Annotated in this window: 60 protein-coding genes (2 of these 60 only partly in view); 31 read left to right on the top strand and 29 right to left on the bottom strand. The window is 41.7% G+C overall.

The window, feature by feature from the left end:
• On the top strand, positions 1-230 hold the end of the coding sequence (locus AC13CS_RS11050; protein ID WP_293167543.1) for a helicase HerA-like domain-containing protein. It extends 1,273 nt beyond the left edge of the window; the window shows 230 of its 1,503 coding nt (coding positions 1,274-1,503); its start codon lies off the left edge, out of view; its stop codon occupies positions 228-230.
• A 5-nt stretch (positions 231-235) separates the two neighbouring features.
• The gene (locus AC13CS_RS11045) at positions 236-784 is read left to right on the top strand and encodes a hypothetical protein (protein WP_293167545.1); all 549 of its coding nucleotides are present in this window, start codon (positions 236-238) and stop codon (positions 782-784) included.
• A 10-nt stretch (positions 785-794) separates the two neighbouring features.
• On the opposite strand, the gene AC13CS_RS11040 is transcribed toward AC13CS_RS11045, so the two are convergent.
• Positions 795-1,217: a winged helix-turn-helix transcriptional regulator gene (locus AC13CS_RS11040; protein ID WP_293167547.1), complete on the bottom strand. Its 423-nt coding sequence runs from the start codon at positions 1,215-1,217 to the stop codon at positions 795-797.
• A gap of 97 nt (positions 1,218-1,314) precedes the next feature.
• Here AC13CS_RS11040 and AC13CS_RS11035 point away from each other — a divergent pair, with 97 nt between their 5' ends.
• Positions 1,315-2,154 carry an alpha/beta fold hydrolase gene (locus tag AC13CS_RS11035; protein WP_293167549.1) on the top strand — a complete coding sequence of 280 codons (840 nt, stop codon included), beginning with the start codon at positions 1,315-1,317 and terminating at the stop codon, positions 2,152-2,154.
• Between the two features lie 33 nt (positions 2,155-2,187).
• Positions 2,188-2,610: a VOC family protein gene (locus tag AC13CS_RS11030; protein ID WP_293167550.1), complete on the top strand. Its 423-nt coding sequence runs from the start codon at positions 2,188-2,190 to the stop codon at positions 2,608-2,610.
• Position 2,611: 1 nt separating this feature from the next.
• On the opposite strand, the gene AC13CS_RS11025 is transcribed toward AC13CS_RS11030, so the two are convergent.
• A complete protein-coding gene (locus AC13CS_RS11025) occupies positions 2,612-3,238 on the bottom strand; it encodes a DUF2306 domain-containing protein (RefSeq protein ID WP_293167551.1) in 627 nt (208 codons plus the stop codon).
• Between the two features lie 320 nt (positions 3,239-3,558).
• On the opposite strand from AC13CS_RS11025, the gene AC13CS_RS11020 reads away from it, so the two are divergent.
• Positions 3,559-3,699, top strand: coding sequence for a hypothetical protein (locus AC13CS_RS11020; protein WP_293167553.1), 141 nt, complete (start codon positions 3,559-3,561; stop codon positions 3,697-3,699).
• A gap of 5 nt (positions 3,700-3,704) precedes the next feature.
• Here AC13CS_RS11020 and folD read toward each other — a convergent pair whose 3' ends face one another.
• The 3 genes from folD to AC13CS_RS11005 form a co-directional block, all read right to left on the bottom strand.
• Positions 3,705-4,583, bottom strand: a complete 879-nt coding sequence (folD, locus tag AC13CS_RS11015; protein WP_293167555.1) for a bifunctional methylenetetrahydrofolate dehydrogenase/methenyltetrahydrofolate cyclohydrolase FolD — start codon at positions 4,581-4,583, stop codon at positions 3,705-3,707.
• Positions 4,584-4,694: 111 nt separating this feature from the next.
• Positions 4,695-6,023, bottom strand: a complete 1,329-nt coding sequence (gene ffh / locus AC13CS_RS11010) for a signal recognition particle protein (protein WP_293167557.1) — start codon at positions 6,021-6,023, stop codon at positions 4,695-4,697.
• Positions 6,024-6,130: 107 nt separating this feature from the next.
• Positions 6,131-7,891 carry a hypothetical protein gene (locus AC13CS_RS11005; RefSeq protein ID WP_293167559.1) on the bottom strand — a complete coding sequence of 587 codons (1,761 nt, stop codon included), beginning with the start codon at positions 7,889-7,891 and terminating at the stop codon, positions 6,131-6,133.
• 113 nt (positions 7,892-8,004) lie between these two features.
• On the opposite strand from AC13CS_RS11005, the gene AC13CS_RS11000 reads away from it, so the two are divergent.
• From AC13CS_RS11000 to AC13CS_RS10985, 4 genes are all read left to right on the top strand, one after another.
• Positions 8,005-8,505 carry a sigma-70 family RNA polymerase sigma factor gene (locus tag AC13CS_RS11000; protein WP_293167561.1) on the top strand — a complete coding sequence of 167 codons (501 nt, stop codon included), beginning with the start codon at positions 8,005-8,007 and terminating at the stop codon, positions 8,503-8,505.
• A 223-nt stretch (positions 8,506-8,728) separates the two neighbouring features.
• Positions 8,729-9,643: a FecR family protein gene (locus tag AC13CS_RS10995; protein WP_293167563.1), complete on the top strand. Its 915-nt coding sequence runs from the start codon at positions 8,729-8,731 to the stop codon at positions 9,641-9,643.
• On the top strand, positions 9,621-12,188 hold the full coding sequence (locus AC13CS_RS10990) for a carboxypeptidase-like regulatory domain-containing protein (protein ID WP_293167565.1): 2,568 nt from the start codon (positions 9,621-9,623) through the stop codon (positions 12,186-12,188). Before AC13CS_RS10995 ends, AC13CS_RS10990 begins: the two co-directional genes overlap by 23 nt.
• Before the next feature lie 89 nt (positions 12,189-12,277).
• Positions 12,278-12,637, top strand: a complete 360-nt coding sequence (locus AC13CS_RS10985) for a DUF559 domain-containing protein (protein ID WP_293167567.1) — start codon at positions 12,278-12,280, stop codon at positions 12,635-12,637.
• 67 nt (positions 12,638-12,704) lie between these two features.
• On the opposite strand, the gene argS is transcribed toward AC13CS_RS10985, so the two are convergent.
• The gene (gene argS, locus AC13CS_RS10980) at positions 12,705-14,483 is read right to left on the bottom strand and encodes an arginine--tRNA ligase (protein ID WP_293167569.1); all 1,779 of its coding nucleotides are present in this window, start codon (positions 14,481-14,483) and stop codon (positions 12,705-12,707) included.
• 94 nt (positions 14,484-14,577) lie between these two features.
• On the opposite strand from argS, the gene AC13CS_RS10975 reads away from it, so the two are divergent.
• The 4 genes from AC13CS_RS10975 to AC13CS_RS10960 all read left to right on the top strand — a co-directional run bounded on the left by AC13CS_RS10975 (position 14,578) and on the right by AC13CS_RS10960 (position 18,750).
• Positions 14,578-15,003 (top strand): hypothetical protein, encoded by a 426-nt coding sequence (locus AC13CS_RS10975; protein ID WP_293167571.1) that lies wholly within the window; start codon positions 14,578-14,580, stop codon positions 15,001-15,003.
• Positions 15,000-16,424 carry an SDR family oxidoreductase gene (locus AC13CS_RS10970; RefSeq protein WP_293167573.1) on the top strand — a complete coding sequence of 475 codons (1,425 nt, stop codon included), beginning with the start codon at positions 15,000-15,002 and terminating at the stop codon, positions 16,422-16,424. The genes AC13CS_RS10975 and AC13CS_RS10970 overlap by 4 nt, the downstream gene beginning before the upstream one ends.
• Positions 16,425-16,918: 494 nt before the next feature.
• A complete protein-coding gene (locus AC13CS_RS10965; protein WP_293167575.1) occupies positions 16,919-18,433 on the top strand; it encodes a peptidase associated/transthyretin-like domain-containing protein in 1,515 nt (504 codons plus the stop codon).
• A 131-nt stretch (positions 18,434-18,564) separates the two neighbouring features.
• Positions 18,565-18,750, top strand: a complete 186-nt coding sequence (locus AC13CS_RS10960) for a hypothetical protein (RefSeq protein ID WP_293167577.1) — start codon at positions 18,565-18,567, stop codon at positions 18,748-18,750.
• Between the two features lie 217 nt (positions 18,751-18,967).
• On the opposite strand, the gene AC13CS_RS10955 is transcribed toward AC13CS_RS10960, so the two are convergent.
• From AC13CS_RS10955 to AC13CS_RS10935, 5 genes are all read right to left on the bottom strand, one after another.
• On the bottom strand, positions 18,968-20,326 hold the full coding sequence (locus AC13CS_RS10955) for an FAD-dependent oxidoreductase (protein ID WP_293167579.1): 1,359 nt from the start codon (positions 20,324-20,326) through the stop codon (positions 18,968-18,970).
• A 277-nt stretch (positions 20,327-20,603) separates the two neighbouring features.
• A complete protein-coding gene (locus tag AC13CS_RS10950) occupies positions 20,604-21,152 on the bottom strand; it encodes a ClpP family protease (RefSeq protein WP_163625126.1) in 549 nt (182 codons plus the stop codon).
• Positions 21,153-21,228: 76 nt separating this feature from the next.
• Positions 21,229-22,056, bottom strand: coding sequence for a mechanosensitive ion channel family protein (locus tag AC13CS_RS10945; RefSeq protein WP_293167582.1), 828 nt, complete (start codon positions 22,054-22,056; stop codon positions 21,229-21,231).
• 26 nt (positions 22,057-22,082) lie between these two features.
• On the bottom strand, positions 22,083-22,274 hold the full coding sequence (locus tag AC13CS_RS10940; protein WP_293167584.1) for a hypothetical protein: 192 nt from the start codon (positions 22,272-22,274) through the stop codon (positions 22,083-22,085).
• Entirely contained in the window at positions 22,275-22,904 is a 630-nt protein-coding gene (locus AC13CS_RS10935) for an RNA polymerase sigma factor (RefSeq protein ID WP_293167586.1), read from the bottom strand.
• An 86-nt stretch (positions 22,905-22,990) separates the two neighbouring features.
• Here AC13CS_RS10935 and AC13CS_RS10930 point away from each other — a divergent pair, with 86 nt between their 5' ends.
• Together AC13CS_RS10930 and AC13CS_RS10925 are read left to right on the top strand one after the other, a co-directional pair.
• Positions 22,991-23,680, top strand: a complete 690-nt coding sequence (locus AC13CS_RS10930; protein WP_293167588.1) for a hypothetical protein — start codon at positions 22,991-22,993, stop codon at positions 23,678-23,680.
• Positions 23,681-23,949: 269 nt separating this feature from the next.
• Complete coding sequence (locus AC13CS_RS10925; RefSeq protein ID WP_293167590.1) at positions 23,950-25,392, top strand: ATP-binding protein; 1,443 nt, start codon at positions 23,950-23,952, stop codon at positions 25,390-25,392.
• A gap of 87 nt (positions 25,393-25,479) precedes the next feature.
• Here AC13CS_RS10925 and AC13CS_RS10920 read toward each other — a convergent pair whose 3' ends face one another.
• From AC13CS_RS10920 to AC13CS_RS10910, 3 genes are read right to left on the bottom strand one after another with little or no spacing between them, the layout of a single operon-like run.
• A complete protein-coding gene (locus AC13CS_RS10920) occupies positions 25,480-26,628 on the bottom strand; it encodes an MFS transporter (RefSeq protein WP_293167592.1) in 1,149 nt (382 codons plus the stop codon).
• 34 nt (positions 26,629-26,662) lie between these two features.
• The gene (kynU, locus tag AC13CS_RS10915; RefSeq protein WP_293167594.1) at positions 26,663-27,931 is read right to left on the bottom strand and encodes a kynureninase; all 1,269 of its coding nucleotides are present in this window, start codon (positions 27,929-27,931) and stop codon (positions 26,663-26,665) included.
• A gap of 57 nt (positions 27,932-27,988) precedes the next feature.
• Entirely contained in the window at positions 27,989-28,453 is a 465-nt protein-coding gene (locus AC13CS_RS10910) for a GNAT family N-acetyltransferase (protein ID WP_293167596.1), read from the bottom strand.
• Positions 28,454-28,519: 66 nt separating this feature from the next.
• Between AC13CS_RS10910 and AC13CS_RS10905 the strand changes: the two genes are divergently transcribed.
• Positions 28,520-29,161, top strand: a complete 642-nt coding sequence (locus tag AC13CS_RS10905; protein ID WP_293167598.1) for an O-methyltransferase — start codon at positions 28,520-28,522, stop codon at positions 29,159-29,161.
• Here AC13CS_RS10905 and AC13CS_RS10900 read toward each other — a convergent pair.
• The 4 genes from AC13CS_RS10900 to AC13CS_RS10885 all read right to left on the bottom strand — a co-directional run bounded on the left by AC13CS_RS10900 (position 29,127) and on the right by AC13CS_RS10885 (position 32,959).
• Positions 29,127-29,699 (bottom strand): phosphatase PAP2 family protein, encoded by a 573-nt coding sequence (locus AC13CS_RS10900; RefSeq protein ID WP_293167600.1) that lies wholly within the window; start codon positions 29,697-29,699, stop codon positions 29,127-29,129. The two genes, AC13CS_RS10905 and AC13CS_RS10900, sit on opposite strands and share 35 nt — an antisense overlap.
• A 6-nt stretch (positions 29,700-29,705) precedes the next feature.
• The gene (locus AC13CS_RS10895) at positions 29,706-29,981 is read right to left on the bottom strand and encodes a Sec-independent protein translocase subunit TatA/TatB (RefSeq protein ID WP_041801460.1); all 276 of its coding nucleotides are present in this window, start codon (positions 29,979-29,981) and stop codon (positions 29,706-29,708) included.
• A gap of 80 nt (positions 29,982-30,061) precedes the next feature.
• Entirely contained in the window at positions 30,062-32,380 is a 2,319-nt protein-coding gene (locus tag AC13CS_RS10890; RefSeq protein ID WP_293167604.1) for a M1 family metallopeptidase, read from the bottom strand.
• A 60-nt stretch (positions 32,381-32,440) separates the two neighbouring features.
• A complete protein-coding gene (locus AC13CS_RS10885; protein WP_293167606.1) occupies positions 32,441-32,959 on the bottom strand; it encodes a DUF6702 family protein in 519 nt (172 codons plus the stop codon).
• Positions 32,960-32,999: 40 nt separating this feature from the next.
• On the opposite strand from AC13CS_RS10885, the gene AC13CS_RS10880 reads away from it, so the two are divergent.
• Positions 33,000-33,473 carry a hypothetical protein gene (locus AC13CS_RS10880; RefSeq protein ID WP_293167608.1) on the top strand — a complete coding sequence of 158 codons (474 nt, stop codon included), beginning with the start codon at positions 33,000-33,002 and terminating at the stop codon, positions 33,471-33,473.
• 88 nt (positions 33,474-33,561) lie between these two features.
• Here the strand turns inward: AC13CS_RS10880 and AC13CS_RS10875 are convergent, their stop codons facing one another.
• Entirely contained in the window at positions 33,562-34,356 is a 795-nt protein-coding gene (locus AC13CS_RS10875) for a carboxypeptidase-like regulatory domain-containing protein (protein ID WP_293167609.1), read from the bottom strand.
• Complete coding sequence (locus AC13CS_RS10870) at positions 34,353-35,093, bottom strand: carboxypeptidase-like regulatory domain-containing protein (protein ID WP_293167611.1); 741 nt, start codon at positions 35,091-35,093, stop codon at positions 34,353-34,355. The genes AC13CS_RS10875 and AC13CS_RS10870 overlap by 4 nt, the downstream gene beginning before the upstream one ends.
• A 224-nt stretch (positions 35,094-35,317) precedes the next feature.
• On the opposite strand from AC13CS_RS10870, the gene AC13CS_RS10865 reads away from it, so the two are divergent.
• The 5 genes from AC13CS_RS10865 (at position 35,318) to AC13CS_RS10845 (ending at position 40,117) form a co-directional block, all read left to right on the top strand.
• Positions 35,318-36,964 carry a hypothetical protein gene (locus AC13CS_RS10865; protein ID WP_482888750.1) on the top strand — a complete coding sequence of 549 codons (1,647 nt, stop codon included), beginning with the start codon at positions 35,318-35,320 and terminating at the stop codon, positions 36,962-36,964.
• A complete protein-coding gene (locus AC13CS_RS10860; RefSeq protein ID WP_293167615.1) occupies positions 36,964-38,130 on the top strand; it encodes a T9SS type B sorting domain-containing protein in 1,167 nt (388 codons plus the stop codon). The genes AC13CS_RS10865 and AC13CS_RS10860 overlap by 1 nt, the downstream gene beginning before the upstream one ends.
• Positions 38,131-38,287: 157 nt before the next feature.
• Entirely contained in the window at positions 38,288-39,019 is a 732-nt protein-coding gene (locus AC13CS_RS10855; RefSeq protein ID WP_293167617.1) for a M15 family metallopeptidase, read from the top strand.
• A 39-nt stretch (positions 39,020-39,058) separates the two neighbouring features.
• Entirely contained in the window at positions 39,059-39,829 is a 771-nt protein-coding gene (locus AC13CS_RS10850) for a M48 family metalloprotease (RefSeq protein ID WP_482888749.1), read from the top strand.
• Positions 39,830-39,949: 120 nt separating this feature from the next.
• The gene (locus tag AC13CS_RS10845; RefSeq protein ID WP_293167619.1) at positions 39,950-40,117 is read left to right on the top strand and encodes a DUF6747 family protein; all 168 of its coding nucleotides are present in this window, start codon (positions 39,950-39,952) and stop codon (positions 40,115-40,117) included.
• Between the two features lie 100 nt (positions 40,118-40,217).
• On the opposite strand, the gene AC13CS_RS10840 is transcribed toward AC13CS_RS10845, so the two are convergent.
• Positions 40,218-40,610 carry an ankyrin repeat domain-containing protein gene (locus tag AC13CS_RS10840; RefSeq protein ID WP_293167621.1) on the bottom strand — a complete coding sequence of 131 codons (393 nt, stop codon included), beginning with the start codon at positions 40,608-40,610 and terminating at the stop codon, positions 40,218-40,220.
• Between the two features lie 208 nt (positions 40,611-40,818).
• Between AC13CS_RS10840 and gpmI the strand changes: the two genes are divergently transcribed.
• The 4 genes from gpmI to AC13CS_RS10820 all read left to right on the top strand — a co-directional run bounded on the left by gpmI (position 40,819) and on the right by AC13CS_RS10820 (position 44,915).
• A complete protein-coding gene (gene gpmI / locus AC13CS_RS10835; protein WP_293167623.1) occupies positions 40,819-42,336 on the top strand; it encodes a 2,3-bisphosphoglycerate-independent phosphoglycerate mutase in 1,518 nt (505 codons plus the stop codon).
• 208 nt (positions 42,337-42,544) lie between these two features.
• Positions 42,545-43,363 (top strand): type I methionyl aminopeptidase, encoded by an 819-nt coding sequence (gene map, locus AC13CS_RS10830; protein ID WP_293167625.1) that lies wholly within the window; start codon positions 42,545-42,547, stop codon positions 43,361-43,363.
• Positions 43,364-43,412: 49 nt separating this feature from the next.
• Positions 43,413-43,787, top strand: coding sequence for a GxxExxY protein (locus tag AC13CS_RS10825; protein ID WP_163625148.1), 375 nt, complete (start codon positions 43,413-43,415; stop codon positions 43,785-43,787).
• A gap of 363 nt (positions 43,788-44,150) precedes the next feature.
• The gene (locus AC13CS_RS10820) at positions 44,151-44,915 is read left to right on the top strand and encodes a class I SAM-dependent methyltransferase (protein ID WP_293167628.1); all 765 of its coding nucleotides are present in this window, start codon (positions 44,151-44,153) and stop codon (positions 44,913-44,915) included.
• On the opposite strand, the gene AC13CS_RS10815 is transcribed toward AC13CS_RS10820, so the two are convergent.
• The 8 genes from AC13CS_RS10815 to AC13CS_RS10780 form a co-directional block, all read right to left on the bottom strand.
• Complete coding sequence (locus tag AC13CS_RS10815; protein ID WP_293167630.1) at positions 44,916-45,920, bottom strand: FAD:protein FMN transferase; 1,005 nt, start codon at positions 45,918-45,920, stop codon at positions 44,916-44,918.
• Entirely contained in the window at positions 45,921-46,280 is a 360-nt protein-coding gene (locus AC13CS_RS10810) for a Na(+)-translocating NADH-quinone reductase subunit F (RefSeq protein WP_163625151.1), read from the bottom strand.
• A gap of 87 nt (positions 46,281-46,367) precedes the next feature.
• Positions 46,368-47,678, bottom strand: a complete 1,311-nt coding sequence (nqrF, locus tag AC13CS_RS10805; protein ID WP_293167633.1) for an NADH:ubiquinone reductase (Na(+)-transporting) subunit F — start codon at positions 47,676-47,678, stop codon at positions 46,368-46,370.
• Between the two features lie 3 nt (positions 47,679-47,681).
• Positions 47,682-48,431: an NADH:ubiquinone reductase (Na(+)-transporting) subunit E gene (gene nqrE / locus AC13CS_RS10800; protein WP_293167635.1), complete on the bottom strand. Its 750-nt coding sequence runs from the start codon at positions 48,429-48,431 to the stop codon at positions 47,682-47,684.
• 11 nt (positions 48,432-48,442) lie between these two features.
• Positions 48,443-49,090, bottom strand: coding sequence for an NADH:ubiquinone reductase (Na(+)-transporting) subunit D (locus tag AC13CS_RS10795; RefSeq protein WP_179385168.1), 648 nt, complete (start codon positions 49,088-49,090; stop codon positions 48,443-48,445).
• Position 49,091: 1 nt separating this feature from the next.
• On the bottom strand, positions 49,092-49,841 hold the full coding sequence (locus tag AC13CS_RS10790; protein WP_163625155.1) for a Na(+)-translocating NADH-quinone reductase subunit C: 750 nt from the start codon (positions 49,839-49,841) through the stop codon (positions 49,092-49,094).
• Between the two features lie 2 nt (positions 49,842-49,843).
• On the bottom strand, positions 49,844-51,094 hold the full coding sequence (locus tag AC13CS_RS10785) for an NADH:ubiquinone reductase (Na(+)-transporting) subunit B (RefSeq protein ID WP_293167640.1): 1,251 nt from the start codon (positions 51,092-51,094) through the stop codon (positions 49,844-49,846).
• Position 51,095: 1 nt separating this feature from the next.
• Entirely contained in the window at positions 51,096-52,448 is a 1,353-nt protein-coding gene (locus tag AC13CS_RS10780; RefSeq protein ID WP_293167642.1) for a Na(+)-translocating NADH-quinone reductase subunit A, read from the bottom strand.
• A 151-nt stretch (positions 52,449-52,599) separates the two neighbouring features.
• On the opposite strand from AC13CS_RS10780, the gene AC13CS_RS10775 reads away from it, so the two are divergent.
• The 5 genes from AC13CS_RS10775 to AC13CS_RS10755 all read left to right on the top strand — a co-directional run.
• Positions 52,600-53,844, top strand: a complete 1,245-nt coding sequence (locus tag AC13CS_RS10775; protein WP_163625158.1) for a type IX secretion system plug protein — start codon at positions 52,600-52,602, stop codon at positions 53,842-53,844.
• A gap of 31 nt (positions 53,845-53,875) precedes the next feature.
• Entirely contained in the window at positions 53,876-55,129 is a 1,254-nt protein-coding gene (locus AC13CS_RS10770) for a DUF3667 domain-containing protein (protein ID WP_293167644.1), read from the top strand.
• A gap of 5 nt (positions 55,130-55,134) precedes the next feature.
• Positions 55,135-55,521: a Co2+/Mg2+ efflux protein ApaG gene (gene apaG, locus AC13CS_RS10765; protein WP_014033374.1), complete on the top strand. Its 387-nt coding sequence runs from the start codon at positions 55,135-55,137 to the stop codon at positions 55,519-55,521.
• Positions 55,522-55,593: 72 nt separating this feature from the next.
• Complete coding sequence (gene pruA / locus AC13CS_RS10760; RefSeq protein WP_293167646.1) at positions 55,594-57,222, top strand: L-glutamate gamma-semialdehyde dehydrogenase; 1,629 nt, start codon at positions 55,594-55,596, stop codon at positions 57,220-57,222.
• A gap of 74 nt (positions 57,223-57,296) precedes the next feature.
• Positions 57,297-57,461 carry the start of a creatininase family protein gene (locus AC13CS_RS10755; RefSeq protein WP_293167648.1) on the top strand. It continues 600 nt past the right edge of the window, so 165 of the gene's 765 nt are visible here — the first part of the coding sequence; it begins with the start codon at positions 57,297-57,299; its stop codon lies beyond the right edge, outside the window.

Genomic DNA, 57,461 nt, shown 5'->3' with positions numbered 1-57,461 from the left:
AGTCCAAATTAATTAAAAAATACAATGAGGAGATAGACCGTGAAAGTGCCTACGAAATCCTCTCCGAAAAGATTGAAAGAGCCGAAATAGAAGCCGAAAAAGAGGAAAAATCAACATCCCGAAGGTCTTCCAGCAGAAGAAGCACCCGAATGAATCCTGTGGTTAAAGTTTTGACCAGTGCTACATTCATCAGGGGTGTTTTAGGAGTATTAAAAAAAGTGATTCGATAATATATATGAAAAAGACAAGCCGAGCAATTGCCCTGTTTTTCGGGGTTGCATTAATTCATTCTTGCCAAAAAGATACCACATTCTTGATTACGGAAACCAGTGTTGGCCCTTTGACCCAGACCACCAAGGTCGGTGAATTGGAAAGCACCTTTGTAAAAGATTCCGTTGTTGGAGACACAGCCCGAATCAACTTGGGTACATCCGCCAAAAAAATCGAAGTGTTTGAAAAAGGGGGCAAACATCTTCTGACCCTGACCCCAAATGCTGATAGCATTCCTACTGTTCAGAATGTTAGAATATTGGATTCCAGATATGTATCAGAAAAAGGAATTGGGCTTCAAAGCACTTTTAAGGATATCCAGAACAAATACGATATCAAAAAAATTGTGACGACCTTAAACAGTATTGTGGTTTTTCCAAAAGGTAGCAATCTTTATTTTACCATTGACAAGGAAGAGTTGCCTGAGAGTTTACGCTACTCAACTTCGGATATTGAAGCGGTACAAATACCGGACAATGCCAAAATTAAATATTTGATGTTGGGATGGGAATAGTTCAACCGGGTTAAAGCAAGCCGAATTTTTCGCGATTGGCCAAAACCTTTGGGCTGTTATCGTGCATCCATTCGGCCAACTCCAGAAGTTTTTCCACATAAGACTGTCCAAAATCCGTAAGACTGTACTCTACACGGATAGGCACTTCCGCATACGCCTTACGAGCAATGTAACCGTCCGCCTCAAGAACTTTTAAGCGCTGGCTCAATACCTTATTGGATATTCCGTAGACGTATTTCTTGAGTTTGTTGAACCGGAGTAAAGGAAAATATCCAAGCCAAAGAAGAATCAATATACTCCATTGGTCAGAAGCTACGGACATTACATCGCGAACCGGGCATAATTCGGGCGGGTTCTTGTAATCTATATGTCCAAACATTTTTTCTAATTTTTTTACCGTCCTAATTTTCTGATTATCAGCAATAGTTTCCATTTACACACTTAGTTTTCAATCCGTCACTTCTTTTGTTTTCTAAAATGAATATGTACTTTTAGTATCAAATTAAGAGTAAGTTACAAAAAGTAACCTTATGAAAAAACTGCTCAATAAAATACTTCCATTGGCCTACGGGCAATACTATAATGCGTATACGCTAGTTGCACCCCAAAAAGCAGCCGATAGTGCTTTTCATTTGTTTTGCACAGTCAGAAAAGGGAGGGTTAGACCGGAACAAGCAGCCTATTTGGACGGAGCCAAACTGGCCATTGAAGAGGTTGCCGAGCATAAAATACAATCGTATCATTGGCCTGGGAACAAAGAAACCGTTTTGTTGGTCCATGGTTGGGAGAGCAACACCTTTAGATGGCGCAACCTTATCAAAAAACTTAGGGAGGCCGATTTTAACATTATTGCTTTTGATGCTCCTTCGCATGGCTATTCTTCCGGAAAGCACTTGTATGTGCCTTTGTATGAGGAAGCTGTAAACTATATGGTGACAAAGTACAATCCAAAACACCTGATTGGACATTCGGTGGGAGGTATGACCATTATTTACAACCAATATAAAAATCCAAGTACCCATGTTGAAAAAATGGTCACCATTGGTTCTCCATCGGAATTCTACGAGATTATGGAGCACTTTCAAGATTTATTAAAGTTCAATAATAGGGTGATGAAACATTTGGATAAGTACATATACAACCGCTTCGGATTCCGGATTGATGAGTTTTCCACTTCCAAATTTGCACAATCCATCAGCAAAAAAGGGTTGTTGTTTCATGATAGGCATGACAACATTACACCTTACCATGCATCGGTTGCAGTAAATAAAAATTGGAAAGACAGTACGTTGGTAAGTACCGAGGGCTTGGGACATTCCATGCACCAAGACGATGTGAACGACCAAATCATATCTTTTTTGGAAGCTTGATAAAGTTGTCCTAATTTTCAGAAAAAATAAACCATGCAAAAAATACCCCCTTTTCATGTTGCCGTTCCGGTACACAATTTGGATGAATGTAGAATTTTTTACCGCGATGTGCTCGGGTGTGAAGAAGGTAGAAGTGCCGAACAATGGGTAGACTTTAACTTTTTTGGGCATCAATTCGTGATTCATTATAAGCCAAAGTCCGAAGAAGACACGCACACCAACCCCGTTGATGGCAAAAATGTACCCGTGCCCCATTATGGTGTGGTTTTGCCATGGGATACCTTTCAAACATTTTCCAAAACGTTAATAGAAAAGGGTATCGATTTTGTAATTGAACCTTACATTCGGTTTAAAGGGGAGCCCGGGGAACAGGCGACCATGTTCTTTTTAGACCCTGCCGGAAATGCTTTGGAATTCAAGGCTTTTAAGGATATGGGGCAATTGTTTGCCAAGTAGATCAAACAAGGGTCAGGCCTTTTTTCTTTACCCAAAGTTGGGCAAAAACCATATTGGGCACCCAACAAAGCCAGGCAACTATTTTGTAGGCCAGCAAAAACTCTCCAAAAATAATAGTTAGTAAGGGCAACCAAATACGTAAGGTAACTGCAGCAAAACAAGCCGCGTAGCTGTAGATCATTAAACCTTGATGCAGGGAAAGGTCTTTGTTTTTTACTGCAATATAGGCCCGTAGGGTAGTAAAGAGCCAAATCAACCCAAGACTTATAAACCCCAAGGATGAAACAATGCCGCCCGTGGCGAAAAAACCAAGGTATACACCGCACAATCCACTTATCAAAGCGGATAACACATATACTTTCCCAATATTTCTATGCCATTTTAGGTGTTTGGACCTCCACTTTTTGACAAACTGAGACCAACCCACCAACAGAGCCAAGCTTCCAAAACTGATATGGCCGTAAAAGGCTGTTTTCCAAAGTGTACTTGCCAATAGTTCATTGGATTTGTTCATTAAAAGTCCAAAATCCTCGGTCGCGAATATATAAATCAGTGGGTAGAGACCTATTCCAATGGCCAAAAACACAAAAACCACCCAAGCTACTTTGTTTCTAACTGTTTGAGCCATAAAACCTTGTTTAGCTGAGTTCGATTGTTAATGAAAAGAAATCAGAGTTTTAACTCCAAAGTGTCAGGTCGAGCGTAGTCGAGACCTATTTAACAGCTCGAAAATTTAAAAGACTTCTCGACTGCACTCGAAGTAACATAGTATTCACCTGTATAAAGCACTGATTTTCAATATGCTTAATTTCATAACAATAATCGAACTCAGGTTTATTCACCAAGAAGTAAGTTATCGATATTTTGGATATAAAAACAAGAATATTGATGGCAATTCGTTATAAGTGTACTGATTAGGGTCTTAAGCCAAACCCAAATCGTACTATTATGAAGACAATTTTACTCCTGATTACCCTTATTTTTTCTGCCATGGCGGTATCCAGTTGCACCAATGACGAAGGTGAGACCGAATTTGAATTTTTGACCCCCGAAGAAGAGCAAAAGGCTGAGCAAGAAAACGCAGACTAAGGTTTTTACACGTTGTGACGCTCACGGGCCAACAAGGTGTTCTTGAGCAACATGGCAATGGTCATAGGTCCTACCCCTCCAGGAACAGGTGTAATGTACGATGCTTTCTTACTTACATTTTCAAAATCCACATCGCCAGTGATGTAATATCCTTTTTCCTTGGTTTCATCAGGTACGCGGGTAATCCCCACATCAATGATGGTGACTCCATCCTTGACCATATCCGCCTTTAAAAACTTTGGAACTCCCAATGCAGAAATCACAATATCCGCCTGAAGCGTTAATTCCTTTAAGTTTTTGGTTCTACTGTGCGCCAAGGTCACGGTAGAGTTTCCCGGATTCCCCTTTTGGCTCATTAAAATACTGATAGGCCTGCCCACAATATGGCTCCTACCGATAACCACCGTGTGTTTTCCTTCGGTTTCTACTTTATAGCGCTTTAACAATTCCATAATACCAAACGGCGTGGCTGAAATAAAGGTTTCCATATCCAAGGCCATTTTCCCAAAATTGGTGGGGTGAAATCCATCCACATCCTTATCGGGGTCAACGGCCATCAATACTTTTTCCTCATCAATATGTTTGGGCAAGGGCAATTGAACAATGTAACCATCAATGGCGGGGTCGTTGTTCAATTGGTGTACTTGCTTTAGCAAATCTTCTTCTGTGGTCTCCTCGGGAAGATGGATCAATGTGGATTCGAACCCTATTTTTTTACAGGAACGCACCTTGCTGCCCACATAGGTTAGACTGGCTCCATCGTTACCAACCAAAACGGCTGCCAAGTGGGGAACTTTTTCGCCCCGTTCTTTCATTTGAGCCACCTCAACGGTGATTTCTTCTTTAATCTGGTTCGATACTTTTTTTCCGTCAAGGATTTCCATAGTGATTCTTAAGGTTTTGGCAATTATTCAACGGGCTTCCGACTTCCGACTTCCGACTTCCGACTTCTGACTTCTGACTTCTGACTTCCGACTTCCGACTTCCTAATAAAATTATTTCATATTCTGCATCATCTGCATCATCTTTTTGCCTCCGCCGCCTTGCATCATCTTCATCATCTTGCTCATTTGATTGAACTGTTTTAGCAATTGGTTTACTTCTTGAATGGATGTTCCACTACCGGCAGCTATGCGCTTTTTACGGCTTGCATTCAATTTGGCAGGTGTAGATCTTTCCTCGGGGGTCATGGAGTGGATAATGGCCTCAATGTGTTTAAAGGCATCATCATCAATATCCAATCCTTTCAAGGCTTTTCCTGCACCAGGAATCATTCCCATGAGGTCCTTCATGTTCCCCATTTTCTTGATTTGCTGAATTTGGCTCAAGAAATCATCAAACCCGAATTTATTTTTGGCAATTTTCTTTTGAATCTTACGTGCTTGCTCTTCATCAAACTGCTCTTGGGCACGCTCCACCAAGGATACCACGTCTCCCATACCAAGGATACGGTCGGCCATTCGGGATGGGTGGAACACATCAATGGCCTCCATTTTCTCGCCCGTACCAATAAATTTGATAGGCTTATCGACCACGGATTTAATGGAAATGGCGGCACCACCTCGGGTATCACCATCGAGTTTGGTTAGGATTACCCCGTCAAAATTCAGTACATCGTTAAATGCCTTTGCAGTGTTTACCGCATCTTGCCCCGTCATGGAGTCTACCACAAACAAGGTTTCCTGCGGCTTTACGGCTTTGTGGATGTTGGAGATTTCATTCATCATCTGCTCATCCACAGCCAAACGACCCGCGGTATCAATAATCACTACATTGCACCCTGTACTTTTTGCATGGGCAATACCTGCCTTGGCAATGGCAACAGGATCGTTGTTGCCCCGATCGGAATATACCTCTACCCCTATTTGGTCACCTACTACATGTAACTGGTCTATCGCTGCTGGACGGTAGACATCGCAGGCTACCAAAAGTGGCTTTTTGGTTCTTTTGTTTTTGAGGAAATTGGCAAGTTTACCGGAAAAGGTGGTTTTACCAGAACCTTGCAGACCGGACATCAAGATTACAGAAGGGTTACCTGAGAGGTCTATACCTTCTGCTTCGCCCCCCATAAGCTCGGTAAGCTCATCTTTAACCAATTTTACCATGAGCTGGCCAGGTTGAAGGGAGGACAATACATTTTGGCCTAGCGCCTTCTCTTTGACCGTATTGGTAAATTCCTTGGCAATCTTAAAGTTAACGTCGGCATCCAACAAGGCCCTTCGCACTTCCTTAAGGGTCTCTGCAACATTGATTTCAGTAATCTGACCATGCCCTTTAAGGACGTGGAGTGCCTTGTCTAATTTTTCGCTTAAATTATCGAACATGTGTTCTTTGTTTTAAAGGAGGGACAAATTTAAGAATAATATAAAGAAAAAGGACGGCTTTGGGGCTAGCCGTCCTTCTTTTGGAAAAAAAAGATTGGGGAAAAATTCTATGGTTTCTCGAACACCAAGGTATCCAAAGAATCATCATCGCTTTCATCAGTAAGTTCAATTCGTGTGGAAGTGATAGAGACCACCTTCCAATCATTGGTCAACCCTACAAGATCATCTCCTGTATCAAAATTAATATAGAGCTTCAAACCTTCTTCCGAATCTCTCAGCACCCTCCAAAGACCATTGGCCACAGGGTCTGCATTGATCAATACTTCCATCTGGTGCATCGTCGAGAAGTTAAACTCCATTCCTGTGTAAGAAGTTGTCAGTTGTATTTCTCCTTCTTGGTACAGGGCGATATTCCAAGGTCCGTCCATGATCATACTTCTAATTTCGGCAACATCGCCATCATCCTCACTATCATCACATACTTGCAGAAGTACCATTTCATTGTCTGAGTCATCAATATTAAATTTAAATCGGCTATCCGTAAGCTCACTGATGGGCCACTCATAACTCACCTCTGGTTCATCTTCCAAAGTAATCATAAGGGATAATTCCAATTGACTATTGAGTCCGATGTCCCAACTACCTTGTGAGACATTTACACCATTGCCAAGGGTAACTGTTCCTCCTGCCTTAAACTGGAATTCATATCCAAGAAGCCTTTTGACCTCATTCCCTTGGTTTATTATCTTTTTTACGATCCATTCACATTCTTGCAACATTGAAATCAAGGTTTCCCTATCTACTTCGGACGGCTCCGCATCACAACGTTCTTTGAGTATTATTTTGTTACCATTGTCCTTATAAAGTTTTATAAGATCATCGTCCAATTCATACACATACCAATCCAAAGTAAAGTCGGCAACAGCTTCAAAATCAATACTCAAGAGTACACCGTTTTCCGCCATGGCAGTAGTCCATGTTCCAGTTATGCTGGTAGTTGCACTGGCAAGTACCACTGTCCCATCTTGGGAAAAGGTCATCAATTGTTCAAAATATTGTTCTGTGTTATCGACTTCATCGCGGATTACTTGTCTAACTTCCAGAGGACAGGCCAACAAAAGATCATTAAGTTCCTCTAAAGTGAAATCATCATCGTTATAATCATTATCATCGTCCTCATCACATTCATTTTTGGATGTTTCCAGTGCTGCGGCAAGTTCCGCATTGCTCCCGACCGTAATTTGGGTGCCATCATGTTTTTTTAGAGTAACGGGGAACTGTATGCTAATCAATTCATTGTCGCCAAGTTCATCAAAAAACCTCCTCATACCTAGGTCGTTCTTTATCTCTACCTGATCGGATTGTTGGTTATCCACACCAAAAGTGAACAAGGTAATTGGGTAAACAAAGTCGATACACTCTATATCGTCATCGTCGCCCCCTTCAATACACTCACGGGCCATTTTTTCAAGCTCACCATAGTTTTTAATGCTTATCTCTGTAAAATCGGAAAGGGTAACTGTAATGGGAAAAGCAATGTCCAAAACGTCGTTGTCGTCGTCCAATCCATCAAAAATTTCTTCAACAATTTCAAGGTCACTTTTAGAATCGATTGTCACATCAACCCCATTTACATTCACTGTATAAGGAAATTGTATGGCAAAACAACTGGCTCCATCGACAATGTTGTCGAAAGAACCATCATAAGAAGATGTTTTTTTAATTAATATGGCCGTTGTAGAATTGGCCGCAATGGCTTGTCCCTCTCCACCTGGGTCAATCTCTTCGTATTCTTCCTGACAAGAGGACAAACTTAAAACAAGTACAACCAGTACTGTGCGCAACAAGTTGTCAATCAACTTTTTCATAACTTTTGAATTTTGGGGTTATAATTCAATCTTAAAACAACCCTTCTTAAAAAAACCCTACTTTTTCTTAAAAATTTTCAAATATATTTGAACCGATAAACAAACCCCCATCCATGAGCAACGTATGCGAAGACCATGTTTTCAGCAAAGTTTTTAAGACCCACTCCAAAACGGTCTTCAATTATATCTTTTACAAATTTGGGAATGAGGAAAAGGCTCACGACGCCGTTCAGGAAGCATTTGTAAAATTATGGCAAAACTGTGCAAAGGTAAGTCCGGAAAAAGCAAAATCCTACGTTTACACCATTGCCAATAATCTATATTTAAATGTAATCAAGGCAGAAAAGGTTAGATTAAAACATGCTGACAGCCTTGTTAAGGACAGAACAAATGAGTCTCCAGAATTTTTGATGGAGGAAAAAGAATACAAGGAAAAATTGGACAATGCCCTAAATGCTTTGCCCGAAAACCAAAGAACTACTTTTTTGCTCAACCGGATTGATGGTAAAAAATATGCGGAAATCGCAGAAATTGAGGGAGTAAGCATAAAAGCCATTGAAAAAAGGATGCATTTGGCGCTGAAGAGTTTACGTGAACAAATTGATGGCATTTAAAGTAGAAAAGATAGACGATAGAAAAGAGACAGGAGATATTGACCCTGATCTTGGAAGCACGAAGTCAGATGTCAGTTCGCGGTAAGCAGTTGACAGTAGCCCCAGTCTTTGTCGTTTGGCCCTGATCCACGGATCTATGCTCTTGAACTTGAACTTGAACTTGAACTTGAAAGGTAGGGTATTTTAAAAGGTAGTTGTTATTATAACGTAAAGCATAAAACCCATGCAAGAAAATTATTTGGCAAAATGGCTCAGTGGAGAGCTTTCGGAAGAGGAACTTAGGGAGTTCAAAAATTCCCAAGAGTTTGCCTCGTATCAAAAGCTCAAGGATGCTTCAAGCAACTTAAAGGCCCCCGATTTTGACACGGAAAAAGCCTTACAACGCTTGAAAAAAGAGCATATTGACAATGTACCAAAGGTGATTTCCTTGAATCCTTTCAAGAAATTCCTGAGAGTCGCTGCCGTTATTGCCATACTCCTCGCCGGTTCTTATTTTTATGTAAACACCTTAAACGAAAAAGTTGCCACGGATTACGCTGAGCGTTCCGAGCTTATGCTGCCCGATAATTCCGAAATCTTTTTGAACGCAGATTCACAAGTGTCCTTCAATAAAAAGAATTGGGACAATAAAAGAAATGTTGATTTAAAAGGAGAAGCTTTCTTTAAAGTTGCCAAAGGAAAAAAATTCACGGTTTCCACCAAACACGGAACGGTTGCCGTTTTGGGCACACAATTTAATGTGGAAAATAGAAAAGGTTTTTTTGAGGTGACTTGCTACGAAGGTTTGGTAAGCGTTAACTACAACAACAAAGAAACCAAGTTGTCCGCCGGAACTTCTTTCTTGATGATCAACGGCAAAATTGTTGACGTTGGGACACCCAATGGCACGCTACCATCTTGGATGAACAATGAAAGTAGCTTTGAGAGCATACCCCTAAAATATGTTTTTGCCGAGCTTGAAAGACAGTTCAATGTAAAGGTATCCTCAAAAAATATTGATGAAAATCTCTTATTTACAGGTTCTTTCAACAACACAGACCTAAATATGGCGTTAAAAAGTATAAGTACCCCCTCCAAAACACGTTACAAAATAGACGGAGACAACGTACTTTTTTATGCTGGGAACACACAACAATAAGCATTTAGGCCTCGTCCTTGTTTTTTTGCTTTTCATACTCTGCGCCGCTAATGCGCAGGAAAGGCAGCAATCCCCCATTGGCCTTATTTCCTATATAAAAACGTTGGAAAACCGTTTTAACATCAAGTTTTCCTATCTCAATGAAGATTTGGAAGGACTCGCCATTTCTATTCCTGAAAACCTCGACACACTGGAAGGAATTCTACAATACATTGAAGATAAATTTCGTGTAGAAACAAAAAAACTCAATGAACGGTACTATACCCTTACCAAAGAAAACCGCGTAAACCTTTGTGGTGTAGTACTGGATAATTTTGAAGAAAACACGGTAATAGGTGCAACCGTAGAGGTGTTGGGAACCAATATTGCCAAAATTACCGACAACAATGGCCGCTTTACCATGGAAAACATCCCCCGTGATGCCTCACTCAAAATTCGCTACTTGGGCTACATTACCAAATATGTAAAGGTCGAAACCCTATTGCAGCAAGGTGGATGCCCTAAAATACTATTGGCACAGCATTACGAACAATTGGATGAAGTGTTCGTCTACAAATACCTTACCTCTGGAATCATAAAGGAAAAAGATGCCAGTATTACTCTGAAAACTGACGAATTTGGCATCCTTCCAGGATTGATAGAACCGGACATCCTCCAAACCGTACAAGCCCTTCCCGGCATTAAAAGCATTGACGAAACGGTATCGGACATTAATGTAAGGGGAGGAACCAACGACCAAAACCTAGTACTTTGGAACGGCATCAAAATGTATCAGTCCGGACATTTTTTTGGTTTGATATCCGCTTTTAACCCCTATCAAACAGATAAGGTGACCATATACAAAAATGGAACCCCGGCAAATTTCGGGGACGGTGTAAGCAGCGTTATTCAAATGGAAACTGGGAATACAATCTCCGATAGATGGAAGGGAGGCGGAGGATTTAACCTGATAAGCGGAGACGTTTATGGAGAGATTCCAGTGACCAACAAACTCGGCATTCAATTTTCGGCCAGGCGTTCAACAACCGATTTCCTGAGCACGCCCACCTACAAACAATTTTTCAATAGGGCCTTCCAAGATAGCGAGATTACGCTTCAAAACAACAATACTGTAGATGAAGAATTTATCCGAGATGAAGACTTTTTCTTTTACGACTTTTCCGGAAAAATCCTGTACAACCTCAACCCGGACCATAAAATCAGGCTGAGTGCCATACGTATCAAAAACAATCTAAAATATGAAGAAACCAATGTCTCCGCAGATGAGACCAACACCAGTTTATTAAAACAGGATAATATTTCCGTAGGCGGTCAATTACAGAGTACTTGGACCGACCGTTTTTCTTCCCATCTCAACATATATTATTCTAGGTACAATCTGGATGCACAGAATATTTTCGCCAACCAGGTACAGCAATTGTTCCAAAACAATCAAGTAACGGAAAACGCCATAAAACTTAACACAAAATATATCCTTACCGATGAATTCAGTTGGAACAACGGCTACCAATATATAGAAACAGGTATTATCAATGCCACTGAAATCAACCAGCCTAACTTTTATAGCAAAGTAAAAGGCGTTATAAGGACCCACGCCCCTTTTTCTCAAATCAATTATAATTCACCAGAAAACAAATTCATTGGAAAAATCGGTGCCCGCTTTAACTTTATTGAGAACCTGGACACCTTCAAAAAGTTTTTGATCGAACCAAGGATCAATCTGAATTTTAAGTTGGCCAATTATGTAAGAGCCGAAATTTTGGGTGAGTTTAAAAGCCAGACCACCAACCAGATCATAGATTTGGAACAAAACTTTTTAGGTATTGAAAAGCGACGGTGGATTCTGTCCAACGATAACACACTTCCTGTTACCAAAAGCAAGCAAGGTTCCGTTGGCATTAATTACGAAAAAAACAATTTTTACGTTGGGGTTGAAGGCTTTTACAAAAATGTGGACGGAATAAGCACCAGTACACAAGGATTCCAGAACCCACATCAGTTTTCGGGTGAAATTGGGAGTTACGATGTTAAAGGAGCTGAGCTGCTCATCAACAAAAAAGGAGACAATTACAGTACATGGTTGAGCTATGCTTACAATAAAAATGATTACACTTTTGATTCGATTGTACCACAGTCGTTTCCCAACAATTTGGACATAAGGCACACGGTTACCTTTGCAAGTACCTACAACTACAAAGACTTGAAATTAAGCATTGGACTAAACTATAGAACGGGAAAACCATTTACAGAGCCTGTTGAAGGCGAAGAAGGTTTGGACCAAGATTTTTTTCCGCCCAGAATCAATTACCAAGCCCCGAACAATAGTCGGTTGCCAGAATATTTTAGGGCGGATGCCTCGGCTATCTATAATTTTCAGTTAAGCAGAAGCATTCGTGCCAATGCGGGACTCTCCATCCTAAATTTTACGAATAGAAAAAATACGCTCAACAAATATTACCGAGTAAACGCGGATGATGAAATTGAGACCGTGGAAAACGTTTCACTGGGCATTACACCCAATGTAAGTTTTAGGGTGAGTTTTTAAATTTTGTAGATTTATCCCATCAATCTCCCGATTCAGCAAGTCTGAATCTCCCCTCTTTGCAAAGAGGGGAGCTATTAAAAGAGAGATTGATGAAAAAAAGAATCCATAATCGCAAAGAATTAGAACATTTCCGAAAAAAGTTGAGAAAGAACTTAACCCCTGCCGAAGCCTTTCTGTGGCGACATCTAAAAGCTAAAAAATTACAGGGAAGGCGTTTCAACCGTCAGCATAGCATCAAAAACTATATTGTAGATTTTTATTGTGCATCTGAAAAGCTGGTGATTGAATTGGATGGAGCTGTTCATAATACACCTCAAGCACAAGAATACGATGCAAAACGTACTAAGGTTTTGAATGAATTAGGTTTTACCGTAGTCCGCTTTGAGAATAAAATGGTATTTGAAAATTTGGAATCCGTACTCTCGGAAATTTCAGAACATTTTAAATAATCCCACAGGCTTCTCCCTTTAAAAAGGGAGATGTGTTTTGACATTAAGTCAAAACACAGAGGGATTATTACATCCGCTCAGGAACATTAATACCCAATAAGCGGAACGCTGACCGAATCACCTCGCCCACTTTTTGCGACAACTGTACCCTAAAGTTTTTCTTTTGCTCATCGGTTTCACCTAAAATGGACACTTGTTGATAAAAGGAATTGAACTCCTTAACCAAGTCATAAGTATAATTGGCAATCAAGGCAGGACTATAGTTTTCCGCTGCCAACTGCACCGTTTCAGGAAACAATTGGATTTGCTTCAACAACTCCTTCTCCTTTTCGTGCAATTCCATTGTAATGTCGAGCGTAGTCGAGACATTGAAATCCGCATTGCGCAAAATAGACTGAATTCTAGCGTACGTATACTGGATAAACGGCCCTGTGTTCCCTTGGAAATCCACCGACTCCTCTGGATTAAAAAGGATACGCTTTTTAGGGTCTACCTTTAAAATATAGTATTTAAGAGCACCCAAACCTATGGTTCGGTACAATTGCTTTTTTTCTTCTTTGGAATAGCCATCCAACTTGCCCAATTCTTCAGAAATGGATTCAGCGGTATCTTCCATATTTTTGATAAGGTCGTCCGCATCCACTACGGTACCTTCCCTACTCTTCATTTTGCCGCTGGGCAAATCCACCATTCCATAACTCAAATGGAACAACTGCTCCGCCCAAGAATAACCAAGCTTCTTCAGGATAAGGAACAGCACCTTAAAGTGATAATCCTGTTCGTTACCCACCGTGTACACCATTCCGTTAATGTCTGGATGGTCCGTTACCCGTTGGATGGCCGTACCGATGTCTTGAGTCATATACACTGCCGTGCCGTCGGAACGCAGTACAATTTTTTCATCCAATCCCTCCTCGGTCAGGTCTATCCAAACACTGCCATCTTCCTTTTTAAAGAAAACACCGCGTTCCAATCCATCTTTCACCACATCACGACCTAGCAAATAGGTATCGCTCTCGTAGTAAAGGGTATCAAAATCAACGCCTAAGTTTTTGTAGGTGATATCGAAACCATCGTACACCCAACCGTTCATTTTTTTCCAAAGTGCCACAACATCATCATCTCCAGCTTCCCATTTACGAAGCATTTCTTGGGCCTCCAATAAAATTGGCGCCTCCTTTTTAGCCTTTTCTTTGGGTGTGCCCGATTCGACCAATTCGGTAATCTGTTCTTTGTAAGCTTTATCAAAAGCTACATAATATTTTCCAACCAAGTGATCCCCTTTTAAACCGGAAGATTCGGGAGTTTCACCTTCACCAAATTTTTGCCAGGCCAACATACTTTTACAAATATGGATGCCACGGTCGTTGATAATCTGGGTTTTGTAGACCTTTTTGCCCGAAGCCTTTAAGATTTCTGCTACTGAATATCCCAAAAGATTATTACGAATGTGCCCCAAGTGCAACGGCTTATTGGTATTTGGGGATGAATATTCCACCATCACGGCATCATCGGACTGTGATTTTACGTAACCAAAATCAGTTTCAGTAAGAATACTATTGAAAAAATTCAGGTAGTAGCTATCAGCAATAACTATGTTTAAAAAGCCTTGCACCACATTGCATTTCAATACTTCATCAACATTCTCAACTAGGTACTCCCCTATCTTAGTTCCAATCTGAACCGGATTCCCTTTCACAAGGCGCAACATGGGGAACACCACCACGGTAATGTCTCCCTCAAAATCCTTTCGGGTAGGTTGAAATTCCACCGTGGGCAAGTCAACTTGGTACAGTTGTTTTACCGCCTCGATTACTTTTTGGGTCAAATCGTTCTGCAAACTCATCTATAAAGGCTTTTCAGGGCGCAAAACTACGCAATTTTTGGGCTTTTCCCACACCCTTACCAAATGGTCCGCTGTAATTTGATTAATTTTAAATATGCTATTGAACGTCTCCTACTCCAACAAAGACATAACCAAAAAAATTGACGAAGCCATAGGCAAACCCATCCCTATAAAAGAGCGCTTTGCCATGGGCGGGATTGGTTCGCCAAAACTGTTCATTACCGAAGCTAGCTTGGATATATACAATCTACTCGTTCTTGATAACAGTACTAATAGCTGTAACATTGAAATTCGTCCGAACGGCATCATTGTTCGGTTCCGTGCCCGTTTAGAGACCTACGGGCTTATCATCCCCTACTACAAATTGAACGTGTACAAAGGTGACATCGGAATCTATTCCATTTATATGGACCATTACTTCATCAAAGTAAAGTCGGATACCAAAGCTATTCAGCGATTCTTCCGTAAATTGATGGACCATCGTGCGGATAACCTACCCACCAATTTAGAAGACCTATGAAAATATTGCTGACAGGGGCCAATGGGTACATTGGAATGCGCATATTGCCCAAACTTTTGGATATGGGCCATAGCGTAGTTTGTGCCGTTCGGGATGAAAAACGGCTATCGGTCGATGCTAAAATCCGCTCAAAAATTGATATTATCGAGATTGATTTTTTGGACGACCCCGAAAAACAGCAGGTACCCAAGGATATTGATGCCGCCTACTACTTGATACATTCCATGACCTCCTCCGTTACCGATTTTGATGAAAAAGAGGCGCAAGCGGCCAAAAACTTCAACACCATTTTGGAGAACACCCAATGCCAACAGGTTATCTACCTCAGCGGCATCGTGAACGACAAGGAACTCTCCAAACACCTCAGTTCCAGAAAAAATGTGGAAAAAATTCTTTACAAAGGCCCGTTTGATGTTACAGTGCTACGTGCAGGAATCATAGTAGGCTCCGGAAGTTCCTCTTTTGAGATTATTCGTGATCTCTGCGAAAAACTGCCCGTGATGATTACCCCTAAATGGGTACTTACCAAAACGCAGCCGATTGCCATTCGCGATGTGATTCAGTTCCTTACCGAAGTGTTGGGCAACAAAGAAACGTACGGTCAATCCTTTGATATTGGCGGACCTGATATTCTTACCTATAAAGATATGTTGCACGGCTATGCCAAAGTGCGTGGGTTTAAAAACTGGATTTTCACGGTTCCCGTAATGACCCCAAAACTATCCTCTTACTGGCTCTATTTTGTGACATCGACCTCTTACAAATTGGCTACAAACCTAGTGGATAGCATGAAAATGGAGGTTGTGGCCCAAGACAATCGCTTGCAAGAAATGTTGGGAATTGAAACTCACACTTACGAAGAGGCTATCGACTTGGCCTTCAAAAAAATTGAACAAAACCTCGTAATCAGCAGTTGGAAAGACAGCATTGCCAGCGGACAAATCAAGGAAGACCTCGAAAACTATATCCAAGTACCCAAGTACGGTGTGCTGCGGGACAAAAAATCCATTCGTATTAAGGATGAGGATGCCGTTTTGGAAAATGTTTGGCGTATCGGTGGGGAAAACGGTTGGTATTATGGTAATTGGTTGTGGAAAATCCGTGGGTTTTTGGACAAGCTAGTAGGTGGACCGGGACTACGACGTGGAAGAACCCATCCCGATAAAATTTTTCCTGGTGATGCACTGGATTTTTGGCGAGTGCTTCTGGCCGACAAAAAAAGCAAACGATTGCTGCTTTTTGCCGAAATGCGGACCCCAGGTGAAGCTTGGTTGGAGTTTAAGATAGAGGACGGAGTGCTTTACCAAACCGCAACCTTCCGACCTAAAGGCTTATTGGGGCGATTGTACTGGTATTCCGTACTGCCCTTCCATCTTTTTATTTTTGGGAATATGATAAAAAATATCGCTAAATCTCAATAATCATACCGTTAAAATTTAGGATGTCATTCCGTGCGATTGCTGGGCGAAGTCGAAGTACGACACGGAATCTAGTTATTCCCGATGAGATGCTAAAACCAGTTCAGCATGACGAAAAAGTCATTTCGAAATGAGATGCGAAGCAGCGATTGAGAAATCTCAGCTACTCCCTCGGATTTCTCAAATTCGTTCGAAATGACATCCAGAACATTTGTGATAATTCGTGTGATTCCTGCTTGCAGTAGGCAGACGTGTCAAAAAAAACCAAAAAAATTGCTCCGCTCAATCTGTCACAGCTCTAAATAATACGTACTCGCCCTTCCCACCTTGCACTAACTCCTAACTCCTAACTCCTAAGCTGTTAAAATACTATTAAGCCACGTGTGCGATTCCATTTTTCTTCGCACTTTGTCACAAATTTCCTTAAGGTTCGTCTAAACAACAGGCAACCTTTCCTCCCCAAAAGGAGTCTTACTAATGTAACCATACATAAAACTATGTCCGTTAAAAAAACTCTTCTCCTTACCGTATTCACCGTTTTGGTGGGTTTTCCCCTAGTTGCGCAGACCGTGAGTTCCCGTTTGGTGGATGCCAAGACCCAAAAAGGGATTCCATACGCCACCATCCAGTATGGGGAACACCAAGGTACAATTACTAACGAGGAAGGTCGCTTTAGTTTTGTGTTGAAAGAGGGCTCCACCCTGCACGATTCCATCTATGTAACCTCTATGGGGTACGAGAAAAAAGGCTTCACTCTGGGGCAAATGCAAGACAGCTTGGTGGCTTTAAATGCAAAAGCTATTGAACTGAGCGGAGTTTATGTTTTTGACAAGGAACTGGAAGTAGATGACATCATTGAAAAAATGATAGAGAACATACCCCAAAATGTGAACAAAAACCCTGTAAAACAACGGTTTTTCCTTCGGAAATCAGAACTGGCCAATATGCACAAGGTGGATTTTGGCTTTGAAAAATCATCTATAAAAGAACTGAACAAAGAATTGATGGACAGCATTGCTAGATCCGTTCCAAAAAATGCATCCCACTATACTGAGAGTTTCGGCGACCTTTACAAAACAAACACGGATTACAAAATCAACATCATTAAAGCGGCCGACCTATACGACAAAAGGGAGGTGGGTTCTTTTGAGGACTTGGCCGAGCACATGGAGGAAATCTTCAAACAGAATGTAAAACCTGGCTCCTACCTAAAAATCAAATCCGGCATTTTTAGCGAAAAAATACAAGTGGATTCCATTTTGGACACCATGGATGATGAACGGATAGATCAAGTAAAAAAGGTAAAGGCCCAAGTAAAAAAAGATAGCGTTTCGGGCTTGGTGGACAGCCAACGTTGGCAGTTTAAGGAACTATTGAGCCAACTGTACTATAAAGAAGACACCAAACTGGACTTCGTGGACAAAACCCGCAGATACGAGTTTAAATTAGCGGGTTATGCCGATATTGGCAACGATGGGGTTTACGTAGTGGACTTTTGGCCCAAACGAAGTAGTGCTGATTTTAAAGGGCGCCTTTATATAAATATTGAGGACTTTGCCGTAATGCGACTGGATTTTGCGAACACTCAGCGTCTGCGGAACTTTAGACTATTGGGCATTACCTACCGCGAAACGGTATACAAAGGCACCATGCGTTTTGCCAAATTGCCCAATGGCAAGTACGACCTTCAGTTTATGGATTTGTCCGATGGTAAATATTTTGGGGTGGACCGCCCCCTAAAAGTGGTGGAAAAGAATAAACATGTAAAGGGTCGCCGCAAGCAAAACGAACTGAAGCTGAACATTGATTTTCGTATGAACATGACCAACAAATGGGAACTGGTGGTGTTTAACCAAGACGACATTTCCGAAAACGAGTTTAAAACCTTTACCGAAGACAAAACGGTTCGAGCTACGTACATGCCCCGATACAAGCCCGAATTTTGGAAAGGATATACCATTATGGAACCCAACCAAGCCATCCGCGGGTTTACGGTTGAGGAGGAGGACTAGTTATGAGTTTCTAGTTCACATCACAAATTTGTAATAAAGGGACTTCCAAAGCTTGGCTGATGCGATTTTCTTTTCTACTTGTCATTTATGACATGTACCAGGTGCGGTAAAAGGCTTTTCTTGTTCTTGATATGGAAAAAGACAAGTTATTTAACGAATGGATCATAGACCATTACGGCTCTCCTGAAAAACTGGCCCAAATTTTAGAGTTAGGGATTTTTATGTTGTTCTTTTTAGAACAAGACACCTTCTCCCGAAGGGAGGTGCAGGATGTTGCAGAAGCAATCAGGGGGATTATGGCTGGGTTGAGGGAGTGAGATGCAAAGCATCAATGGAGAAATCTCAGCTAACCACAGATTTCTCACATCCGTTCGAAATGACAAAAGAAAATTAGTGCAATTCCTGCTCCGGCAGGCGGGCGTGTCAAACTACTACTTAAAAAAATATCTCGACTGCCCTGCCCGTCCGGCAGGCGGGCGCTCGATATGACAATCAATAAAGAGAGAGATTTTTCGCTATGCTCAAAATGACAAATTAGGGTGCTTTATTATCTGTCAAGAGTTCCAAGATTTTGTCTTCCACTTCCTTGGAATCCCACTTTTCTTCAATATTGGGAAGTTGCATTACTTGCTGCATAATTTCTTCCTGCATATCACCTATGGCGAGAGCTTCGGCATAGGGCCTATCAGAAAAAGTAACGCGGCTATACACTGGTACCCACTTCTCCGGATGCTTGGTGGCAAAATGTTTTTCAATCTTCTTTTGCAACAAAAATTTTGGGTCTGCTGTTTTACTGCTCATTTCCACAAAGTTTCTGTAACTCAGTTCGGCAATTGCATCGGCATTGGGTTTCCGTTCTTCTTGATATTCGGAAAAGATGGCCTCCCAATCATCCCCATGTTTCTCCATTAACTGATTGAGCACGTAGATATCCTCAAAACCGGCATTCATGCCCTGTCCGTAAAATGGCACGATGGCATGGGCGGAATCGCCTACCAAGGCCACTTTGTTCCAATACGTCCAAGGATAGCATTTCATGGTGACCATGGCACTGGTCGGGTTATTGAAAAAATCTTTGGTCAAATCCTCAATTTCTTTACGAACATTGGGAAAGTATTTTTTAAAAAATTCACGGGCCTGATTTTCGGTCTCGATACTTTTAAAAGAGACTTCCCCTTCAAAAGGCAAAAACAGGGTACAGGTAAAACTGCCATCAATATTGGGCATGGCGATGAGCATAAACTCACCTCTTGGCCAAATATGGAACGAGCTATTGTCCAACTTATGGGTACCATCCTCATTGGCAGGTATGGTAAGCTCTTTGTAGCCTACATCAATAAAGTTCTGGGAATAGTTAAACCTACTTTGGCGCTGCATTTTGTGGCGTACCCTTGAAAAGGCTCCATCACAACCAAAAATCAGGTCAAAATTATACGCTTTCCATTCGCTTTTTTCGGTTTCTCCTGTATAGATTCTAGCTTCGGGCAAATCAACATCCCAAACTTTTTCATTAAATCGGAACGAGGCACCCTCACCTTCAGCCAAATCAATCATCCGTTTGTTGAGAATTCCCCGTGAAATAGACCAAATAGCCTCCCCGTCTTTCCCATATTTCTGAAAATAGACCGGTTTATCGTTCACATGCATTGCACGTTTATCGAGCGGAATGGCTATTTCCTTGATTTTTTTCCCAATGCCCACTTCATCCAGAGAGCGCCATCCCCTATTGCTCATTGCAAGGTTAATGGAACGCCCGGAGAACTTGATGGTCCTTATATCCGGTCTTCTATCGAATACAGTAACTGTATGCCCACTTCTTCGTAAATAAATTGCTAAAAGGGAACCCACCAATCCGGAACCGATGATGGCTATATTTTTTGGAGTCTGTGCCATAGATGCCCAATGGGCGAATTCTGATTAAGCGGCTAAAATACGGAATTTTAATTTTTTATGTTCACGCATTCCCCTTCCAAATCTCCTTACTACGCAGGTTTTGCACTTTCCTGTAAAGATATAGTTTGGAGTGTTAAGAATTTTTAACATAAGCGTGTAAACCTTGGCTCCAAATGTTACCGTATATATATAAAATATTCCGCTTCGGCGCCTATATATAAAAAGTCCTTCACAAACAATTGCGAAGGACTTTTCACTTTTATGGAATTGATTTATCCTATTTTAGGATTTCATCCACAATACCGTATTCCACAGATTCTTCTGCTCCCATCCAATAATCGCGATCAAAATCTTTCATGACTTTTTCAAAAGGTTGTCCGCAGTTTTCCGATAAAATTTTGGCACCAAGTTCTTTTGTTTTTATGATTTCCTTGGCCTGAATCTCGATATTCGAAGCCTGTCCCCTTGCTCCACCGCTAGGTTGGTGGATCATGACACGGGCATGTGGCTGAATAAATCTCCTGCCTTTTTTCCCTACCGATAAAAGTATGGATCCCATAGAGGCGGCCAAACCGGAACAAACCGTGGATACTGGGCTTTTTATCTGTTTAATGGTATCATAAATGGCAAAACCAGAGGTTACATACCCTCCTGGGCTATTGATTATCAATTGAATTTCTTTATTGTTCAGCATATCCAAATAGAGTAACCTATCTATTACGTGCTTCGCAGAATCATCATCTACTTGGCCCCATAAGAACACTTTGCGGTCCTCTAACAGTTTTTCTTGGATCAACTCTTGAACTTTTCCTTTTTTTGAACTCATTTTTTAGGTGTTGTAAGACTTCAAAAATAATCAAATTCCAAGGAAGTTTCCGCACTTGTTCATCACAATACTTGGATTATGATTTTATCTCCACTTTTTGCGACACTACATCTTTGATCGGAATCACAAATTTACTTTTTTGGGTCTCCAAAGTAAGACTGTTATTATCTATGGCCTTAATGGTTCCTTCATCATCACCAATAACTATTTTATCACCCACCATATAAGTTTTTCGTGTGTAAAAAGACCTAAGCAGGTCTGCAACAATTTCTCTGGAACCCAATCCAACACCCAAGGCAAATGCCAAAAGAAAAGACCCCAAGATCAAAGTTATGTTGTTGGTGATTATGGTTGTATCTACCCCAGCTTGATTCAATGCAGTAATTGACATAAATATTACAATCACATAAAAAAACAGGTTACTCACCAGATTGGAACCACCAAATTCGAGGGAATCAAAAAGTCGTTTAATGGTTTTCTTTACAAAGTTACCAATGTAGAACCCTAACATTAGAAGTGCAAGTGCACTAAAGAATCGGGGCAGATAATGTAAAAGATTACCTATTTCCTGGGATATGATCTTCCAATCCAAAATATCGGCCGCCACAATAAGAAAGACCAGGATCAAAAACCACCGAACAAAGCCCAATATTATTTTGGTGAGGTCTATTTTAAGGTCGCTTTTGCCCGTTACGTCCATTCCGTTTATTTTATCGTTCAGTACTTGTATTTTGGCGATTTTGAGGATTTTCCGGAATAGGAACATTACGATCTTAATAACGATCCAACCTAAAAATAAAATAACAATTGCGCCCAAAATTTTAGGAAAGGCCAATGCTATCTCTTTGCCCATGCCCGATAACGAGTCAAGGGTCACATTTTTCCAATCATTAATAGTCTCCATAGTTGATGTTTATTTATAGTGTTCTGTTAGTTGTTTTCGCCCAAGGTTTTGAATAGTTTGCGCAAAGCACCCCCCAAATTGATAGAGAACAATGAAGCCATGTCCATGATCAACTTTGCCGCAGCAATGTCGTTCATCACTTTTTGCTTCATTTCGGGCGGAGCCTCGTGTAGGGAGGCCTCCAGCTCTTTAAATGGGTTTTTATGTTTCTTTGCCATCTATTCCAGGGTATTATAGATTTCCAATAGTCGTTCCTTAGCTCTTTTGAGCCTCATCTTCACCGCACTCTCCCCTATGTCCATTAAACTGACCAGTTCTTTTATGCTGGCGCCATCTTGATATTTCAATAACAAAATGGATTTATCTTCGACCGAGACAAGATCCAAGCACTTTTTGAGTTTATCCGCTTTCATTTCGTATAAACTCTCATCGGGCACTTCTTCGGTAAGCTTATGTTCGGAAACTTCAACCTGTACGGATTGGTCCCGTATTTTTAGTTGCTTGTTCCGATTTACATAGTTCACACAAAAATTATAGGTAAAAGAATACAGCCATGTAGAGAACTTCGATTTCCCTTTAAAGGTTCGAAGTTTGATAAAAAGTTGGAGGAACACATCCTGTGTCAAATCCTCCGCCTCGTCAGCAGATTTTGCAAATCCGTAACATTTGTTATAGACCATTTTCGCATAGCGGTCGTACAATTTCCCGAATAGCATAGGGTCATTGTCCGCCACAATCTGTTTCACTAATTCCTCATCAGAAAGATGCACGTATAAGTCTTCCTTTTCCAAAAACGCTTTGTCGGGGTTACTTACAAGTATTAGAAACAGCTTTTTAAAAAAGGTCACTCCAAAAACAGGTTTATTTGGTCAGGCTTTTTAAAATGGGGCGCAAATTAAAAGATTTTCCTAGTATATTTGATTAAAAACCAGATATGAAGACCCATTACATCGTTGGACTGTTCGCCTTTTTATTGATTTTCTCCTGCAAAACAGATTCCAAAAAACCCGAAGCAACTTCCAGACCCTCCGAAACTGAAAAAACCGTTCCCGAACTAATCGCGGAGGCGCACGGTTTTGACAACTGGAAGGATGTGAAAAAAATCACCTTTACCTTCAACGTAGATAGGGATTCCATGCATTTTGAGCGTAGCTGGCATTGGGAAACCAAAACCAATACGATTACCTCCATCTCCGGAGCAGATACCTTGACTTACGACCGTGCAAACATGGATAGCATTGCCCTAAAAACCAATGGTGGTTTTATTAACGACAGGTACTGGTTGATGGCTCCCTTTAATTTGATGTGGGATGCCAACAACTATACTTTTGAACACTTCCCGGAAGTAACCGCCCCCATTAGTGAGGAGCCCATGCAAAAACTCACCATTGTGTATGCCAACGAAGGTGGTTACACTCCCGGTGATGCCTACGACTTCTATTTTAAGGATGATTATATTGTTCGGGAATGGGCCTATCGCAAATCCAACCAAGAAGAACCCAACTTGGTTTCTACTTGGGAAGATTATGTGGATATGGAAGGCATTAAACTTGCCCAACAACACAACCGCCCCGAAGGTGGCACCAGTCTTTATTTTACGGGGCTTTCGGTGAGGAAGGAATAGAATTCTGGTTGATTTTTGAGTTTAGAAAACTCAAAAAAATATTTTTAAGGTTCGCCCACACATAACTGAACGATGATGTGATGCGTCTTTTATATCCCAATTTGGGGATATAGTGATTAAAATATCGCTGTAAACAAGTTGTGCTTCATTCATAAAATTAACTACATTCCCTGTATTTTTACACTTAAATCAATATTATTTGTTGAAATAGATAGTTTTAATTCTGTTTATTTTATATATTTTTGTTGAATTAAAAAGAATACCCAATAATGGCAAACCTTATTCCAACAGAGAAGATTATTGAGCGGCTTCGCTATGAAAACCCATGGTGGGTAACCAAGGATATTCCTAAGACATATAGTTCAATGTCAAAGAGGCTATATTTTGATCTCTTTTATCCCTTTGTTCTTGAAAGGAGTGTAAAAAGAGCTTTGGTTCTGATGGGACCAAGGAGAGTGGGTAAAACAGTGATGCTATTCCACTGTATTGAAAATCTAATTGAAGAAAGTATAAACCCGCAAAAAATCTTCTTTATAGGAATTGACAATCCCATCTATGTGAATTTAAGTTTAGAAGATATTTTATCGCTCTGTAAAGAGTCTTTGGCTCTTGAAAATCTAAATGGTTGTTTTGTATTTTTTGATGAAATACAATATCTGAAAGATTGGGAAAGACATTTAAAAGTTTTAGTAGACTCATATCCTGAAACAAAGTTTATTGTATCGGGATCAGCCGCGGCTGCCTTAAAATGGCATAGCACGGAAAGTGGGGCGGGAAGGTTTACTGATTTCCTTTTACCACCATTGACATTTCAAGAATATATTCATCTGAAAAAGTTGGATCACTTAATTTATGAAGGTGAGATTCAATACGGAGATAAGGGCATACAATATTGCTTAACTCATGACACTAAAGAGCTGAACAAAGAGTTTGTACATTACTTAAATTTTGGAGGATACCCTGAAGTTGTGTTATCAGAAAAAATTCAAAGTGATATGGGTAGATATGTCAAGAACGATATAGTAGACAAAGTTTTATTGCGAGATCTACCGAGTTTATATGGAATTAAAGATGTCCAAGAATTAAATAGATTTTTTACATACATAGCCTATAATACAGGTAATGAGTTTTCGTATGAGACAATGTCAAAGGAAAGCGGTATTCAAAAAGATACTTTAAAAAAGTATCTTGAATATTTGGAAGCAGCTTTTTTAATTAAAGTTTTGAACAAAGTTGGAATAAACGCAAAAAGATTAAAAAGAATCACCAGATTCAAAGTTTACCTAACAAACCCATCTCTTAGAACTGCTTTATTTTCACCAATAACTGAAACTGACCAAGAAATGGGGAACATGGTAGAAACCGCTATCCTTTCCCAATGGATGCATAGAGAGCAATTAGACTTAACATATGCAAGATGGAAAGAAGGTCGAAAAGAAGGAGAAGTAGATCTTGTTTTAGTAGATGACAAAAGCTACAGACCAATTTGGGGTGTTGAAATTAAATGGAGCAACAGATTTTATTACAAACCTCAAGAATTAAAAAGCCTTATAAGCTTTTGTAAGGAAAATAACTTTGAATCAGCAGTAACAACCTCTATTGATCAATTAGGATCAAAAGAAATTCAAGAATTAAAATTCACATTTATACCTGCATCAATTTATGCCTACAACATTGGTGAGATTACATTAAAATTGAAAACAAAAAATTAAAAAAAGTAAGGACAACAAGGTATCTAGTCCATACCCTCGGGATACCCTCCATACACAAAACCATTATCAAACCCAATAAAAAACAACTCACCTCCCCCTCCTACCCAGAAAAAAAGTAATCCCCAAAACCATAAGGGCCATGCACAACAGCAATACAAAACTATAGTTTAAGGAAGCACTTTCGGCAATAAATCCAAGGATTACTGGCCCTAACAAAAAACCGATATACCCCGAACCTGCGATAAAAGCCACCCCTTGGGAGGAATCCACCCCCTTTACATTACCACCAATTCTAAACAATTCAGGAACAATCACCGAAAATCCTAGGCCATTAAAAGCAAAGCCAATAATGGACCAAGTGGTGTTTTGCGTCAGCACCAGAACAAAACCAATGGCAGCGATAAAAGCACCCAGCCCCACTATTTTAATGGGACCTATTTTGGCACTAATGCCATCACCAAGAAATCGACCCAACGTCATCGTGGTAGAAAACGCCAAGAATCCCGCCCCAATGAGCAGTTCCGGCGCCGTGGTCATTTCTTTAAGGTAGAGCGCGCTCCAGTCGATTATTGCACCTTCACTTCCAAAGGAAACAAACCCGATAATACCCAAAAGCAATAAAGGTTTAAATAGTTTTAGACTAAAAGGTTCTTTTTCTACAGGAGCGGCCACTATATGGACATAATGCTTTTTTAGAAAAAAATTGATGGCAAACACCAAAACCACGGTGATACCCATGTGCAGCACAGGGTTTCCAATCACGGGAATCAAGAAGCTGCCCAGTCCCACCAAAATACCCCCCAGACTAAAAAAACCGTGGGCTGCGGACATAAAATTTTGTTTATCCTCCTTTTCAATTTCGGTGACCAAGGTGTTTATGGCGATATCGATAAAACCGTTGCTGGCCCCAAAAAGGTAGAGGCCTGCCATCAACAAATAATAATTGGGTGCCATAAGCGGCAGCATGGCCGTTACAGAAGCAAATAGCACCCCATACCAAGATGCCCTGCCAACCCCGATTTTGTTGATGATTTTGGAAGCTACCGGAAAAATGGTGAAAACCCCAAGGGACAAACAAAATAGAGCTATACCCAAATCGGCCTTATCTATATCCAGTTTTTCCTTTACTGTGGGGATATAAATGGCCCAAGTACCAAACCAAATATTGATACTGGTAAACACCCATGCCACACCAAAATATCTCGGTTTGGATAAAATAAGCCATAGGGATTTCATACGCTGGTAGAGTTTGGTTGGTTAATTTAATTGGTTATTTGCCCTGTATGCCCGCTTTCAAGATCTGCCCAAACCGGTACATATCCTCATAAGAGCAATAAAGGGGAGCCGGGGCCAATCGTATAACATTGGGTTCCCTCCAATCGGTTATCACACCGTTTTTCATTAAATAATCAAAGATGGGCTTCCCTTCTCCGTGCAAAAACACGGAAAGCTGGCAACCTCTTGCCTCCGGGGTAATTATTTCGAAGGTGCTGTCCACTTCCTTGTCAATCTCATGAAGTACAAACTCCAAAAAGGCCACAATGGTCTTTTGCTTTTTAACAAGGGCATCCATCCCAACTTCATCAAATATCTCCAAGGATGCCAAATAAGGTGCGATGGATAATATGGGCGGATTGCTCAATTGCCATGCATCGGCACTTTCAATGGGGTCAAACTCAGGTTGCATTAAAAAGCGGGTCTCCTTTTTGGTGCCCCACCAGCCTTCAAAACGAGGAATATCTTCTTTTCCCAAATGTCTTTCATGCACAAAAATCCCAGATGCGTTCCCGGGACCACTGTTCATGTATTTGTAACTGCACCAGGCGGCAAAATCAGCGCCCCAGTCATGAAGACTAAGTTTGATGTTTCCAACTCCGTGGGCCAAATCCCAGCCCACAAAGGCGCCAACGCCCTTACCTGTTTTGGTAATGGTTTGCATATCCAACACTTGGCCATTGTAGTAATTGACACCGCCCATCAATACCAAGGCCAGTTCGTCTCCCACCTCGTTGATTTTTTTAATAATATCTTCCGTGCGCCATGCATGTTCCCCGTCCCTCTTTTTTACTTCAACTATGGCATCTTTGGGGTCCAATCCATGAAAACGGACCTGGCTTTGCAGCATATATTGGTCAGATGGAAATGCTTTTTCCTCGCATATAATCTTGAATCGCTTTTCGGTAGGTCTATAAAAGGACACCATCAACAAATGAAGATTGACGGTAAGCGTGTTCATCACCGAAACTTCCTTGGGTTTTGCCCCTACAACCTTGCCCAAACCTTCGGCCAGTCTTTCGTGATAATCCCACCAAGGTTTATCTGCATAAAAATGCCCCTCCACGGCCAGTTCCCGCCAATCTTTCATAACCTCATCCACAAATTTTTGGGTGCGTTTGGGTTGAAGGCCAAGGGAATTTCCCGTGAAGTAGATTACATCCTTCCCGTTTACTTGCGGATAGTGAAATTCGTTTCTATAGGCAGCAAGGGTGTCGGAAGCATCGAGCTTTTTTGCAAATTCAAGCGTATTTTGGAACGTCATTCTTATTTTGGTTTGCTTCAAAAATACGATTTGTGAAAGTAATCTTAGGAAAAGAAATTACTCCAATCGCATTTCGATGATGTGCTTTTTAAACCCTACTTTTTCATACGCTTTAATGGCCGGTTGGTTTTCGTTGTAGACTGTCAATCTAATTTCTTTAAAACCTTGATTGTGCGACCAATTCTTGAGTTCTTCCACAATCATGGCATTGATTCCTTGTCCCCTAAAATCTTCGTCGGTGTACATAAAACCCAGATAGGCGTAAAATTCATGATCTAAATAATGTCTTGCCTTTTTGGGAATGGCATAGCCCGAGGCCACAATTTTACCACCGACCTCAGCAACAATCACATGGGCTTTGGAATCCTGAATCATCTCACCAATATCGTAATAACTTATGGGACCGTTTTTAATGGTAACATCGAACGGACGTTCGGCCTTAATGATTTCTTGCTCAAAACTCAACAACAAGGGGAGGTCGTCCAAGGTTGCTGTGCGTATGTTTACCTTTGGTAACGTCATGGAATGCTTTTGCTTTTAGAAATATTCCAATGTAGTTCTTTTCTATATTTTTGCGAAAAATATCTCATGCATTTCCTTTCACCCATATTGGAGAGTTACATTGCCAACAGTTCGGAGGACGAACCTGAATTGTTGCAGGAACTTACCCGTGAAACCCATTTAAAAGTGATTCAACCTAGAATGATCACGGGGCATTTTCAGGGTCGAGTTTTGAGTATGTTGTCCAAAATCATCAATCCCAAATATATCTTGGAGATAGGCACTTATACGGGATATTCGGCTTTGTGTTTGGCAGAGGGGCTTCAAAAAGAGGGGGAATTGCACACCATTGAGGTAAACGAGGAACTTTATGAAATGCAGCGGAAGTATTTTGACAGAAGTGGGTTCGGTCCTCAAATTAAACAACATATTGGGGATGCATTGGAGATTATTCCAACATTGGAACCCTCTTTTGACCTTGTTTTTATTGATGCCCAAAAGGTGAACTACGATGCTTATTTTGAGGCGGCAATCAAAAAAACAAATCCGGGCAGTGTGATTCTATCGGACAATGTACTCTGGTCCGGAAAGGTGGTCGAACCCATACAGAAATCGGACAAGGCTACTGCCGCACTATTGGAATACAATCAAAAATTAAAAAATGACCCGAGAGTGGAAACCGTTTTACTTCCAATCAGGGATGGACTGACATTGAGTAGGGTGCTATAAAACGTTGGTACAGCCAATAAAAGAGCCATCCGGACAGTAAACCTACTACCATACCCACTAGAATGTCGATAGGGAAATGTACCCCTACATAAATTCGGCTCATGGCAAACAATATGGGCCAAATAAAAAACAGCATGGCCCATTTCACTCTTTGCCGAAGAAAAAGGAACACCAACATGGTTATGGAAAACGAGCTGGAGGCATGGCCCGAGAAAAAACTATAGTCCGTTGGGGTTTTTAAAATGCGTATCAGGGTATTGATTTCTTCCACATTATTCGGTCTTAACCTAGCCACCGAAATTTTGGTCCAATGTGTGATGAGGGCAATAAAAATTGCCAGACCCACAACCGTCAAAAATTTGTAAAAAGCTTCCCTTTTAGAAAATTTCAAGAAAAACAATACTAGAAAGAGGATAAAAAGGGGAATCCAAGTAGTGATATTGGTCACGGTGGACCAAAACATATCGTACCTCTCTATGCCCAGACCATTGAGATAAACAAAAGCGTCCCTATCCCATCTGAGCAATTTATCCAACATAGGAATCTATTTCTTATTGAGGTCTCTTTTGATGGAGCCGGAAACTTCGTTCACGTTCTTTTTTACATCATCGATTTCCTTACGGATATTTTTGGTGAAGTCCGTGTCCACATCCGTGGTCTTTTGGATTTCACGCTTAATATCGTCCGTGGCGTCTTTGAGTTGACGCATTCCTTTACCGAGCCCCTTGGCTATGCCAGGAATCTTATCCGCTCCAAATACCATCACCACGATGAATAGGATGAAAAAAATCTCAGCTCCGCTAATGAATAGAAATTGCATGCCACAAATATAATCAGAACTTGGTTTCAAAATAAAAAAAGCCCCGTTAAATAACGAGGCTCTTAACATAGTTTTTAATACTATTGGTCTCCTTTGATGTTTTCCTTGAACTTATCAAAGTCCGATTTTTCCTCTTTCTTGGGCCAAGCGTTATTAGTGGTATCAATATCCGCAGTTTCCAATTTTGGATCTACTACAATTCCCACCAATTCTTTCTCGGTTGCCATCACTCTTTTTACCTCGGCATCGTTCTTTCTCCAAATTTCTGGAGGATAAGTAACATTCTCCGTGGTACCATCCGCGTAAGTGTACTCCACGATCAAAGGCATGGGAATACCTCCTGGCTTATCAAAAGTGATTTCATAAAAATACTTTGGCTCTTTAACCTGGGCTCTTTCGGCCTCGGTCATGTTGTCCATCATAAATTCCTTAAGGTTCTGGGAAGTCTCGGTCGGGGATTTTCCTTTTAGCTCTGGGGAAAAATCCTCGCTGTCCTCTTCGGCCAAGTATACCAATGGTGGAAGGTCGGCCTCGGTAAGGTTCCTGTCGGCCATGTATTTTTCCATTTCCTTGGTAGGCTTGTTGGACACGTAGTATTTTTTAACACCCTTTACGCCTATGTCAACATAGTCAGTGGTGTAGAACCATCCTCTCCAGTACCAATCCAAATCCACTGCGGAAGCATCTTCCATGGTACGGAAGAAATCTTCTGGGGTCGGGTGCTTGAACATCCAACGTTGTGCGTAGGTTTTGAATGCATGATCGAACAATTCCTCACCCATTACAGTTTCCCTAAGAATGTTTAGAGCAGTTGCTGGTTTGCCATAGGCATTTGGACCTAGTTGATACACGTTTTCCGGATTTGACATGATGGGTGAAATATAACTTTGATCACCTGCCATGTAAGGAACTATTTTAGCGGCTTCCCCTCTTCTTGATGGGTATTTTTCGTTAGGGGCGATAACTTCTGGGTTGTTCTTTCCAAACTCTTGCTCGGCCAGATATTGCATAAAGGTATCCAAACCTTCGTCCATCCATCCCCACTGACGCTCATCGGAGTTTACGATCATTGGGAAGAAGTTGTGACCAACTTCATGGATGATCACACTGATCATTCCGTATTTAACCCTATCGGAATACGTGCCATCCTCGTTTGGACGTCCGTAGTTCCAACAGATCATTGGGTATTCCATTCCTTGGTTTTTGGCATGTACGGAGATGGCTTTGTGGTAAGGGTAATCAAATGTGTGTTTTGAGTATGTTTTTAAGGTTTGTGCAACCGCTTTGGTAGATTGCTCTTCCCAAAGTGGGTTACCTTCTTTAGGATACATGGATACGGCCATTACATCTTTGCTTCCGATTTTAACGGCTTGCATGTCCCAGATAAACTTTCTGGATGTTGCAAAAGCGTAATCCCTAACATTGGTTGCCTTGAACTTCCAAGTTTTGGTATCGGTAGCGAAACCTTTTTCGGCAGCTTCCGCTTCTTCTTGGGTTACAATAAGTACTGGCTTGTCGTACGATTTTTTGGCCTGCTTGTAGCGCTTCATCATTTCTTTGGAAAAAACCTCATCACGGTTTTGAAGCTCACCAGTAGCATCCAAAATATGGTCTGCAGGAACGGTGATGCTCACATCATAATTACCAAATGGCAATGCAAACTCTCCACTACCCCAGAACTGATGGTTTTGCCACCCTTCCACATCGCTGTACACCGCCATTCTTGGAAAGAATTGTGCAATTACGTAGGCACGGTTTCCATCTTTTGGAAAATACTCGTAGCCCGAGCGTGCCCTGTTTACGGTATGGTCGGGAATATTGTACCACCATTTAATGGAGAAAGAAATCTTTTCCCCACTTTTAAGTGCTTCTGGAATATTGATACGCATCATGGTCTGGTTGATGGTATAGGACAACGGTTTTCCATTATCATCGGTAACCGACTCAATATTAAAACCGCCATCGAATGGCTCGCTGATGTAGGTTTGCGCAAAATTGTCCGCCGTGTAGGCAATGTTCACGCCATTACCATCGCGCAAGGGTGATTTTGAATCTTTGGCACGTACATTTTGATCTAATTGTACCCAAAGAAATTCCAAATCGTCCGGGGAATTGTTATGGTACGTAATGGTCTCCTCACCGCTGATCTTTGCATTTTTATCATCCAGGTGAATATCCATTACATAATCCGCCTGTTGCTGATAATAATCGGGACCGGGCGCACCTGATGCGGACCGGTATGTGTTTGGAGTTGAAAACTCCTCGTACAATTGTTTAAATTTACTTTGGTTGTAATGTCCGGGCTCCCGTTCTTCTTTAACGTCTCCCTCTTCTTGTGCCATGACCACGGCTCCAAAAAGGAACAACACGGAAGCTAAGCAATACTTGAATCTGTTCATTTTCTATCTGATTTTATAGCTGTGAAAAATAACATATTTTAACCAATTGTTAAGAATACGTCATAAGTTTAACATTCCTTTATTCTTCTCCCTGATGAGTACAAAGCTTTTTTTGTTGTTTTTCCACTTCACATGGACCACGTTTTTCTGTTCGTCGAACAAATCCGTAAGCAGCTCGTTCTGAACGGACATGGTTTTTACGTTGGATAAATCAACATTGGTAATTTCCAAATAACAGATGACCACATCGGTATCGTACCTTTTTCCCAAAAAATTATAGGGAACGGGCTCTCCATCGAACTCCACTATAAACTTTGATCGGAAATATTTTTCGATATATTCATCGGCGATCTTGGATTCTTTCGGGGTAGCCAGCTTGGCCTCGATGCCATAGCGTTCCTTAAGGAGTTTGTCGAGGTCATCTATAAATATCCGACTGGTGATCTGGAAAGCACTATCCTCCTCCGAGTAGGCTATATTGGTAACGCTTACGTAGAATTTATGGGCGGATGAGAAAGACAAGAACAACAACATTACCAAAGGTAATACCATCATTCTTGCTTTTTTCAGTTTCATCATGTGTTATTAGACTTTAATTGTGCGACAATGTTACAGTTTTATGAAACTTTCTGCAATTTACCTGCCAAACTATTTACTTTCAAGTTCAAGTTCAAACTCAAACTCAAACATCAAGCTCAAGAACATACAACAAAGGCTAAGGTTACAGCATACTGCCTACTGCTTACTGCGAACTGACATCGGACAAACCCAAGCTCAAGTTCAAACATCAGATTCAAGAGCAAAAGTATTCGTGGCGATTCGTGAAATTCGTGTCTGCTGGCAGGTGCTCAATGTCACTAGTTCAAGCTCAAGTATCAAGCTCAAACGACAAACCCAAGTTCAAGTTCAAACATCAGATTCAAGAGCAAAGGTATTCGTGGCGATTCGTGAAATTCGTGTCTGCTGGCAGGTGCTCAATGTCACTAGTTCAAGCTCAAGTATCAAGCTCAAGCTCAAGTTCAAGCTCATACATCAAGTTCAAGAATCAAGACCATACAGCAAAGGCAAGGTTACTGCTGACTGCATAAACTGACATAAGACGTAAGACTCTAGATTTTAGAAAATAGATTCTAGACTCCAGGCTCCCGACATCCGACATCCGACATCCAACTCCCAAAAACTCAATCCAAGTCGTTGTTTTCTCGGTAAGCTCGGCTTTTTTCTATCATTACATCCCATATCCTTAATTTATCCTGAGATTCCACCGCCGCCTGAAAAGCTTCGTCCACCTCGCAGAAATACATGAAATCATCTATTTTATCCATGGGGATTTTAAGCGTTGTCAAAAAAAGGGAATCCGCATAAAAACCTTGTACCTGTTGCGTTTGGGCGTAGGTCTTGTCCACTTTCACCCTGTTCTTCAACATTTTGGTACGTCCCGTAATGGCATTGATAATGGGATCTAAAGGGGGACTCAATAGCATCCCCACATTAAACTTACCTGCCGTGGCCTGTTGCAGTTTCCGCTCGCTCTGCGTTGGCACACGCCTATGGGCATTGGGCAAGTTCAAGGCCTCTGCGCTCACGGCCTTTTCGAAGGTGACCCTATCCACATCGCGGCTTAGATCCCCGGTTAAATTGTAGGGAGTCACCACTACTTCTTTTAATTGGTTTACGAATTCCTGCATGGGAACCTCCACAAAGTTGGATTGGTATAGCGTTTCGGTAACGGGCAGGGATTTTTTCAAAAAATGAACGGCGGAAAACACCAGCGTATCGTTTAACCGCACCCTAATGGCAAAATTCCCATCAATATCGGTGATAACGGCGTCTTTTGTGGAAGTGTTTTGGACCACCACGCCAACCACGTCCTTATCGGTACTGGTAACTTTTCCTTGCAGCACTTTGCTATCTGTTTCTTGGGAAAAGCCCCGATGGGCAGCAAAACAAACCAAAACAAGAAAAAATCGTTTCATTCCTCTTCCAAAGTTGCCAAAAAGTCCTTGCTTTGGGTCACCAGAAAATCGATCAACTGAAATTCGTTTTCTTTTCGGAGCAGTGTCTGGGAAGGTATTTTATCATCACAATACAAGAGAAAAGCATCTATTTTGTCCTGTGGCAACTTTAGGTCCACTACAAAAAATTCGTCGTCGTACACATGTCGGAGCACTTCGCTCACCTTAAGCGGTGCCCTTTGCTGTCCGTTGACCTCCTGTGGCTTAAACAGCGCCTTGAAGATGTTTACAAAATTGAGGCCATGCTTCATACCCCGTGTTATTTGGGAATTGGCAATGTTTTCCACCTCGGTCCCCCTATCAATCTCATAATTGAACTCTTTAAAGTCCTCATTTTTTACCTGAAGGAATCTTTCTTGGTTTTCGGGGGTCACCACAACCTCGTCCAGTTCTTGTACTTTTTCGTCCACTTCGACCACCAAACGGTTGTTCGCCAATATTTCGGGGGTAACGGTGACTACCTCCAATTGATAGTTTACCGCCGTAAACACCAACTGGTCACCCTCCTTTACCGCTATCATAAACTCTCCGTTATCGTCGGTAATGGTAGCTATACCGCTGGTGGAATTGATAACGTTCTCGTTAGGGACATTGGAACTCCTGTACAGCACCTTGCCCCTGAGCATTTGGCGCGAATCCTGTGCCATGGACCAGCCGGACACAAGCAAAGAGAACAATATCAAAAAAGCATTTTTCATTTCTACGTGTTTATTACAAGTTAAAGAAAACTTATGAAGATGATATAAAAAATTAAGCGGTTCTAAACTTTTGTTAATTCTGCATCATCGCGCATAGTAAAAATATACCAAAGTGGATTCCATTCACCCGTGAATTCCGTGTTTTGACGGTATTTATTAAAAAAATTGAAACATAAGTTTAGTTTTGCCTTTTACGTTTGGAAAATCCTCAAATAACAAACACTGTGAAAACTTCAATAGTCTACTTGATCATGGGCCTGCTTGTAATCAACTCGCTGAGTGCGCAGGTAAAAATCGGTGATAACCCACAAAACCTGGATCCATCCTCTATTCTGGAACTACAGAGCAGCAACCGTGTTTTGGTGATCACCCGAGTAACGGATGCCCAGATGAGCGTAATCAACCCCTTGCCCGGTGCCGTGGTGTACAATACCGACCAGGAGTGCCTGCATTATTACAACGGAACGGAGTGGATCAATATCTGCGAAGCACTGGACAACTCTTTTACAACCAGTACCCGTGCAGATTCTCTACTACAGGTCAATCCACAAGCGAGGGACAATACCGTTATAATTTCCGAAATTATCAATCCCGATGGCAGTACCAATTACAATTTTGAAGTAGGAGAAATTAATTCAGCTAATATTGCAACTGGTGGTGTAGTGGGAAGGAACATCATTGGCAGCTCCATTGAAGACAAACACTTGATAGATGGAACCATTAGTAAGGAAAAATTTCAATCGGCTCCAAATCCTGGTGATCTTTTTATATCTACTGGTAGTGGTTGGGATTATATCAACCGCTCCGACCTTTTAAATACCCAACTGGACAGTATTGTGGGGAATGAGATTACAAACGCTACCCTGAACGGTTCTTTAGTTAGAGATGGGGGCGGAACCCAAGCCTACCCATATACCTTAGATGTTGCAGATGGAGGAATTGATACCGCTGAATTGGCAGATAATGCGGTGACGACCGAAAAAATACTTGACGGAAATGTCACCAATGCAAAACTCGATAAAGGAAATATTCCGCTGAGTGGTTTTGGAGCTGCTGAAGACATTGTTGATTTAGATGGAAATAGGCTCATTAATTTGGCTGACCCAACAGCACTATTAGATGCTGTTAATTTGCAATCTTTAAATGATGCGATTGCGGATTCGGAGGCATTGGACAATGACACCAACGATGAAAATGAAATTCAAGAACTGTCCTTATCCAACGATACCCTCAATATCAGCAATGCCAATACGCCAATCGACCTGAGCGGATATGTGAACGACGATGAAAATGAAATTCAAGAACTGTCCTTATCCAACGACACCCTCAATATCAGCAATGCCAATACACCAATCGACCTAAGCGGTTACCTTGACAATCTTGACGAACAACAATTGAGTTTAGAATTGGACACTCTTAGAATCAGCGGGGACACAACGGCAATAGACCTAAGTAGGTACGACAGAACTCTAGAAACCAAAGACTTAGAACAAACCGAAACTTCAGACAGAACCTATAATATAAATGCTGGAACCTTAAACTTTACCAACGGAAATGTTGGAGTTGGAACTGCCGCTATCCCAACCTCCACTTTACAAACAGGTGGTTCCTTTGCAGCTCCAATTACTACAACATCAGGAGACACAACTTTAAATGAATCCCACTATACAGTTATTCTAGGGGATGATGATGCCATAACACTGCCTGGGGCAGGTACGTGCCAAGGTAGAATCTATATTATTAAAAACACTACCATATTTACCCCTACGATATCCTCATATATTGATGATGGAGGGACAAGTCAAAATACAATTCCATCAGGAGTAACCCAACTGCAAAGTGATGGTACCAACTGGCAACAAATCAACTAATGAAACCCCTCCTCCACATAACATTTCTATTATCGGTCAGTTTTGGAGTGGCCCAAAGCGGGTTGTACAATAGTGGCAACTTTAGCGTGCACAACAATGCCAACATTGGTCTGCACACCGATTTTATAAACGATGCCAACTTTGACCAAACCAATGGGCTGGTCGGTTTTTATGGTAACCGTGCCATCATTGTTTCCGGAAGCATTCCCCCAACCCTTTGGGACACGGAGATAATGATGGACAGCAACGTGTTTTTACAAAATCCCGTCATGGTTCGGAACAACGTCAATTTTATTGATGGCAATTTCCTGACCCCGACCAACATACCTGCGGTGAACCTCAGTTTTATGGACCAAGGTTTTTTCACCGGAGAAAGCGATGCATCCAAAGTAACTGGCTTTGCCGCCATTAACAATCGCGATGTATTTTCGTTCCCTGTGGGCGACTCGGAACAGCTCCGACCTTTAACATTAAACGCACAAAGTGCCACCCCTTTGGCCGTATGCGCCTATTTTTTTGAGGATCCCTCCGCTCCCTCCTCTATTTTGGAACGTTTTGACACCGAAGAAAAAGTACAGGACATCGGAACCGTTACCGATCGCGAATTTTGGGTCATACAAAGCGATGTGCCAGCGCAAGTAACCATTTCGTGGAACACAAGGAGTGCTTTGGGCACCATTCCCAATGCCACTTTGGAATCCATTATTGTGGTGGGATGGAGCAAATCGTCCAACCAATGGGTGATCATCGGCAACTCGGCCATTAGTGGCGACATTGCACAGGGGTTTGTTACTTCCGAAACCTTTGTGCCCAGCGATTATGCCGCCATTACCTTTGGTACCATTCCCCTGCCCACGGATACCTTTGCCGTGGAAAATCCTACTTTGGGCAATTACTTTTTGAGTCCGAACGGAGATGGCACCAACGATTTTTTGGTGATTGACGGCATGGAGGAATCACCGAACAACAGTTTGCGTATTTTTAACCGATACGGGCAAAAGGTTTTTGAGAAAATCAATTACACCAACGAGTTTTACGGCCTTGCCAACACAGGAACCTTGATCCCCAACCAAGCATCCGGTCTGCCCGAAGGCGTTTATTTTTACTTGGTTACCTTGGACGATCTGGAACTGGAATATTCCGGTTTCCTTTTCTTGGACCGATAGCAATCACCTTTTTCATTTCTACTTTAACACAAAAACTCAATTATTTGGATTCCCGTTTTCATGGGAATGACAATTTTAATGGAATCCCACCTATAATGGGATTGGGGAATGCTTTTTCAATTAAAAATACTTCTTAACTTGGTGAAAAATTTCTTTTATGAAAAGAAGGGCTTTCATTAAAACTGCTTCTGCATCAGGGCTGGCCTGCACCATTCCTCCCATTTTACCCAATTTTTATGACCCGGATTACTCCACGGCCGAGCTCATGGGCAAAGCGGATATTGAACTCTTTGGCGAGGGCATCAATCTAAAGGAAGAGGCGTACAAGTCCTTTTTAGAAATGAAAAAAGCGGCCTATTCTGATGGTTTTGATATTAAAATAGTATCCAGTTTCAGGGATTTTTACCATCAAGAACGCATTTGGGAACGCAAATATCTAAGCTATACCGAAGAAGGTATGGCCCCTTTGGAGGCTATTGACAAGATTATTGAATATTCCACCATTCCGGGAACGAGCAGGCACCATTGGGGCACCGACATCGATATTATTGATGGATTCCCCAAAGTATCGGGCGATGTGCTGGATTCCGAAAAATTTGAGGCGGGCGGTCCTTTCGAAGGACTCAAACTTTGGCTGGACGAAAACTCGACAAAATACGGGTTCTATCTTGTCTACACCAACAATCCAAGAAGAAGAGGGTTTAAGTACGAGCCCTGGCATTACAGTTATGCGCCCATATCCATTCCCATGCTAACGGCCTACCGTAAGCTCAACATTTTAAAGTTGATGCAACAAGAAAGGTTTCTGGGCAAAGAACATTTTACCGCTGGTTTTATAAGAACCTACGTTCAGGACAATATCTTGGACATAAACCCTGTACTGCTATAACGGTTTTTTTGTATCTTCAACATACCAGTACACTAGCCCATGAGAATCGGAAGAGGAAATTGGAGGATACGCATCCTGATCGGTTTGGCCATTGTTGCTTTTGCGTTTATTCGTAGGTGCAGCAACCAAGAAGAAAATCCCTATACCGGCAGAACCCAGAACATAGACATGACCACGGAACAGGAGATTGCCATTGGGCTGCAAGCTGCCCCGGAAATGGCGCAGCAACACGGGGGACTCTATCCGGACGAACGTATGCAGGCTTTGGTGGACGCCGTGGGCAACAAACTGGTGCAAAGTAGTGTGGCCAAGGAAACCCCTTATCAATACGAATTTCATCTTTTGGCAGACGACCGCACCATCAATGCCTTTGCGCTGCCCGGCGGACAGATTTTTATCACTTATGCCCTGTTCTCCCAACTCAACGAACCGCAACTTGCCGGTGTCTTGGGCCATGAGATCGGCCATGTAATCGGCAGGCATTCTGCCGAACGTATTGCCGAAAGCAATTTTTGGCAAACCTTGGCCACGGGTGCTTCAGTCGGTGGCGATATGGGCGGTTTGGTTGCAGGCATCGGCCAAAATACCCTTTTAACCAATGGCAGGGGCGACGAATTGGAGAGTGATGAACTCGGCGTGCTATTTATGATAGCGTCCGGGTACGACCCCAATGAGATGATAGAGGTCATGAAAGTATTGAAAGCGGCCGCAGGACCCAACAGGGTTCCCGAGTTCCAGAGTACCCACCCCGACCCCGAAAACCGTATTGAAAAGATAAAGGAAGCCATCGAAAAATATTCAGGTCGATAGAATTGGTGGTTTATCGATAAAAAAAGGAGATTGGCTTAATTTCCGTACCTTTGGGTAAACGGCCCAAATCCTACTAAGTTTCTCTTAATCTTTTTGTTATGCAATAAAAAGAGAGAACATATGGGAACACTATTACATTTTAAAGACCTCTATTTAGAGGCATTTGACGATTGCAAACCTAGCTTTGTAGTGCTCTTTTTAAAAGGGTATTCTATATTTTGCGGGGTCATGCTTGTTATGGCCCTATATGCATTTTTGTACCGGGCTTTTACCGGGTTTGAATTTTAAGTCAAGAGGGCCACACTCTTTTGCAAGAACACTAATATATGAAATGAACAAAGGGCGCATCCAATGGATGGGCCCTTTTTCATTGGAATAAACTCCCTTTCTATTTTTTCATTGCAGCTTCCAACACGGCCTGTGCCTCAGTGGCGTTGGACAATTTGGCATATTTCATGGCGGTCATACCCCCGTCGCAACGTTTTTTAAGGTCTGCCCCATGATCGATAAGTACTTGTAATACTTCGACCTTGTTGTAACGGGCCGCGTAATGGATAGGTGCCTTGCCCAAGGATTTTTGGTTGACGTCCTCTCCAAGTTCAATGAATTTTTTAACCGTCTCTACATCGCCCTGCATTACAGCCTTGCAAAAACTGCTGAGCTCATCCAGGCTTACCATTTCAATGGAGGTTCCAAAATCGTTTGTTTTGAGTTCGTTGGCAGAAACGCCGCTTAGGGCCAACAGGCATAGTGAGGCCACTGAAAAGATTGTTTTTTTCATGATGAATTGTTTTTGATTAATGAATTTTCTTGTTATAAAAATAGACTCTCGCCAAGCTTGGATGTTACACGATTAACAGTTAAATAACTAAATTTTAACAATTCTTCATTTTTAACATAAGATTATTAACAAGTTCATAATTAGAATTTTAACAAAAAACTAGGGCATCCAACCAGATCACTTTATTTTTGTGGTACAATATTTCACTATGAACAAAAAGGTTATTCTCATGATTTTGGATGGTTGGGGAAAATCCCCAGATCCAAAGGTTTCGGCAATTGAAAAGGCCAACACTCCATTTATTGATTCACTATACACAAAATACCCCAATGCGGATCTGCATACTGACGGAATGAACGTTGGCCTACCCGAGGGACAGATGGGAAACAGTGAGGTAGGACACATGAACCTTGGCGCGGGAAGAATCGTGTACCAAGACTTGGCCAAGATCAACAAAGCCGTAAAAGAAGATACCTTAAAAAAAGAAAAAGTACTCCAAGATGCCTTTGAATATGCCAAAGCCAACAATAAACCGGTCCACTTTTTAGGCTTGGTGAGCGATGGTGGGGTGCATAGCCACATCGACCATTTAAAGGCCTTGATCAAAGCCGCCGACGAAAGCGGTGTGGAAAATGCTTTTGTACACGCTTTTACCGATGGTCGGGATGTAGACCCAAAAAGTGGTAAAGGCTTTTTGGTGGATCTTGATAATTACTGCTCTGACAAAAAGACCCAATTGGCCACAGTTATTGGCAGGTATTACGCCATGGATCGTGACAAAAGATGGGAGCGTGTAAAAATGGCTTATGATGTAGTCGTAAATGCAGCAGGGGAAAAAACACAGCATATTGGTGAGGCCATGCAAAAAAGTTACGATGACGGTGTTACCGATGAATTCATTAAACCGTTGGTTTTAACCGATGCCAATAATGAGCCCCTTGCCAAAATCCAAGATGGGGATGTAATCATCTTCTTCAATTTTAGGACAGACCGTGGCCGTGAGCTGACACAAGCTTTGAGTCAACAGGATTTCCATGAACAGAACATGCACAAAATGGATCTGTACTATGTTACCATGACAAATTACGATGATTCATTCAAAGGAATCAAAATCATATTCAACAAAGAGAACATAAAAGATACCTTGGGCGAGACCCTTGCCAAAAATAGCAAGAAGCAAATCCGCATCGCCGAAACCGAAAAGTATCCACACGTTACTTTTTTCTTTAATGGAGGTCGCGAAGAACCTTTTGAGGGTGAGCAGCGTATTCTTTGCCCATCCCCCAAAGTAGCTACCTACGACCTTCAACCTGAAATGAGCGCTTACGACATTCGCGATGCCATTATCCCTGAATTAAAGAAAGGAGAAGCGGACTTTGTATGCCTCAACTTTGCCAATCCCGATATGGTTGGGCACACCGGAGTTATGGAGGCCGCCATAAAAGCCTGTGAAACCGTTGACCAATGTGCCAAAGATGTGATAACCGCTGGCTTGGAAAACGGCTATTCCACCATTGTAATTGCGGATCATGGAAACTGCGACACCATGATCAACCCAGATGGTAGCCCCAACACAGCACACACCACGAACCCAGTTCCACTTATTTTGGTGGACAAGGATGTAAAAGAGGTAAAAAGTGGCGTTTTAGGCGATATCGCTCCTACCATTCTTAAATTATTGGGCGTTCCACAACCAGAATTAATGACCCAAAAACCATTGGTGTAGACAAACATTCCTTAAAATCCCCAGAATCAATTTGAACTCGTCTTGGGTTGTTTCATTAAGACGAGAAAGCAAGATTTTGTGCTCAAATGAAGGATTTTTTGAGCAGCATAGCAGGGCTACGGAGTGAAAAAAAGACAAAAATTGAGTGCAAAAGATGGTTTTGCAGTAAATTACAATAACTCAAGATGAGTTCTTTATCTTTGCGGCTATGATTCAAGTAAAAACAGCTGAAGAAATTGAGTTGATGCGCGAGAGCGCTTTGGTAGTATCCAAAACTTTGGGCCTATTGGCCAAGGAAATAAAGCCCGGTGCCAATCCATTAAAACTGGATAAAATGGCCGAAGAATTTATTCGGGAACAGGGAGCCGTACCTGGCTTTTTGGGCATGTACGACTTTCCAAACACCTTAAACTGGAGTCCAAATGCCCAAGTGGTGCATGGCATACCAGGCAATGAACCCTTAAAGGAGGGCGACATTGTTTCCGTGGATTGTGGAGCCGTTAAAAATGGTTTCCACGGAGACCATGCCTATACTTTTGAAGTGGGTGAAGTTGCCGAAGAAACCAAAAAACTGCTCAAGGTTACCAAAGAATCGCTTTACATAGGCATAAGGGAGTTTAAACTGGGTAACCGCGTAGGTGATGTTGGTTATGCCATTCAAAAATACTGTGAAGACCATGGATACGGCGTGGTACGTGAATTGGTTGGCCATGGTTTGGGGCGGGAACTCCATGAAGACCCACAAATGCCCAACTACGGCAAAAGAGGCCGTGGCAAAAAGTTTGTCAACGGTATGGTTGTCGCTATAGAACCCATGATCAATATGGGTACAAAACGCATAAAACAATTAAAGGATGGCTGGACGATACTCACTGCCGATGGCAAACCAAGTGCACACTTTGAGCACGATGTGGCCCTAGTGGATGGTAAACCCGAACTCTTGTCCACCTACCAATATATTTATGATGCCCTGGGCATTACCAGCGATGAAGAGGAAGAATTCCGTAGTAAGAAATTGGTGCTTTAGTGTTCAACAATCTTTATATTGACACGAATTTCACCAATTACTCAAATAAATGTCCCAAATCATTTATAAAAATGAGTCTTACTTTATCATCGGTTTGTGCATGGATATTCATAACGAACTTGGTAGAGGATTCAACGAAGCAGTTTATAGCGATGCTCTTGAAATTGAATTAAAATCCAATGGGGTTCCATATCAAAAGGAAGCTAAATTCGATATCATTTACAAAGGCAAAAAGTTAAGGCATCACTACTATGCTGATTTTGTAGTGGATGATAAAATCATTTTAGAACTTAAAGCAGTAGAAAAAATTAGCAGTAATCATATAAAACAAACTTTAAACTATTTGGCAGCATCAAAAATGAAGTTGGGCCTCATCGTAAACTTTGGAGAAGATAGTTTTACCTATAAAAGAGTGGTATTATAATTTGATTAGTGAAAATTTGTGCGATTCGTGTCAGATGCATACAAATATCCTTGACACTAATTGCACTTATTTCCCGAATAGATGTCCCAAATCCTATATTAAAATGAGCCCTACTTCGTTATTGGCCTATGTATCGTTATCCATAATGAGCTCAGCAAAGAATCCAGTGAAGCAGTGCCATGTGAAGCAGACTTTGGAGAAGATAGTTTTACCTATAAAAGAGTAGTATTATGATTAGATCAGTGAAAATTTGTGCGATTCGTGTCTAGATAATATAATTCACCTTAATTTTCAGGATTTCAAATTCAATGCTACCCACAAATAATGTGCCTTTATAAGTTTTAGAGAAAACTCATGTAATTCGTGTCAAAAATATTTAAATACTTCCTTAATCTAATTCCCAGACCCTTACTTATCCGATTAAGCTATTGGGTACGCCCATTGATTGCCTTTTCCCTAAAGGGAAGCTCATATACCGACCCGATTGACGGTAAATCATTCAGGAAATTTTTGCCTTATGGTTATGAGGCCCCGAGGGAAAATGTACTCTCCCCTTCTACCCTTTCGTTGGAAAGACACCGATTACTGTGGCTATACCTGAAAAATGAAACGGATTTTTTCACCAAACCGCTTAAGTTGCTCCACTTTGCCCCCGAACAAGCCTTTTACAAACGCTTTAAAAAACTGGATAATTTGGATTACACCACCACTGACCTCAATTCGCCTTTGGCGGATGTAAAAGCGGATATCTGCAACCTACCCTTTCAAGATGATTCTTTTGATGTGATCCTATGCAACCACGTTTTGGAACATATTCCAGATCATACCAAGGCCATGCAAGAGCTCTATCGTATTATGAAACCCGGTGGATGGGGCATATTTCAAATTCCACAGGACTTAAATAGAGAGAAAACTTTTGAGGATGATTCCATTACCGATAAAAAAGAAAGAGCACGCATTTTTGGCCAGTACGATCATGTCCGGATATACGGACGAGATTATTTTGACAAGCTTCGCAGTATTGGGTTTGTAGTTGAAGAGGTGGATTACACCAAAAAACTCCCAAAGGAAATGGTTGAAAAATACAGATTGGCGAAAGGGGAAATTATTCCAGTGGTCAGGAAATGATCAATTCTTGATCAAAGCCCCAAAACCCGGCGTAAAAAATTCCTGTGTCTCCCCATTTTCATCCAAATAGATGATATAGGCCTCCAACTCTTCATGATTTTCAAGAACTTGTTTGGAATCTTCCAAATCCATCGCCATAAAGGTAGTGGCAAACGCATCGGCAACAGCACAAGTTTTTGCCACAACACTTGTGGCCAGCACATTGGAATTTTTAGTATATCCTGTTTTTGGGTTGATGGTATGCACATACTTCTCCCCTGTTTCAGGGTCTACCCGAAACTTTCGGTAATTGCCAGATGAGGCCATCGCTACATCTTTCAAGGAAACAATTTGTTTTAACTGACGACCAGTTCCTGCCTGTGGATCATCTATACCAACGGACCATTGTTTGCCCGAATCTAGGTTGGTTCCCTTGGCGAGGACCTCGCCTCCAACTTCAACCAAATAATTCTCAATACCCTTTTCATTGAGCATAGCTCCCAATCGATCAATGGCATAACCCTTGGCAACGGCATTAAAATCAAAACGGATGGACGGATGGGCCTTTGTAATGGTATTATCCGCGTTCATCTTTACCTTTTCCCATCCTACGTAACCCAATAAGCTATCCACACGCAAGCTATCGAGCTCTAATTGCTCACCCGGACCAAATCCCCATGCATTGGCCAAAACACCCACAGTGGGGTCAAAATAGCCGTTTGAAGCTTTGTAAACCTTGCTTGAAACCTCAAATACCTCTTTGAACATATCATCCACAACAATAGTGGAGTCCCCCGCATTGATCTTGGAAATATCGGATGAGGGAATATAGGTGGACATAGATTGGTTCAGCACTTGAAAAACGGAATCTATCTCCTGCTGATAGTCCAATTCCTCATCAGCAATGTAAATAATGGAATAGGTGGTGCCCAGCGCATTGCCCCAATTCTGGTTTTTAACCTGTTCTTTAGGCGTACAGTTTAAAAAAAGCACGACCAATCCTAAAAACAATACTTTATACTTCATTTATATTTCAATTAAACCTTGATAGTCCACTACATATTCTTCATCCAAGTAAAGGGGTTCTGTCCTATCTGATGCATTAGAGAGTCCAACTCCAGCAAAATAGGTTCTGGCCTCGAATTTCTCAGCGTGATTCTTTACGGTAAGCATCAATTCTTCATCGTACTCCCTTGGGTTTAGGGGGAATTCCACATTCCTAACCACTATAAAATGCAGTACTTTTTCTTTTAGGCATACATACTGTGGATTTTTTTTGAGCTTGCTGTTAATGGCCATAAATTCAAAACCATCGGCCTCCAGCTCACGCCCCACAATGTTCATGGCCAAATTGTGCAGTTCCTGTTCTGTTAATTCTCTTCCCATAGCTAACAAAAAAACCGATGCACGAGCATCGGTTTGGTTTTATTCATACCTCTCGACAATGCTCGAGGTGATAATCAATTTTTAGTTCTATCCACCAAAGTCATCGAACCTGATATTCTCATCCGGAATACCAAAATCCTCTCCCATTTTCTGAACGGCTTTGTTCATCAAAGGTGGTCCACAGAAATATAGTTCTATATCCTCTGGCGTTTCATGATGGTTCAAATAGTTATCGATAACGCAGTTGTGAATAAACCCAACAAAACCATCACCTTCTTCATCATGGATGTCTTTCTTCACTTTCCAATTGTCCTCTTCCAGCGGTTCTGAAAGTGCCATGTAAAACTTAAAGTTAGGAAATTCTTTTTCCAATTGTTTGAAATGGTCAATGTAAAACAACTCTCTTTTAGAACGTCCTCCATACCAATAGGTCACTTTTCTATCGGTTTTCAAAGTTTTGAACAAGTGGTACAAGTGCGAACGCATTGGGGCCATTCCGGCACCACCTCCTACGTATAGCATTTCGGCATCGGATTCATTGATGAAGAACTCACCAAATGGACCTGAAATGGTTACGGGGTCGCCTTTTTTCAAACTAAAAATATAAGAAGAGGCAATACCTGGGTTTACGTCCATCCATCCGTTTTTGGAACGATCCCATGGTGGGGTCGCGATACGGACATTCAACATAATTTCCCTTCCCTCTGCCGGATAAGAAGCCATGGAATATGCCCTTTCTTCGGTTTCGGGATTTTTCATGACCAATGGCCATAGGTTGAACTTATCCCACTCCGCTTGAAATTTGTCCGGAGTTTCGTGCTCTTCTGGGTGAGCTGTAATATCGATATCGGAATATTTTACTTCACATGGTGGAATTTCAATCTGGATGTATCCACCTGCTTTGTAGTTCATTTCCTCTGGAATCTCAACTACAAATTCCTTGATGAAAGAGGCCACGTTATAGTTACGCACTACTTTCGCATTCCACTTTTTAATACCGAACACCTCTTCGGGAATGGTAATTTCCATATCCTGCTTTACCTTAACCTGGCAGGCCAAACGAGCGCCTTCGCTCAACTCTTTTTTGGAAAAGTGTGGCGTCTCGGTAGGCAATGCTTCTCCCCCACCTGAAACTACGTGGCATTCGCACTGAATACAGGTTCCACCACCACCACAAGCGGATGGCAAGAATATTTTTTGGTTACCCAGGGTAGACAACAGGGAGCCTCCCGAGCCTACTTCCAACTCTTTTTCACCATTAATGGTAATCGTTACAGGACCGGATGGGGATAGTTTCTCCTTAGTGAACAGCAATAGTGCCACTAAGACTAACAACAAAACAAGAAATGCTACTACGGTAATTAGAATAGTACCCCCGGTACTTGCGGCTAATATCATCTTCTATCTGTTTATGGCTTCGTTATAAGAGACTGCTTCTTCCTTATCCTCAATCTCTTTTTTAATTTCTTTTTCTTCTTGGGTTTCTTGGGCCTCAACGGTTGTGCTTTGGGTTTCCTCTGGTGGTTCGTTGTCTCCTGTGAGCATACCTCCAAAGCTTTGGAAACCGATTCCCATTAAACCTGTGATAATAAAGGTGATTCCCAAACCTCGCAGTGGCGCGGGCACGTTGGAATATCTAATCTTTTCGCGAATGGCCGCAATGGTCAAAATTGCTAAGAACCATCCAATTCCTGAGCTTACCCCATAATTCAAGGCCAACCCAATATTTGGTATATCCCTTGTCTGCATAAACAAGGACCCCCCCAAGATGGCACAGTTTACCGCAATCAAAGGCAAGAAAATACCCAAGGAGTTATACAGGGATGGCGAAAACTTCTCTACTACGATCTCCACCAACTGCACCATCGTGGCAATGGTTGCAATAAATAGAATAAAGGATAGGAAACTAAGGTCGTAATCGGCGTATTCAGGGCCCAACCAAACCAAGGCTCCATCTTGCAGCAAATATTTATCTAACAACCAGTTTAAGGGCACGGTAACGCCCAATACGAATATTACGGCAGCTCCCAATCCTACAGCTGTAGAAACCTTTTTGGATACGGCCAAGTAGGAACACATTCCCAAAAAGACCGCAAACACCATATTGTCTACGAAGATTGATCTAAAAAATAGTTCTAAATGCTCTAACATGCTTCCTTAGTTTATGCTTCTTCAATTAATGCCCTATTTCTGGAGCGTTGCACCCAAATAATGATTCCCACAACAATCAATGCTGCCGGGGGTATGATCATAAATCCATTGTTTTCGTAACCGATGGAGTACAATCCAGTTTTTGCGATGGGGTCTCCCAATACTTTTATACCGAACAGGGTTCCCGATCCCAATAGTTCCCTAAAGAAACCTACTATGACCAGAATTACTCCATATCCTAGAGCGTTCCCTATTCCATCAAGAAATGCTCTACGGGGCCCGTTTCCTAGGGCAAAAGCCTCAAAACGTCCCATAATGATACAGTTGGTGATAATAAGTCCAATAAATACCGATAGGGTTTTACTTAGGTCGTAGGCAAAAGCCTTTAATACTTGATCCACAATAATAACCAAGGCGGCAACAACGACCAACTGCACAATGATCCTAATTTTTGATGGAATAATATTTCGTATGAGCGAAATTACCACATTACCTACTCCCATTACAAACAATACGGATATTGCCATTACCACCGAAGCTTTTAGCTCCGCAGTAATTGCCAAGGCGGAACAGATACCCAACACCTGAATAGTGATAGGGTTGTTGTCCGCTAACGGGTCTTTTATCAGATTTGCATCTTTTTTTGATAGTAGCGCCATATTAATTGGATCTAATAGTTTGTAAATAGGGTTTGTAAAGCTTCAGGCTCTCTTTGATCATTGCGGTTACTCCATTACCAGTAATGGTAGCACCGGCCAAAGCATCTACTGCGTTATCTTCTTTATCGTTGTTCAAAGGATCGTTGTTCCCTTTTGCTACATTAACACCTGCATAGGTATTGCCGTCCATAACGGATTCTCCCTTGAAGTCGTCCATAAAAAAGCGTTGGTTAATATTGGAACCCAGTCCAGGGGTTTCTCCCTTATGATCAAAAAAGACGCCTTTTATTTCCATGTTCTCATCCAAGGAAATATATCCCCAAATGGCATCCCAAAGTCCTTTACCGTACATGGGGATGATATAGAATTTTTCCCCGTCCTTTTCACCGATCAACAAAGGAAGTTCCGCCTTCTCTCCATTCTTTGCTTTTGCTATTTCTTTCTGTACATCGATTAGGTAGGCATTCTCTTTTTCCACTGCTTCGGAACCTTCCAATACCAATTGGGAAGTTATGAATTTGGAAAATTGCTCTTCAACTGTAGTTGTTGGCACAAAGGAAACATCTCCATCTCCCTCATTTTGATTAACTCCCATGGCATATAGGATGTTTTGTTGCTTTTCGAAGCGCTCGTTCTCATCAATCCTTGGTTTAAGGCCAGATGCAACAAAAGCCAGTAGCGATCCCACAACAATAACCATTAAGACTGCAAAGATTACAGTGTAGCTATTTTTTTCTGTATTGATTGCCATAATTAAGCGGTTTCCGTTTTTAATGAATCAACCTCATCCGATGCCTTTGGATATATGGTTGCTGTCTTAAATCGTTTCAATCTCTTTTTAATGTTGCCCCTTACCACGTAGTGGTCAATGGTAGGTGCGAATACGTTCATCAACAAGATGGCCAAGAATACACCTTCTGGGTATCCTGGGTTGAACACCCGGATCATTACGGACAGGAATCCGATAAAGAATCCGTAGTACCATTTTCCTTTATTGGTCTGAGCGCCCGTAACGGGGTCGGTTGCCATAAATACAATACCAAAGGCCAAACCTCCTACCAACAAATGTTGCCAGTAAGGGAAACTCATCAAGGCATAGAATTTACTGTACTCGGGCAACCAACCGGCATCTACAATGCCATTGAATATAAGTCCCATGGCCAATGAGCCCAACACAGCACTCAACATGATGCGCCATGAGGCTATTTTGGAGAAAACCAAGAAAAGACCACCCAATATAATCAACAGGGTCGATGTTTCCCCAACGGAGCCAGGGATAAATCCGTAGAACATATCGGCCAGTGAATAACTATAGTCCGACCCTTGGGCCAATGAGCCAAGGATGGTTTCTCCTGAAATGGCATCTGCGGTTCCAGCTCTTTCCACAGCTTCGTGGACCCATACTTTATCCCCACTCATCCAAGTTGGATAGGCGAAGAACAAGAATGCACGAATCGTCAGTGCAGGGTTCAATATATTCATTCCGGTACCACCGAAAACTTCTTTACCGATAACGACACCAAAGGCTACGGCGATGGTCAACATCCAAAGTGGAGTATCAACAGGTACGATCAATGGAACCAACATACCTGTTACCAAATATCCTTCTTCCACTTCATGGCCCTTGATTACAGCGAACAAGAATTCAATGGCCAAACCAACGCCATAAGACACAATTACCAAAGGTAATATGGTAGTGATCCCTACCAAAAAGTTATCCCATGTCAAAAAATGGTCAAAAAGAGAGAAACTCTCAGGAAAACCATTGATAGCGGAATAATGTTGATACCCTGCATTGAACATTCCAAACAGCAAACAAGGCACCAAGGCCATGATCACCGTATTCATGGTACGTTTTAAATCATCCGCAGCTCGAACATGCGACCCAGAATGGGTTGTTTCGTTCGGTGTATAAAGAAAAGTATGCAGTGCATTAAAGGCAGGGGCCATTTTTTTGCCCTGATACTTAAGTTTTAACTGATGTAATTTTTCTTTCATGCCCATATTATCCAAGTTCTTTTTGCAACAAATCCAATCCTTCCCTGATTATTTGTTGGTGCGGTTGTTTTGATATGCATATGAATTCTGTCAAGGAGAAATCCTCGGGAGCCACTTCGTAGAGTCCCAATTGCTCCATTTCATCCAAATCTTTTACCATACAGGCCTTCAAAAGTTGAAGTGGGTATATGTCCAGAGGAAAAACCTCTTCGTACCTACCTGTTACCACAAAAGCCCTGTGCTCTCCATTGGTATTGGTATCCAAATCGTATTTCTTGTTGGGCTGCAGCCAAGAAAAGGTCAATGCCCTTGTAGACGAAATTTTATTGAATACTGGTTTGTTCCACCCAAAAAATTCATAATCGTCCCCTTCTGGAATGGCAGTAACCGTATTATTGTAAAAGCCAAGATGTCCCTCGGTATTGGTTTTAGTACCTGTAAGCACATCCCCGTTTATCAACCTAAACCTATCTTCCTTTACACCACTTGCGTATAAAAAAGTAGAAATTTCAGCTCCAATTTTGGTCTTATAGTACTTTGGCTCCTTAATAACAGAACCAGCCAATGCCACAATGCGCTCCGCATTGAACTTACCGGTCAACAATAGCTCACCCAACATTACAAGGTCCTGTGGAGACAATGTCCAGACCACTTCACCTTTGTTTACAGGGTCAATCTTATTGATTTGTGTGCCCACCAAGCCTGCTGGATGGGGGCCGGAAACCTTGTGCAGTTCTATTCCCTTAATATCATTGAAGGGCGACCTGTTCGATTTCCCGATAGATACATGGATTTTACCCGGTGTAAGCTTGCTAAGACCCATTATCGCCGCTTGAATCTCCTGTTCTTTATCCTTTAGGACAAAGTCAGGGTCTGCTGCCAATGGTGCCGTAGCGTATGCCGAAACAAATATCGCTTTCGGCGTTGCGCTTGGGTCGGCAATTACATCATAAGGTCTTTGTTTTATAAACGGCCATCCTCCACACTGTAAAAGATAGGATTTAATGGCCTCACCATTTGCCGTATCCAAATCTGGCACCTTATTTATAACGTAATTTTGTTCTTTGTCAGCAAGGATCTTTAATGTTAAGATTCTTCTTCTTGCCCCCCTAACAATTTCCACAAGCTCTCCGCTTACCGGGGAAACAAAGTGCATGTCTTCGTTGTTCTTGTTATAAAAGAGGGGTTCGCCCGCTTTTATCTCTTCCCCTTGTTTTATCAACATTTTTGGAGTGATTCCGTGGAAATCATCTAGGTTTAGGGCGTATACGTTACTGGTAACAGCTTTGGAAATAGTCTGCTCTGCCGCCCCGACGAGGTTGATATTCAACCCCTTTCTAATCCGGATGTCTTTAGACATATTGTTGTAGACCTTTTGTTATCAAAATCGGACGCAAATTTAGCACTAAAAGGATTGTTTTCATAATAATTAACCATAAAATTGGGTTTATGCCGAGCTTAATTCCCCAGGCATACTTTTTGTTTACCTTTACCCTAAAAATATGCCCTTGATGCGTTTTACCTTTATATTGACTCTTTTAGGTTTGGCGGCCACTCCGGCTTTTGGACAAGTAATGGTTGAAGTAAATCCACCGGAAAACATAAAATCAGTGGTTTTTAAAGGTCCTACCGAAGATCAATTTCCTGTGATACAACTCGGAGAATCAATGACTTTGGAGTTTGATGACCTCACTGCCAACGAACAAGATTATTATTACAAGATTGTACATTGTGATTACGATTGGACCCCTTCCCAATTACTAAAATCACAATACCTATCCGGGGCGGACAACCAACGAATTATTGACTACGAAAACAGCTATACCACCCTACAGCCCTATTCCAATTACCGGCTCACTATCCCCAACAACAATGTTAAATTAACCGTGAGTGGCAATTTTGTTCTGGAAATCTATAACAGTTATGGTGATCTTCAATTCTCCAGAAGGTTTGTGGTATATCGGGATGCCGTTTCCGTTGCAGGTACTGTAAAAAGATCTCGGGATTTTAACTTCATCAATACAAAGCAGGTGGTACAGTTTACTATCAACACAGCTTCTTTTAACGTGGTCAACCCAAAAAAGGAGGTAAAAGTAGCCATTATACAAAACCATCATTGGCCCACGGCATTATACAACATTAAACCCCAATTCACCATTGGTACGGAGCTGGTTTACAAATACAACGAGGAAACCAGTTTTTTTGGCGGCAACGAATACCTAAACTTCGACACCAAAGACCTTCGCTCCCCCAGCTTTGCCATATCCAATATTGAAATGAGGGATGTGTACCACCATTATTTGTTCACCAACGAATACCGGTACGACAAAGAATACACCTACTTTCCAGATATTAATGGCGATTTTGTGGTTAGGACGCTTCAAGGAGAAGATGTTTCCAGAGAGGCCGAATACTCCAAGGTCCATTTTAGCCTGCCCTATACCAACCAAATAGGGCTCGATAATGTTTATGTGATCGGAAAGTTCAACAATTATGCACTGGGCGATGAGAACAGAATGACATTCAACGAATCCACTGGAAAATTTGAAGCTACTTTAATGATGAAACAGGGCTTTTACAACTATAAGTATGTTGTGCAAAGGGAAGATGGTACCATTGAACCCAACCTGGTGAGTGGCAACTTCCACTTTACGGAGAACAACTACCTGATCTTGGTTTATTACAGAGATTTTGGGGACATGCACGATAGTATAATAGGTATAGGCTCCGTAAACTCAAGGAATATCAGTAATTAATTATCTTTAGCCCTAAATCCTTAAAAAAGGTATGGGTAAAAAAGATGGTTTGATCACCAAAGGTCGATACGAACTAAAGTTTAGGGGCGTAAAATGCCTTAACTGTGGGCACCCGCTTGACATAAGCGACAAGTACTGCCCTAATTGCTCACAGGCCAATAGTACCAAGAAATTAACCCTCAAAGACTTTATCGACGAGTTTTTCTCGGGCCTTATCAATTACGATTCCAAACTTTTAAAAACACTTTCCGCCCTTTTACTCAGACCCGGAAGAATTACAAAGGACTACGTAAATGGCAAAAGAATAACCTACACCAACCCTTTCCGGTTTTTGTTGAGTTTGGCCTTTCTCTATTTTTTGATGTTCACCTACAACTCCAATTTTACCAATCTGGACCAAGCAGCCAAAAATTTTGACGGCAATATTTATGATGGCTCCCCATTTAAATTCGATATGGACTCCGGAGATCTTGAAGTAGACAGTGTTGCCTTCGAAAAGCAATCCAAAAAGGCACAAAAAGCCCTAGATTCCTTAAAAAAGGTAAATCCCGGGGTTTTGGTCGGCATGCAAAAATTTGATTCGATTAAAGCGGAAGACCCCGAGCTTTCCCAGCAATTAAAATACTTGGATTCTTTGGGTGTTTTTGTGAACGGGGCACAACAAAAAGTAAAAAAGAAAGACTCCTTTATGGACGCCGACCCAACGGGATACTTTAAAGATCTCGAAAAAGAATCGGGCATAGGCGGGTTTTCCAAAAAAGTAGAGTTTTTTGGGCATGTGATCAAAAAAGACACCCTTTTTAACTTTGAAGAAGCTGAAACCAGATACAACATAGGCAATTCCTGGACCAATAGAATGGCATTTAACTCCGCAAACAGTATTTTAAGGGCAATAAAAGAACCGGGGAGCTGGGTAAATAGCACCATATCCAAACTTCCTTTTGTCATATTTTTCTTTATGCCGGTGTTCACAGTCTTCATTTGGTTGGTTTACATCAGAAAAAATTATACCTACACCGATCATCTTATTTTTAGTTTCCACAATCAGTCCCTCTTGTTTATCTTGCTCATCCTTAGCCTCACATTGGATACCATATTCAATATAAACAGCTCAGGAATCTTTCTGTTGATTTTTGCAATATACCTATACAAGGCCATGCGAAAATTTTACGGACAAGGAAGATTTAAAACCATTGTAAAATACATCTTTCTGAACACGGTATTTATGATCTTGGCCTTTTTTACGATCATTGTCACGTTTGCGGGAAGCGGTTTAACCTATTGATAGTTATGTTTACACAGGTAACCAAAGGAATTAAAATATCGGTACGCACTTCTTTCGAAGGAACCTTCTTTAAAAACTACAAGGTACACTATGCGTTTGGCTACACCATCACCATAGAGAACCTAAGCAAGGACACTGTTCAGCTCACTGCCAGACACTGGGATGTATTTGACGCCCTCAAGGACATGGAGACCATTGACGGAGAAGGTGTAATTGGCAGAAAACCAGTAATAAAACCGGGCAAATCGCATACGTACAGCTCAGGTTGCCTCTTGGCATCACCCGTAGGAGCCATGCGCGGCCATTATCGCATGGTCAACTTTACCAATGCAGAAGAGTTCGAGGTCGAAATTCCCACGTTTAAGTTTGCAGCGCCCTTCGCCATAAACTAATTGGCATCATTTTATTTTCGGTCCCTGTTTCATTACCTTTGATAGAATTGTACAACTCTAAAAAACATTTCTATGGGAAAAGGATTTTTTCAAGTTCCAACTGCATATAACGAACCTGTACTGAGCTATGCTCCAGGTTCACCTGAACGAGAAGAAGTACTAAAACAATATAACGCATTTTACAATGATAATGTGGACATTCCACTTTACATTGGAAGCGAGGAAATAAAAACGGGCAATACCAAGCCCCTGTCCCCTCCCCACGACCACAAGCATATAATTGGGCAATATCACCTTGCCGAGAAAACACACGTGGAAAAGGCCATCGCCAATTGTTTGGAGGCCAGAGATGCTTGGGCCAATTTGACCTGGGAACAACGCTGTGCCATTTTTTTAAAGGCAGCCGAACTAATTGCTGGACCTTACCGTCAAAAAATGAACGCTGCCACCATGTTGGCCCAGTCCAAAAATATTTATCAAGCCGAGATTGATTCTGCCTGCGAGATTGTGGACTTCCTTCGCTTCAACGTAGAATATATGTCCCAAATATACAGCGAACAACCAGAATCTTCCGAAGGAGTATGGAATCGCGTGGAATACCGTCCGCTGGAAGGTTTTGTATATGCCATCACCCCGTTCAACTTCACGGCCATTGCAGGGAATCTTCCCACCAGTGCCGCTATGATGGGCAACGTGGTGGTATGGAAACCAAGCGACAGCCAAATTTATTCCGCAAAAGTGATTGTTGATGTGCTCAAGGAAGCTGGACTGCCCGATGGGGTGATCAACGTAGTTTACGGAGATCCGGTCATGATTTCGGATACGGTGTTGGACAGCCCTGATTTTTCAGGAATCCATTTTACCGGTTCTACCGATGTATTCAAGAGTCTTTGGAAACAGATCGGAAACAATATCCACAAGTACAAAACATACCCCAGGATTGTTGGCGAAACGGGCGGAAAGGATTTCATAATTGCCCACCCAACAGCAAAACCCCAACAGGTGGCCACCGCCATCAGCAGGGGCGCTTTTGAGTTCCAAGGGCAAAAATGCAGTGCGGCCTCCAGAGTATATCTGCCCAAATCCACTGCCGATGAAATTTTGGAGTTGGTAAAAAAAGACATTGCCTCCTTTAATAAACCAGGTTCCCCGGAGGACATGAGTAATTTTATTACAGCTGTGATCCACGAGGGCTCTTTTGATAAATTGGCCAAATACATTGACAAGGCAAAAGCCGATAATGATGCCGAAATAATCGCAGGAGGTAATTATGATAAATCCGAAGGATATTTTATAGAGCCCACGGTAATATTGACCACCAACCCACAGTACGAGACCATGTACACAGAGCTTTTTGGGCCTGTGGTCACCATTTACGTTTATGAGGACAAGGATTGGAGCGAAACCTTGAAATTGGTGGATGGCACATCGGAGTATGGCTTAACGGGAGCTGTACTTTCAGGAGACCGCTATTCCATTGATGAAGCTACAAAAGCACTTCAAAACAGTGCGGGCAATTTCTACATCAACGATAAGCCTACAGGAGCCGTAGTGGGACAACAACCTTTTGGTGGCGCAAGGGCATCGGGAACCAACGACAAGGCAGGATCCATGCAGAACCTTCTACGATGGGTTTCCCCTAGATTGATCAAGGAAACTTTTGTTACTCCCGAGGATTATAGATATCCATTTTTGGGATAAAACAAAAAACACCTATTTTAAAGGCCGTCATTATAACATGACGGCTTTTTTGTTTAACCTAACTTATAACACCCATGCCCAGACCCTATATTTTGGCAGAAACCAACTGGAAACATTTAAAAGACGAATCTATTGACCTTGCTATATTGCCTTGGGGCGCTACCGAAGCGCACAACTACCACCTCCCCTATGCAACCGATGTCATTGAGGGATCCTCGATTGCCGAAGCCTCTGCCAAG

The sequence above is a fragment of the Flagellimonas sp. B-3 genome, from assembly GCF_056857835.1.
The sequence above is the reverse complement of the archived record's forward strand: the minus strand, read 5'-3'. Positions and strand labels throughout refer to the sequence as shown.

Excerpts from the sequence above, each read along its gene's own strand:
- AC13CS_RS11045 (WP_293167545.1), top strand. The coding sequence starts at position 236 with ATGAAAAAGACAAGCCGAGCAATTGCCCTGTTTTTCGGGGTTGCATTA.
- AC13CS_RS11040 (WP_293167547.1), bottom strand. The coding sequence starts at position 1,217 with ATGGAAACTATTGCTGATAATCAGAAAATTAGGACGGTAAAAAAATTA.
- AC13CS_RS11035 (WP_293167549.1), top strand. The coding sequence starts at position 1,315 with ATGAAAAAACTGCTCAATAAAATACTTCCATTGGCCTACGGGCAATAC.
- AC13CS_RS11030 (WP_293167550.1), top strand. The coding sequence starts at position 2,188 with ATGCAAAAAATACCCCCTTTTCATGTTGCCGTTCCGGTACACAATTTG.
- AC13CS_RS11025 (WP_293167551.1), bottom strand. The coding sequence starts at position 3,238 with ATGGCTCAAACAGTTAGAAACAAAGTAGCTTGGGTGGTTTTTGTGTTT.
- AC13CS_RS11020 (WP_293167553.1), top strand. The coding sequence starts at position 3,559 with ATGAAGACAATTTTACTCCTGATTACCCTTATTTTTTCTGCCATGGCG.
- folD (WP_293167555.1), bottom strand. The coding sequence starts at position 4,583 with ATGGAAATCCTTGACGGAAAAAAAGTATCGAACCAGATTAAAGAAGAA.
- ffh (WP_293167557.1), bottom strand. The coding sequence starts at position 6,023 with ATGTTCGATAATTTAAGCGAAAAATTAGACAAGGCACTCCACGTCCTT.
- AC13CS_RS11005 (WP_293167559.1), bottom strand. The coding sequence starts at position 7,891 with ATGAAAAAGTTGATTGACAACTTGTTGCGCACAGTACTGGTTGTACTT.
- AC13CS_RS11000 (WP_293167561.1), top strand. The coding sequence starts at position 8,005 with ATGAGCAACGTATGCGAAGACCATGTTTTCAGCAAAGTTTTTAAGACC.
- AC13CS_RS10995 (WP_293167563.1), top strand. The coding sequence starts at position 8,729 with ATGCAAGAAAATTATTTGGCAAAATGGCTCAGTGGAGAGCTTTCGGAA.
- AC13CS_RS10990 (WP_293167565.1), top strand. The coding sequence starts at position 9,621 with ATGCTGGGAACACACAACAATAAGCATTTAGGCCTCGTCCTTGTTTTT.
- AC13CS_RS10985 (WP_293167567.1), top strand. The coding sequence starts at position 12,278 with ATGAAAAAAAGAATCCATAATCGCAAAGAATTAGAACATTTCCGAAAA.
- argS (WP_293167569.1), bottom strand. The coding sequence starts at position 14,483 with ATGAGTTTGCAGAACGATTTGACCCAAAAAGTAATCGAGGCGGTAAAA.
- AC13CS_RS10975 (WP_293167571.1), top strand. The coding sequence starts at position 14,578 with ATGCTATTGAACGTCTCCTACTCCAACAAAGACATAACCAAAAAAATT.
- AC13CS_RS10970 (WP_293167573.1), top strand. The coding sequence starts at position 15,000 with ATGAAAATATTGCTGACAGGGGCCAATGGGTACATTGGAATGCGCATA.
- AC13CS_RS10965 (WP_293167575.1), top strand. The coding sequence starts at position 16,919 with ATGTCCGTTAAAAAAACTCTTCTCCTTACCGTATTCACCGTTTTGGTG.
- AC13CS_RS10960 (WP_293167577.1), top strand. The coding sequence starts at position 18,565 with ATGGAAAAAGACAAGTTATTTAACGAATGGATCATAGACCATTACGGC.
- AC13CS_RS10955 (WP_293167579.1), bottom strand. The coding sequence starts at position 20,326 with ATGGCACAGACTCCAAAAAATATAGCCATCATCGGTTCCGGATTGGTG.
- AC13CS_RS10950 (WP_163625126.1), bottom strand. The coding sequence starts at position 21,152 with ATGAGTTCAAAAAAAGGAAAAGTTCAAGAGTTGATCCAAGAAAAACTG.
- AC13CS_RS10945 (WP_293167582.1), bottom strand. The coding sequence starts at position 22,056 with ATGGAGACTATTAATGATTGGAAAAATGTGACCCTTGACTCGTTATCG.
- AC13CS_RS10940 (WP_293167584.1), bottom strand. The coding sequence starts at position 22,274 with ATGGCAAAGAAACATAAAAACCCATTTAAAGAGCTGGAGGCCTCCCTA.
- AC13CS_RS10930 (WP_293167588.1), top strand. The coding sequence starts at position 22,991 with ATGAAGACCCATTACATCGTTGGACTGTTCGCCTTTTTATTGATTTTC.
- AC13CS_RS10925 (WP_293167590.1), top strand. The coding sequence starts at position 23,950 with ATGGCAAACCTTATTCCAACAGAGAAGATTATTGAGCGGCTTCGCTAT.
- AC13CS_RS10920 (WP_293167592.1), bottom strand. The coding sequence starts at position 26,628 with ATGAAATCCCTATGGCTTATTTTATCCAAACCGAGATATTTTGGTGTG.
- kynU (WP_293167594.1), bottom strand. The coding sequence starts at position 27,931 with ATGACGTTCCAAAATACGCTTGAATTTGCAAAAAAGCTCGATGCTTCC.
- AC13CS_RS10910 (WP_293167596.1), bottom strand. The coding sequence starts at position 28,453 with ATGACGTTACCAAAGGTAAACATACGCACAGCAACCTTGGACGACCTC.
- AC13CS_RS10905 (WP_293167598.1), top strand. The coding sequence starts at position 28,520 with ATGCATTTCCTTTCACCCATATTGGAGAGTTACATTGCCAACAGTTCG.
- AC13CS_RS10900 (WP_293167600.1), bottom strand. The coding sequence starts at position 29,699 with ATGTTGGATAAATTGCTCAGATGGGATAGGGACGCTTTTGTTTATCTC.
- AC13CS_RS10895 (WP_041801460.1), bottom strand. The coding sequence starts at position 29,981 with ATGCAATTTCTATTCATTAGCGGAGCTGAGATTTTTTTCATCCTATTC.
- AC13CS_RS10890 (WP_293167604.1), bottom strand. The coding sequence starts at position 32,380 with ATGAACAGATTCAAGTATTGCTTAGCTTCCGTGTTGTTCCTTTTTGGA.
- AC13CS_RS10885 (WP_293167606.1), bottom strand. The coding sequence starts at position 32,959 with ATGATGAAACTGAAAAAAGCAAGAATGATGGTATTACCTTTGGTAATG.
- AC13CS_RS10880 (WP_293167608.1), top strand. The coding sequence starts at position 33,000 with ATGAAACTTTCTGCAATTTACCTGCCAAACTATTTACTTTCAAGTTCA.
- AC13CS_RS10875 (WP_293167609.1), bottom strand. The coding sequence starts at position 34,356 with ATGAAACGATTTTTTCTTGTTTTGGTTTGTTTTGCTGCCCATCGGGGC.
- AC13CS_RS10870 (WP_293167611.1), bottom strand. The coding sequence starts at position 35,093 with ATGAAAAATGCTTTTTTGATATTGTTCTCTTTGCTTGTGTCCGGCTGG.
- AC13CS_RS10860 (WP_293167615.1), top strand. The coding sequence starts at position 36,964 with ATGAAACCCCTCCTCCACATAACATTTCTATTATCGGTCAGTTTTGGA.
- AC13CS_RS10855 (WP_293167617.1), top strand. The coding sequence starts at position 38,288 with ATGAAAAGAAGGGCTTTCATTAAAACTGCTTCTGCATCAGGGCTGGCC.
- AC13CS_RS10850 (WP_482888749.1), top strand. The coding sequence starts at position 39,059 with ATGAGAATCGGAAGAGGAAATTGGAGGATACGCATCCTGATCGGTTTG.
- AC13CS_RS10845 (WP_293167619.1), top strand. The coding sequence starts at position 39,950 with ATGGGAACACTATTACATTTTAAAGACCTCTATTTAGAGGCATTTGAC.
- AC13CS_RS10840 (WP_293167621.1), bottom strand. The coding sequence starts at position 40,610 with ATGAAAAAAACAATCTTTTCAGTGGCCTCACTATGCCTGTTGGCCCTA.
- gpmI (WP_293167623.1), top strand. The coding sequence starts at position 40,819 with ATGAACAAAAAGGTTATTCTCATGATTTTGGATGGTTGGGGAAAATCC.
- map (WP_293167625.1), top strand. The coding sequence starts at position 42,545 with ATGATTCAAGTAAAAACAGCTGAAGAAATTGAGTTGATGCGCGAGAGC.
- AC13CS_RS10825 (WP_163625148.1), top strand. The coding sequence starts at position 43,413 with ATGTCCCAAATCATTTATAAAAATGAGTCTTACTTTATCATCGGTTTG.
- AC13CS_RS10815 (WP_293167630.1), bottom strand. The coding sequence starts at position 45,920 with ATGAAGTATAAAGTATTGTTTTTAGGATTGGTCGTGCTTTTTTTAAAC.
- AC13CS_RS10810 (WP_163625151.1), bottom strand. The coding sequence starts at position 46,280 with ATGGGAAGAGAATTAACAGAACAGGAACTGCACAATTTGGCCATGAAC.
- nqrF (WP_293167633.1), bottom strand. The coding sequence starts at position 47,678 with ATGATATTAGCCGCAAGTACCGGGGGTACTATTCTAATTACCGTAGTA.
- nqrE (WP_293167635.1), bottom strand. The coding sequence starts at position 48,431 with ATGTTAGAGCATTTAGAACTATTTTTTAGATCAATCTTCGTAGACAAT.
- AC13CS_RS10795 (WP_179385168.1), bottom strand. The coding sequence starts at position 49,090 with ATGGCGCTACTATCAAAAAAAGATGCAAATCTGATAAAAGACCCGTTA.
- AC13CS_RS10790 (WP_163625155.1), bottom strand. The coding sequence starts at position 49,841 with ATGGCAATCAATACAGAAAAAAATAGCTACACTGTAATCTTTGCAGTC.
- AC13CS_RS10785 (WP_293167640.1), bottom strand. The coding sequence starts at position 51,094 with ATGGGCATGAAAGAAAAATTACATCAGTTAAAACTTAAGTATCAGGGC.
- AC13CS_RS10780 (WP_293167642.1), bottom strand. The coding sequence starts at position 52,448 with ATGTCTAAAGACATCCGGATTAGAAAGGGGTTGAATATCAACCTCGTC.
- AC13CS_RS10775 (WP_163625158.1), top strand. The coding sequence starts at position 52,600 with ATGCGTTTTACCTTTATATTGACTCTTTTAGGTTTGGCGGCCACTCCG.
- AC13CS_RS10770 (WP_293167644.1), top strand. The coding sequence starts at position 53,876 with ATGGGTAAAAAAGATGGTTTGATCACCAAAGGTCGATACGAACTAAAG.
- apaG (WP_014033374.1), top strand. The coding sequence starts at position 55,135 with ATGTTTACACAGGTAACCAAAGGAATTAAAATATCGGTACGCACTTCT.
- pruA (WP_293167646.1), top strand. The coding sequence starts at position 55,594 with ATGGGAAAAGGATTTTTTCAAGTTCCAACTGCATATAACGAACCTGTA.